We start from the raw sequence: 51,978 nt of genomic DNA, 5'->3' as shown, positions 1-51,978 counted from the left end.
CAAGGCACCCATCGAACGCTTACGCGTTCACAACCTGCCCACGAAGAACAATTAGCGCGCCGAAATCGCGAAGACCTAGACTCCGGACTCGTGAGTAAGAGCCCGCTGCGGCGGTTGAGCGAGCAGGTCGTGCTGGCGACCATGCGCCCACCGGTGGCGCCGCAGCTGGTCATGCTGCGGCCCGACCTCGCCGACGTCGACCTGAGCGGCAAACGCGTGCTGATCACCGGGGCGTCGTCGGGCATCGGCGAGGCCGCCGCCGAGAAGTTCGCGCGGCGCGGCGCCACCGTGGTGGTGGCCGCGCGTCGGCAGGTGCTGCTCGACGCGGTGGTGGCACGGATCACCAAGGCCGGCGGCGCGGCGACGGCACACGCGTGCGACCTGGCCGACCTGGACGCGGTCGACGCGCTGGTGGCCAAGGTCGAGCACGACCTCGGCGGGATCGACATCCTGGTCAACAACGCGGGCCGGTCCATCCGCCGGCCGCTGGCCGACTCCCTGGACCGCTGGCACGACGTCGAACGCACGATGACGCTCAACTACTACTCGCCGCTGCGGCTGATCCGCGGATTCGGCCCCGGAATGCGCGAGCGCGGCGACGGCCACATCATCAACGTGTCGACGTGGGGAGTGCTCAGCGAGGCCGCGCCGCTGTTCTCGGTGTACAACGCTTCCAAGGCCGCGCTGTCGACGGTGAGCCGGGTCATCGAGACCGAATGGTCCCGCCACGGCGTGCATTCCACGACGCTGTACTACCCGCTGGTCGCCACCCCGATGATCGAGCCGACCAAGGAGTACGACGGCGCCCCCGCGCTCACCGCAGCCGAGGCGGCCGACTGGATGATCCTCGCCGCGCGTAAGCGGCCGGTGCGGATCGCGCCGCGAATCGCGATGACGGCAAGGGCGTTGGACACCGTCGCCCCGAACTGGCTCAACGCGCTGATGAAGCGGCAGCGAGTCCAACCCTGACGTCGATGGCCTACCCCGAGATCACCACGATCGCCGACCTCGTGCGGGCCCACGGCGCCACGCGCCCGGACGCCGTCGCGCTGATCTGCGGTGAGCGCACCATCACCTTCGCCGAGCTCGACGCGCGTTCCAGCCAGGCCGCCCAGGCGTTCCGCGCGGCCGGTGTGGGCCCCGGTGACCGGGTGGCGTTCGTCGAGAAGAACGGCGCCGAGTTCTTCGAAGTCCTGTGCGGCTTGGCAAAACTCGGCGCGATCGCCGTGCCGGTGAACTGGCGGCTGGCCGCCCCGGAGATGGCACACATCATCGCCGACGCCGGCGTTGGAGTGGTCGTGGTCGGCGAGGAGTTCTTCGGTCACCTCGAAGCGATCGTCGACGAAACCGTGCACACCGTGGTGGCGATCGGCGAGCACGACCGGTGGCCGGCGTTCGACGACTGGCTGGGCCCGCACCCCACCGAAGACCCCGGCGCCACAACGGGTTCCGATGACCCCGCGGTGATGATGTACACCTCGGGGACGACGGGCGCACCCAAGGGCGTGGTGCTGAGCAACGCCAACTTCGTCGCCAAGACGGTCGGATGCGCCGAGACGTGGCAGTTCAGCGCCGACGCCGTCAGCCTGGCCGTGATGCCGCTGTTCCACATGGCCGGCACCGGCTGGGCGCTGGTCGGCCTGTACGTCGGTTGCCCGACGGTGGTGCTGCGCGACGTCGACCCGCACGCCATCCTGGCCGCGATCGCCGGTCACCGCGTCACCAACATGCTGCTGGTGCCCGCGGTGATCCAGCGGCTGCTGGCCACCCCCGGCGTCGAGTCGGCGGACCTGTCCAGCCTGCGCGTCATCGTCTACGGCGCGTCACCGGTCGCCGACGACGTGGTGGTGAAGGCCCTCGAACGGTTTCGCTGCGACCTCATCCAGGTCTACGGCATGACCGAGACGACCGGATCGATCACGCAGTTGAATCACCGTGCCGCCGAACCACTTCGGTCGTGCGGAAAGCCGTATCCGTGGGTGGAGCTTCGTGTCGTCGACCCCGACGGCCACGACCTGGCGCCCGGCGCGGTCGGCGAGGTGTGGACCCGCTCGGCGCAGAACATGCTCGGCTACTGGAACAACCCGGAGGCGACCGCCGCCACGCTCACCCCCGACGGATGGCTGAAGACCGGTGACGTCGGCTGCCTCGACGACGCCGGCTACCTGTACCTGTTCGACCGGATCAAGGACATGATCGTCTCCGGCGGCGAGAACGTGTATCCGGCCGAGGTGGAGAACGTGCTGATGGATCATCCGCAGGTGGCCGACGTCGCCGTCGTCGGCGTGCCCGACGACACCTGGGGCGAGGCGGTCAAGGCCATCGTCGTCCCCGCCTCCGAGGCCGCGCCGGACCCCGCCGAGCTGATCGGGTTCGCCCGGGCGCGGCTGGCCGGTTTCAAGCTGCCCAAATCGGTCGACTTCGCCGCCGAGCTGCCCCGCAATCCCAGCGGCAAGCTGCTCAAACGCCAGCTGCGCGAGCCCTACTGGTGTGACGTCGATCGGCGAGTTCAGTGACGCGCCGGGTGTCGCGATTGGATCACGGCACGGACGTGCTACACACGTCTGTATGGAGATCCTGGCCAGCCGGATGCTCATCCGACCGGCCGATTACCAACGCTCGCTGCGGTTCTATCGCGACGAGCTCGGCCTGGCTATCGCCAGGGACTACGGCGCAGGCACCGTCTTCTACGCGGGTCAGTCGCTCATCGAGCTGGCCGATCACGGCACCCCCGACGCCGGCGGCGCGATGTGGCTGCAGGTGCGCGACGTCTACGCCACCGAGAAGGAGCTGGCCGAACGCGGGGTGCCGATCGCGCGGGAATCCCGGCAGGAACCGTGGGGTTTACATGAGATGCATGTCCACGACCCAGACGGGGTTCTCCTCATCTTCGTGCAGGTTCCCGAAACCCATCCGCTACGGCGCGACACCAGAGGATAGCCAGATGCCACCCGGAGAATCCACGCTGTGAGCCTCGAGCTGTTCCTGCTGATCATCGTGGTGATCACGGCACTTGCATTCGACTTCACCAACGGCTTTCACGACACCGGCAACGCGATGGCGACCTCGATCGCCAGCGGGGCGCTCAAGCCGAAGGTCGCCGTGACGATGTCGGCGGTGCTCAACCTGATCGGCGCGTTCCTGTCGACCGCGGTGGCCGCGGCGATCGCCAAAGGACTCATCGATCCGGGCCTGGTCAGCCTCGAGCTGGTGTTCGCCGGGCTGGTCGGCGGCATCGTGTGGAACCTGCTGACGTGGCTGTTCGGCCTGCCGTCGAGCTCGTCGCACGCGCTGATCGGCGGCATGGTCGGGGCGATGCTGGCCGCGGTCGGCGGCCACGGCGTGATCTGGCACGGTGTGGTGTCCAAGGTGCTGGTGCCCGCGGTGCTCGTCCCGGTGATCGCGACCATCGTCGCCGGCGTCGGCACCTGGCTGGTGTACCGGATGGTGCGCGGTGTTCCGGAGAAGCGCACCGAGCGCGGGTTCCGCTACGGGCAGGTCGGCTCCGCGGCGCTGGTGTCGCTGGCACACGGAACCAACGACGCGCAGAAGACGATGGGCGTCATCTTCCTGGCGCTGATCGCCTACGGGTCGGTGAACGAATCCGCGCCGATGCCGCCGTTCTGGGTCATCCTGTCGTGTGCGGTGGCGATCGCGCTCGGCACCTATCTCGGCGGCTGGCGCATCATCCGCACGTTGGGCAAGGGCCTGGTCGAGATCAAGCCCCCGCAGGGCATGTCGGCCGAATCCTCATCGGCCGCAATCATTCTGCTGTCCAGCCACTTCGGTTATTCGCTGTCGACCACCCATGTGGCCACCGGGTCGATCCTCGGCAGCGGCGTGGGCCGGCGCGGCGCGGAGGTGCGCTGGGGGGTGGCGGGCCGGATGGCCTCGGCGTGGTTGATCACGGTGCCCGCCGCCGGGCTTGTCGGTGCCATCACGTACTGGCTCGTGAACGCCATCGGCGGATACACCGGCGCGGCAGTCGGATTCGGGCTGCTGGTGGTGGTGTCGCTGGCGATCTGGCGGCAGTCGCGCAAGGCGCCGATCGACCATGAGAACGTCAACAACGACTGGGAGGGCACGCTCACCGCGGGTACCGAGCGCCGGGCGCCGCTGGAGTCGTCCGCGTTGCCGACGGTTCCGCCCGCACCGGCCGTGCCATCCGTGCCGCCTACGCCGGCGCCGGTCAAGATGCCCGAGCCGGTATGACCGGAGAGCAACCGTGAGCGACTGGTTCAACTACATCGCAGCGCTGAAGATCCTGGCCGTCGGCCTGCTGATCGGGGCCGGGCTTCCCGCACTGTTCGCGATCGGGGTGCGGCTCAACGCCGAGGGCGCCGGTGCCACCGAGCACTCTGCGGCCCAACGTAATCCGATGGTCACGGCGCTGAGCTGGGTGATCTTCGCGCTGGTCGTCGTCGCCGCCGTGGTCGGCGTGCTGTTCATCGCGCGTGACTTCATCGGGCACCAGACCGGGCTGTACCTGCTCGGCGCGCAGCCCACGTGACATCGTGAGCGACTGTGACCAAGTTTCTGGCCAAGATCGTGGCATGGATCACCGACGGCTACCCCGAGGGTGTGCCCGGCCCTGACCGGGTTCCGTTGTTGGCGCTGCTCAAGCGGCGGTTGACCGACGACGAGGTCAAGGCCGTCGCGCGCGAGCTGATGAACCGCGGCGAGTTCGACAACGCCGACATCGGTGTGCTGATCACCCAGATCACCGACGACCTGCCGTCGGTCGACGATGTCGAGCGGGTTCGGAGCCGGTTGGCCGCCAAGGGCTGGCCGCTCGACGGCCCCCGCGACCCCGAGGAGAACGCATAGCCGTCCTGCGCCCCGTCGCCGTCGCATCCGATGCGTCGGCGCTGTCGATGCTGCCCGTCGTGGCGGATGCGCTCGACGGGAGGCTGTCCGTGCTGCCGGTTCCAGCAGACGACGCGCGCGAAACCTCGTTGCTGACAACGTCGTTGCGCGCCGGTGACGAGATCCACGACGACGTCGCCGTCGTGGTGTCCACGTCCGGCACCACGGGGGTTCCCAAGGGCGCCATGCTGACCGCCGCGGCGTTGACGGCCAGCGCCGACGCCACGCACGCCCGGTTGGGCGGTCCCGGCCGATGGCTGCTCGCGCTGCCCGCCCATCACGTCGCGGGGCTGCAGGTGCTGGTGCGCAGCGTCGTCGCGGGCACGACACCGGCGGCGATCACGCCGAGTTTCTCCGTGGCCGAGCTGGTTTCGGCCGTGTCGTCGTTGGGCCCGGGCCGCCGGTATGCCTCGCTGGTGGCGGTGCAACTGGCCAAGGCGTTGGGTGATGCGGCGGCGACGGCCGCGCTCGCGTCGCTGGACGCGGTGCTGATCGGTGGCGGCCCCCTGCCCGGTGAGTTGGGGCGCCGCGCCGCGGAGGCCGGTATCGCGGTGGTCCGCACCTACGGGATGAGCGAAACCGCCGGCGGCTGCGTGTACGACGGGGTGGCGCTGGACGGGGTGCGTGTGCGGATCCAGGCTGGAGCCGGGACATCAAACCAGGGCCGCGTGGTGCTGGGCGGCGCGACCATCGCCAAGGGCTACCGCAACCCGGTCGAGCCCGATCCGTTCGCCGAGTCCGGCTGGTTTCGCACCGACGACCTTGGTGCGCTCGATGACTCAGGACGGTTGACGGTGCTGGGCCGGGTCGACGAGGCGATCAGCACCGGCGGGTTGACCGTGCTGCCGCAGCTGGTGGAGGCGGCGTTGGCGACGCATCCGGCCGTGGCCGAGTGCGCGGTGTTCGGGGTGCCCGACGACCGGCTGGGCCAGCGGGTAGCGGCGGCCGTCGTCGTCGCGCCGGGGGCGGCCGCGCCCACGGTGGCGGCGTTGCGCGAGCACGTCGCGCAGACGCTGGACGTCACCGCGGCACCGCGGGAGATCCACGTCGTCGACAAGCTGCCACGCCGCGGGATCGGCAAGGTGGACCGCCGGGCGCTGGCGGCCCGGTTCACCGGCCACGGCATGATGTGACGATGCGTCGCGAAGTCGGGACCATCGAGGAACTGCGGGCGGTCGTCGGCGAGCCCGACGTCTACGTCGCCAACAAGGTGAAGGACCGGCTCTCGCCCGTGCAGCGCGACTGGCTGGCGCACTCCCCGCTGTGTTTTGTGGCGACGACCGACGCGCGCGGCCGCGTCGACGTGTCGCCGAAGGGCGATCCGCCCGGGTTCGTCCACGTCCTCGACGACACGACGATCGCGATCCCCGAGCGGCCCGGCAACAAGCGCGTCGACGGGTACCGCAACGTGCTGCAGAACCCCCATGTCGGCACGCTGTTTCTGATCCCCGGCCGCGGGGACACGCTGCGCATCAACGGCACGGCCCGAATCCTGTCCGACGCCGACTATTTCGATGCGCTCGCGATCAAGGGCCGTCGACCGCTGCTCGCCCTCGAGGTGTCGGTCGACGAGGTCTTCTTCCACTGCGCCAAGGCATTTCTGCGCTCGGACGCGTGGAACCCGTCGACGTGGAACCCCTCGGCGCTGCCCAGTGTCGCGCAGCTGCTCAAGGCTCTACGCAGCGACTGGAGCGACGCGGAGCTCGAGGACTACTACAGCGAGGCCAAGACCCGCGAACGCCTGTACTGATTTCGGTGCAGTTCGTCACGGTGAGCGTGACGAACTACACCGAGATCACCACTAAGGTGACCGCATGCGAACGAGTCGCAGGGAGGCGGTGGCGGTCGCCGTCGGGGTGCTGCTGGTCCTCGCGGCGTTCGTGGTCCCGCACCTGGACCTCGGCATCGTCACGCCGCTGATCAACGCGACACCCAGTCGCTTGCACGCCTTCGCCGACACCGCACCGATTTTCGGATGGTGGAACGCGCACGTCGGCTGGGGCACGGCGCCCGCGATCGTGCTCGGCGTGGCCGCGGTGCTGTGGGGCCCGGCACTCGCACAGCGGTTGCCGTGGCGCGCGCTGCCGTGGGTGACATGGGTGACCGCGTGCGCCTGGGCGTTCTCGCTGGCCATGATCGACGGCTGGCAGCGCGGTTTCGCCGGCCGGCTCACGGCCCGGCACGAGTACCTGCGTCAAGTGCCCACCGTCACCGACATCCCCGAGGCGGTGCGCACCTTCGCCGACAGAATTCTGGACTATCAACCGGATTCGTGGATCACGCACGTGTCGGGGCATCCGCCGGGCGCGCTGCTGACGTTCGTGTGGCTGGACCGCATCGGGTTGGGCGGCGGCGCGTGGGCGGCGCTGCTGTGCCTGCTCGTGGGATCCAGCGCCGCGGCGGCTGTCCTGGTCGCGGTGCGCGCGTTGGCCGGCGAGCAGACGGCGCGGCTGGCGGCGCCGTTCGTGGCGGTGGCGCCCACCGCGATCTGGATCGCGGTATCGGCCGACGGCTACTTCGCAGGCGTGGCGGCGTGGGGTATCGCGTTGTTGGCGTTGGCGGTTCGGGGGCGCGGGCCATGGCCTGGGCTGGCCGCCGTGGGTGCCGGATTGTTGTTGGTCTGGGGGACCTTTCTCAACTACGGCCTGGTGTTGATGGCGCTGCCCGCGCTGGTGGTGCTGGTGTGTGCACCGTCGTGGCGGTCGGCGTTGCGGGTGCTGGTCCCGGCGGTGGTGGCGGCCGTCGCGGTGGTCGTGGTGTTCGCCGCGGCCGGGTTCTGGTGGTTCGACGGCTATCTGCTTGTGCAGGAACGCTATTGGCAGGGCATCGCCAACGACCGGCCGTTCCAGTACTGGTCGTGGGCGAACTTGGCGTCGGTGGTGTGTGCGATCGGGCTGGGCAGTGTGGCCGGCATCGGGCGCGTCTTCGACATCGCGGCGATCAAACGGCGCAGCGGCCTGCACCTGGTGGTGATCGGCGTGCTGTTGGCGATCGCGTTCGCCGACCTGTCGATGCTGAGCAAGGCCGAGACAGAACGGATCTGGCTGCCGTTCACAGTGTGGTTGCCCGCCGCGGCGGCGCTACTGCCGCAGCGGTCGCATCGCTGGTGGTTGGCGCTCAACGTCGTCGGCGCGCTAGCCCTCAACCACCTGATCCTGACCAACTGGTGACGGGCCCGCAGCCGGCCAGCGCCCGCGCACACGGGTCGCCTCGACGAAGCGGCTGCCCGCGGGGCAGACCCGGCGCACGGCCTCGAGGTCCTCGACGGTGTCGAAGTCGGCGAGTTCGGCGACCAGCCGCACGTCGATTCCCCCGGCATACAACGCCGCGAGGGTCAGCGCACCGGTGTCCCAGCGCGACATCGGCACGCCGCGAAGGCATTCGGCCATCCCGGTGTCGGACACGCCGAGCACCCACCAGCCGCCGTCCTTCGCGAGCCCGAGAACGGCCTGCGCGCCAAGCAGTTCACGCGCGCATTCGTCGAGCATGTCGGCCGACACCTGCGGGGTGTCCATTCCGATCTGCAGCAGGGTGCGGTGGCCGGTCGCGTCCGCGGCGTCGTGGTGCGCGTTGGCGAGGCGTTCGGCGAAGTCCGCGCCTCGCTGCGGCACCACGGTGAATTCCGTGAGGCACTCGCGGATCTCGTCGGCGCGGCAGCCGGCGTCGATGTCACCGGCCAACGCGACCACCCGGTTGCGCAGCGGGGCGGCGATCATGGCGTCGAGGCTGTCCAGGAGTGAGGCGGCGGCGATGTCGGCGGCGGCCCGTGCGCCGATCGAGGCGGCCAGCCGCGTCTTGGCGAGCCCGGGCACCGGCGCCTTGGCGACGATCAGCCCGACCACAGGTAGCACCGTCACGAGATCACCCGCCAGAAGTCCAGGGCCGCCACCACACTGCCGCGCAGCGATCCGCTGACCTTCGACTTCCCGCCGGTCCGCGGCCCGTAGGCGACGTCGCGCTCCACCACATGCCAGCCCGCGGCGGCCGCCCGGACCAGCAGTTCCAGCGGGTACCCCGACCGGCGGTCCGCCACACCCAGGCTCAACAGGTCGTCGCGCCGCGCGACCCGCATCGGCGCGATGTCGTGCACCGGCAGACCGTGGCGTCGGCGCAGCCGCCAGCACACCGCCGCGGTGCCCAGCCGCGCGTGCCAGGGCCACCGCAGCCCCGGGGTCGGGCGTCGTCGGCCGATCGCCATGTCGGCTCGCTCGAGCTCCTCGACGAGTCGGGGCAGGTCACCAGGATCGAGGGAGCCGTCGCCGTCGAGCACGGCGACGATCGGCGTCGTCGCCGCCACCACCCCGGCGTGCACGGCCGCCCCGTATCCCGGCTGGGGTTCGACGACGACGTCGGCGCCGTGCCGCCGCGCCACCTGCGCGGTGTCGTCGGTGCTGTTGTTGTCGACGACCAGCGGCCGGTAGCCGGCGGGCATCGCGGCGAGCACGCCGGGCAGCGATGCGGCCTCGTTGAGACAGGGCAGCACCACAGTCACCGACACCTTTTGGAGGCTATCGGGAATCGGGCCCGCGGCCTCGCGGTTGTGGTTCAGAGATCACTCAACCCCTAGGAGGGCGCATGACAACCCGACCCGCGGACAAAGCGCTGCGCAAGTTCAAGTGGGAGCGGCAGCTCGGAAGGACGGTGATGAATCCGGCCGTCGCGCTACTGGACCGGCTCGGACTGCGAGCGCCGCTGATGGTCGAACTGGAGACCGTCGGGCGCAAGAGCGGTGAACCGCGACGGGTGCCGCTGGTCGGGCGCGCCGACGACGGGGGCGTGTGGGTGATCTCCCAGCACGGCCGCCGCGCCGGATGGGCGCACAACATCGCGGCCAACCCGAACGTGCGGGTGCGGGTCGGCGACGAATGGCGCAGCGGCATCGCGACTTTCGAGCCCGACGACGACGTGCGCGCCCGCGCCCGCAGCTTCGGCGGCCGCGGCCGGGTCGGCCAGGCGGCGACGGCAGCGACCATGCGCGCGATGGAGAGCGACCCGATCTCGGTGCGGATCACCTACACCGAAACCGCCGACTAATCCGGCAGGGAGTTGCTCAGCCGTTCGGTGGCGGCCAGGTAGTCCTCGATGAACTCGCGCACCACCTCGCGGGCGGGCTTGACCTTGTTCATCAGCCCGACGCCCTGGCCGACGAAGTAGGTCGCCAACGCCTGCGCGCCGGGATTGCCCTGCGCGGCGAGCACGTCGATGCGCCGCACCACAGGTTCGGCCAGCATCGACTGCAGCGGCAGCGGCAACGGCTGACGGCCGCCGTTGTTGGGCAGCCAGGCCTGCGTCCAGTCCGAAACCAGTTGGCGCGCCGGCTTTCCCGTCCGTCCCGCCGAGCGCACGGTGTCGCGCGATGACGCCGCGAGGAACTTCTGCACGGTGTACGGAGCGGTCTCGGCCTCCTCGGTGGTCAGCCACACCGAGCCCGTCCAGGCACCGTCGGCGCCCATCGCGACGCAGCCCGCCATCTGCCTGCCGGTGACGATGCCGCCAGCGGCCAGCACCGGCACCTTCGCGCCGGCGGCCTCAATTGCTTCGATCACCTCGGGCACCAGCACCAGCGTCGTCACCTCACCGCAGTGCCCGCCGGCCTCGGTGCCCTGCGCGACGATCAGGTCGACACCGGCCTGCACCTGCTTGACCGCGTGCTCCTTGGCGCCGACCAGCGCCGCGACCGGAATGCCGTTGCTCCTGCCCGCCTCGATCATGTAGTCCGGCGGCACGCCCAGCGCGTTGGCGATCAGCTTGATCGGATGGCTCATCGCCACCTGCAGCAGGTCCTCGCCGGTGTTGCCGGACAGCATCGGCGGGCCGGTGCGTGGCGACTCGTCGGGCTCGATGCCGTGCTCGGCGAGCAGCTCGTCGATGTAGCTGCGGTACTCCTCGGGGATGCGGCTGGCCAGCGCGCTGCTGGACAGCTTCTCGCCCTTGCCCTCGAACTTGGCGGGCACGATCAGGTCGAGGCCGTACGGCTTGCCGTTGACGTGCGCATCGATCCAGGACAGTTCCTGATCGAGCAGTTCGGGGGTGTACGCGGTCGCGCCGAGCACGCCGAAACCTCCGGCGTTGGTCACGGCGGCCACCACGTCGCGGCAGTGACTGAAGGCGAACAGCGGAAAGTCGATTCCGAACTGCTCGCAGATGGCGGGTTTCACACAGCCAGTATTGCTAAAGCACACCGGCCGATGACAGGAACCCACCGATCGCGTCGAGCATCCTGGTGCCGTCGAGCAGCGCCCGGTCGTTGTGCCCGGCGCCGGGCACCACCACGTAGCGTTTGGGCGCGTTGGCCGCCTCGTACAGCCGTCGGGACAGCTGCTCGGGAACGATGTCGTCGGAGTCGCCGGCGATCGCCAGCAGCGGCGCCCGCACCGACGCGATCCGGTCGATCGACGGATACCGGTCGAGCAGCACCCGCCGCATGGGCAGCCACGGGTAGTGCACCGCGGCCACGTCGGCCAGCGACGTGAACGGTGAGCGCAGGATCAGCGCGGCGGGCGGGCGCTGCACGGCGAGCCCGACGGCCACTGCGGCGCCGAGGGATTCGCCGAAGTACACGATCTGTTCGACGCCCGGCTGCGCGGCGAGCCATTCCTGCGCGGCGCGCGCGTCGGCGGCCAGCCCGTCCTCGGAGGGGCTGCCGAGATTGCCGCCGTAGCCGCGGTAGTCGAACAGCAACACCGAAAGACCCATCCGGTTCAGCGCCGCGGCCAGCGGCCAGCGCATCGACCGGTCACCGCCGTTGCCGTTGAACACCAACACCGCGGGCGCCTCCCCCGCAACCGGAAAATACCAAGCGCCCAACCGGATTCCGTCGTCGGTCTCGATGACGACGTCGCGTCCGTTGGACAGCACCGTCGCCGCCGACGGGACCGGACCCGGCGACGGGAAATAGATCAACCGCCGCTGCTGCGACCAGAGCAACCCGAACAGTCCCGATGTCACAAGCGTGACCATAACGACAACGACGACCGCGCGGCGCATCAGGACCGCAACGGCGCGAACGCGAACTCACGCAGTCCGTCGCGCGGGTCCACGACGGCCTGAAATCCCAGCACCTGCGCCGCCCGCGTCGGGTCGGCGACGATATGGCGGACGTCGCCGCTGCGGTACTGCCCGGTGACGACGGGCGGGGCGTCCCCGCGCACCTCACACAGCTCGGTCGCCACCTGCTTGATCGAGATCGGGTGCCCCGAACACACGTTGAACGCGGTGAACCCGTCGAGCCTGGCCGCCACCGCCGCCACGTTGGCCGCCGCGACGTCGTCGACGTGGACGAAGTCGCGCATCTGCGCACCGTCCTCGAAAACCCTTGGCACATCCCTGGATTCCAGCTGGGAACGAAAGATCGCGGCGACGCCCGAATACGGGGTGTCGCGCGGCATGTGCGGCCCGTACACGTTGTGATAGCGCAGCGCGGTCACCGCCCCGCCGGTGGCCTCGGCCCATGCCAGCGCGTAGTGCTCCTGAGCGGTCTTGCTGGCGGCGTACAGGCTGCGCGGCCGCAGCGGCGCGTCCTCGGTCACCAGTTGCCACTGCACCAGCGTCCCGCACATGGGGCAGCGGTGGTCGAACACTCCGGCGTCGAGGTCCTCGCGGGTCCGCGGGTGCGGGTCGACCGGGCCGTGCTCGGGACAGTCGTAGCGGCCCTGCCCGTACACCACCATCGACGACGCCAGCACCAGCCGCTCACATCCGGCCGCGAACATCTCGGCGAGCAGCACCGCGGTGCCGTAGTCGTTGTGGCTGCCGTAGGACGGCGCGTCGGCGGCGTTGACCCCGGCGCCGACGACTGCCGCCTGGTGACACACCGCATCCACCCCCTCGAGCAGCGGGGCCAGCGCCGACGCGTCGCGGATGTCGACCACCTGGCAGTCGGCCGGCGCCTGCGCCCCGGAGCCGTGCGCGGCGGGCAGCATGGCGTCGACGGCGACGACGTCGTGGCCGGCGTCGCGCAGCGCGGCGTCGATCCGGGCTCCGATGAAGCCCGCCGCGCCCGTCAGCAGAACTCTCACGGCAGCTCGAAGGGCAGCGAGACACCCTCGTGCGCAAGGCAGTGGGTGCAGGTGCGGTCGGAGGCGACGTTCTCGATCGCCTCGTGCACCAGCTTGCGGAACGGCACCATGTTGCGCTCGAACTCGGCGAACACGTCGACCGCGCGGACCGCGCTCGCGGCGTCGATGCCGGCGTCCACATCAGTCACCAAAGCGATTGCGGCATAACACATTTCGAGTTCACGGGCCAGCACCGCCTCGGGGTATCCGGTCATGTTGATCAGCGTGAAACCCTGGCTCGCGAACCATCGGCTCTCGGCCCTGGTGGAGAACCGCGGCCCCTGGATCACCACCATGGTGCCGCCGTCCACCACGCCGGGCAGCTCGGCGGCCGCGGCGCGCAGCGACGGGCAGTACGGGTCGGCGAAGCTGACGTGGATTCCGCCGGTGTCGAAGTAGGTGTCCTTGCGCTCGGCCGTGCGGTCGATGAGCTGATCGGGGACCACCGTGGCGCCCGGCCCCAGATCCGGGGTCAGGCTGCCGACCGCGCACGGCCCGAAGATCCGACGCACCCCCAGCGCGCGCAGCGCCCACATGTTGGCCCGGTAGGGCACGGTGTGCGGGGAGAACTCGTGGTTGACGCCGTGACGGGGCAGGAACGCGACCTCGTGCTCGCCGACGGTGCCGATGGTGATCGCCCCGCTCGGCGCGCCGTAGGGGGTGTCGAGGGTGACGCTGCGGGCGTCGGCGCCGAAGAACGAGTAGAAGCCGCTGCCTCCGATGACTCCGAGCATTGCCTCATTGTCCGTCATGGGACGATGGCCCTCGTGGCCAGTTTCGCGCAATGGGTCGAGGGTGCTCGCCCCCGGACGTTGCCCAACGCGATCGCCCCGGTGATCGCAGGCACCGGAGCCGCAGCTTGGCTGGGCGCGGCGAGCTGGTGGAAGGCCTTGCTGGCGTTGCTCGTTGCGGTGGCGATGATCATCGGGGTCAACTACGCCAACGACTACTCCGACGGGATCCGCGGCACCGACGACGTGCGGGCCGGGCCGCTGCGGCTGGTCGGCTCGCGGCTGGCCGCGCCACGAGCGGTGCTGGCCGCGGCGCTGGCGAGCCTGGCGGTGGCCGCGGTCGCCGGCGTGGTGCTGGCGTGGTTCAGCGCGCCGTGGCTGATCGCGGTCGGCGCGGTGTGCCTGGCCGGTGCGTGGCTGTACACCGGCGGATCGCGGCCCTACGGCTACTCCGGGCTGGGCGAACTCGCGGTGTTCGTGTTCTTCGGCCTGATCGCGGTGCTCGGCACGCAGTACACCCAGGCGCTGCGGGTGGACTGGGTCGGGGTGGCGTGCGCGGTCGCGATGGGCTGCCTGTCGTCGGCGGTGCTGGTGGCCAACAACCTGCGCGACATTCCGACCGACGCGGAAACGGGCAAGATCACGCTGGCGGTGCGGCTCGGTGACGGCCGCACCAGGGTGCTCTATCAGCTGCTGGTCGCGACGGCGTTCGCGCTGACGCTGGCGCTGATGCGCGCGACGCCGTGGGCCGCGGTCGGTTTCGTGGCGCTTCCGCTGGCGGTGCGCGCGGCACTTCCGGTGCGCAGGAACCTCGGCGGTAAGTCGTTGATCCCGGTGCTGCGCGACACCGGGCTGACGATGCTGGTGTGGGCCGTCGCGATCGCCCTTGCCCTGGCCCTGGCTAGGTGACGCTCGTGGGGGCGTCGGCGGCCTTGACCAGCTGCACCTGCGGACGGGCGGGCACCTCGTCGGCCAGGAACCAGCGAAACGCCAGGTTGCCGCGCGGATAGTCCACGGTGGTAATCGAATTCGGGTGTGCGGTCATACCGCGGGAGATCACCGCGGTGACGGTTCCGTCCGAGTTGGGCACCGCGCTGTAGCCGTTGATCGACGTTTTGGCGTCGGTGATGCCCGCCATGAACTGGTTCCACACCACCAGGTTCCAGAACCGGCACGCCGGCGGCCGATGCGTGATGACCAGCGCCTCGTCCTCCTCCAGCACGAAACTGCCGTAGGCGTAGCAGGCGTCGCGCGCCGACCAGCCGAAGTTGGCGTCGGGCACCTGGTACGGCTCGGCGAATTCGTTTGCCACCTGCGAGATCTCGTGGCCCAGCGTGTGGTGGTCGTCGACGCGAACCCCGACCGCCAGCGGCACGATCGCGAACATCGTGCGCAGCCACGCGGCGCCGGCCCGCAGCGCCGCCGCGGTCTCGGCGTCGCCGTGGCGGATGGGATCGGGTTCGTCGAGCGCCTCAATGCGCCACGACACCGGCCGGCCGGTGGCCGGGTCGGCCTGGTAGTCGCGGGTCACCAGCACCACGCCGCCGTCGGTCGGCCCGTACTCGAACGAGAAGTTGCCGTCGGCATCAATGTCGAGGTCGTCGTCGCGCACGATCGCCACGATCCGGTCCGACCACGCGCCCGGAGACGGTTCGTTGTAGGCGGTCACCGAAAAGTACACGCTGTCACCGCGATTGCCGCTGATCCGGTAGCGCCGCTTCGGGTCGACCGGGCACATGTAGTAGTAGGCGTCGGTGTTGTCGCCACCCCAGCGGCGGTCGCGGCGATGCGGCGTGTTGAGCTCGACCCACACCGGCCGGCTCGGTTCGGCGAACAGATAGGTGTCCATCGCGACGCCCAGGGTGGTGGCGAGCATGCGGTAGCCGTCGGCGATGTGGCGGTCGTCGGTGACGGCGCGGTCGCCCTCCAGAAATGCCTTGTCGAGTTCGCCGAGCGTGTCGAGGAGTTCGCGCCAAGCCTTAGATGATTCGCGGCTCGCCGCGGAAGTTGATTCGTGTTGCGTCATGCGCTGATCCCTTTCGTGATGAGTTCGGCGGTGCGGTCCACCCACGCGTCGTCGAGCGTGTCGGCGTGGGTGATCAGGGCCAGAAACGCGATGCCGGCGATCGCGTCGACGACGTCGGCCGCGGTCACCTCCGGCCGGACCTCGCCGCGCGCGACCGCGGCGTCGAGCCAGTCGGTCAGCCCGCGGCCCAGGATGTCGGCGAAGCGTTCGAGCAGCGCCGCGTGCAGCGTGGGATCGGCGGCCATCTCACCGACCAGCCAGGGCAGTGCCGCCCGGGCGGCCGGGGTGGTCAGCACGGCCACCGTCCGGCGCATGATCTCGCGGACGTCGGCGGCGACGGATCCGGTGTCCGGTAGGTCGGTGGCCTCACCGAGCGGAAACACCGCCTCGTGCACGAGGTGGGCCTTGCTCGGCCAGCGGCGGTAGATCGCGGGCTTGCTGGTGGCCGCCCGGCGGGCGATCGCGTCGACCGAAAGGCCTGCGTATCCGGTCTCGGCGAGCAGCTCGACCGTCGCCGCGAGGACCGCGCCGTCGATCCGCGGGTCGCGGGGCCGCCCAATCTCCACCGTCATTACGAAACTGACAGTAACATAACTCGGCGTGACCGATGCCACAGCCGATCCCGTGCAGTTGGATGACCTCGCCGACCCCCGATTTCCCGCGGAGATAGAACCGCTTCGGCAGATGATGGCGTCGATGGCGCCGGAGTGCCCGCTCGACGCCGACGTGCTGCACGCCAAGGCCGTCGCCGAGACAGGCCTCGACGATTTCGGCGCCGACGACTACCGCGAGCGCCTCGACGTGTTTCTCGCTGCGCTGCAAGAGATCCCGAATCTGCATGCGGCGGGCGTGGTGAACTTCCACGCGCAGCTGCTGCAGTGGTTGAAGAACCGGCTGCTGCTCACCGACCTGCTGCACCGCCATCCCGAGATCCACGACATCGAGCTGGTGGCGCCGATCGTCATCGCCGGTCTGCCCCGTACCGGCACCACCCACCTGCACAACCTGCTCGCGGCGGGGCCGACGTTCCGCACCATCCCCTACTGGGAGAGCAACGAGCCGTTTCCGCTGCCCTCGGAGATCGGGGTCGAGCCGGATCCGCGGCGCGTGCGGATGGACGCCGCCGTCGAGTTCATGAACGCGGTGATGCCGCATTTCGCGTTGATGCACGAGATGACGACCGACCACGTGCACGAGGAGATTCAGCTGCTGGCGAACGACTTCTCGTCGATGCTGTTCGAGACGCTCGCGCACGTGCCGCGCTGGCGCGACTACTACCTGACCCACGATCAGACTCCGCACTACGAGCACCTGAAGACGCAGCTGAAGGCGTTGCAGTTCCTGCGGGGCGGGCGACGCTGGCTGCTCAAGTCGCCGCAGCATCTCGAACAGCTGCCGGTGCTGAATCATGTGTTCCCGGACGTCGTGGTGATCGTCACCCACCGCGACCCGTTGCCGGTCGTGTTGTCGATGCTCGCGATGCTGGCCTATTCGGCGCGCATGCACTGTTCGCCGGTGCCGGTGGACGGCATCGCGGCGTCCTGGGTGGACCGGCTCGAGCGCATGCTCGGCGCGCTCATCCGCGACCGCGACGTGATACCGTCGCAGCGCTCGATCGACGTGCGCTTCGACGACTTCATGGCCGATGAAATGGGCACCGCCGCAACGATTTACGACCTCGCCGGGGAGAGTTTCGGCGGCGAGGCGCGCGCCGCGATGCTCGGCTATCTCGAGGGTCACCAGCGGGGTCGGCTCGGCCGGGTGGCCACCTCGGCGCAGATGTTCGGTCTCGACGAGCGCGAGTTGCAGGCCCGGTTCAGCCCGTACATCGAGCGCTTCCTGAGCTGACGTTTTCCCGGCGAGCAGACGCCAATACCCCCGAAAGTGGGCCATTTAGGGGGTGTTGGCGTCTGTTCGCCCGTCGCTACGCCGCCTGCTCGAGCAGCGCGGCGATGCCGGCACGCAACTGCGCGACACCCACGTGCTCGGTGATCAGATTGACGGTGAACTTGTCGCCGCCGCGCAGGATACCGAGCATCATGTGCTCGCATCCGATGCTTCTGCTCTTGTGCGCCAGAGCTTCTCGCAGCGAGAGTTCGAGCGCCTTCTTGGCCGGCTTGGTGAACGGAACATGGCCACGACGCCTGCGGCGACCGGACCGGCGAAACGCGCTGTCCCAGGCGCCCTTTCCGAACGCGCGGTTCACCCGGTCACGGACCGCATGCAAGTCGATCCCGATCGACCTCAATGCCTCGGCGTCCTCGTCGAACAGCGGATCACCCGACGGAGACCGTGCATCCAGCCGCGCACGTACCGCCTGGGCGGTCAACCCGTAGCCGCTGAGCAGACCGGCCAGCTCGCGCCCGGCGCTCTGCAGGACGCCGACCAACAGATGTTCAGCCCCGATCACTTCCGAGTCCAGCTCCCGCGCCTCCTCTTGGGCGAGCGTCACCGCGACGCGGGCGCTGCGGCTGAACCGCTCGAACATGTCATTTCCTCCTGTTGTGCTTCTGATGCACGGCTTGGCGGCTCACCCCGAGCGCACTGGCGATGGCCTGCCAGCTCCAGCCCTGTTCGCGGGCGTTCGCGACGTGGATCGCCTCCAGATGCTCTTGAAGTCGCTGCAGCGCGCGCACGGCCTTGAGCCCGACAGCCGGGTCGGTGCTGGTCAACGCGTCGATCTCGATCACGCTGTCAAGTTTAGTTGACGTCAATCGGACGGACAAGACGTGTGCGCCTACCCTCGCCGGGGTAACCAACGCTGTCCGCCGCCCGATAGGCATCCTGGAAGCATCCCCGAAAGGCCCTGAATGACCGCAGCACGCACTCAGCTCGACCGCCGCGACATCGCCGACGCGCACCGCATCGCCGCCGCGGTGTCGGACGCGTTCTCGGCCAAGGTCGTGGGCCAGGAGAACCTGCGTGAGTCACTGCTCATCGGGTTGCTCGCCGGCGGGCACGTCCTCATCGAAAGCGTGCCGGGCCTGGCCAAGACGACGGCCGCGCGCGTCATCGCCGAATCCATCCACGGCGGGTTCCAGCGCATCCAGTGCACCCCGGACCTGTTGCCCAGCGACATCATCGGCACCCAGGTGTATGAGTCCGCGACCAACTCGTTCGTCACCCAACTCGGCCCCGTGCACACCAACATCGTGTTGCTCGACGAGATCAACCGCTCCAGCGCCAAGACGCAGAGCGCGATGCTCGAAGCGATGGAGGAGCGCCAGACCACCGTCGCGGGCGCCGTCTACCCCATCCCGGAGCCGTTCCTGGTGATCGCCACCCAGAACCCGGTGGACCAGGAGGGCACCTATCCGCTCTCCGAGGCGCAGACCGACCGGTTCATGCTCAAGGAGATCCTCGGCTACCCCTCCGCCGAGCAGGAGGTGGAGGTCATGTTCCGGATGGACGCCGGGCTGTACGACAAGGACCACCGCACCCGGCCGGTCGTGACGCTCGACGATGTGCGACGCGCGCAGGAGGTCGTGCGCATGGTGCACATGGACCCGGCACTGATGCTCTACGCCGGCCGGCTCGTCGGCGCCACCCGCCATCCCGAGGAGTTCCTGCCCGCCCAGCTGGCCCGCCTCGTCGAGTACGGCGCCAGCCCCCGCGCCACCATCGCGCTCTGCCAAAGCGCGCGTGCCCTCGCGGTGTTGTCCGGTCGCGCCCACGTCGTCCCCGATGACATCGCCAAGCTGGCGCACCGGGTGTTGCGGCACCGGCTGATCCTCGGGTTCGAAGCGGCCAGCAAGGGCATCACCTCGGAGCGCATCATCGACGCCGTCCTGCAGGCGATCCGGGTGCCCTAACGGTGGGCCACCATCTCAACCGCGCGAAAGCGCACTTCGGCACCGACACCCGCGGGCTGCTCGAGGGCGGACGCTACGCGCTGCTGCACACCCGCAGCCTGGAGTTCGACGAGCTGCGGCCGTACGTGCCCGGCGACGACGTCCGCGACATCGACTGGAAAGCCTCCGCGCGCTCAGGGCACGTGCTGATCAAGCGGTTCGTCTCCGAGAGGCACCACAAGATCCTGTTGGTCGCCGACGCGGGTCGCAACATGTCGGCGCTGACCCCCAGCGGCGAGACGAAACGCGATGTGGCAGCGCATGTTCTCGGTGCCTTCGGGCTGGTCACACTCGGGCGCGCCGATCAGATCGGGATGGTGTACGGCGACGCCCGCGGCTGTGTCAACATCCGCCAGCGCCGCGGCGAGACCCACATCGAGAACATGCTGCACCGCTTCTACGCGCACACCCTGGCCGAGCCGGGCGTCAGCGACATCGCATGCCAATTGGACTACGTGGCAACCCATCACCGCCACTCGATGTTGATCGTCGTGGTCTCGGACGAACCCGAGATCGACGATCATCTCGACGAGGCGGTCACGCGCCTGCGGTCCCGCCACGACGTGCTGTGGGCGATGGTCTCCGACATGCCCGCGGTCGGCGACCACGACGGCTACGACGTCGGCTCGGGCCGCCTGGTGCTCGACAGTGCCGCGCTGGGCCCGCGCGTCGTGGCCGCCTACCGGCGCGCCGAGCAGGCACGCGCGCACCGGCTCGACGAGTACATGACCGCTCGCGCGATCCCCTACGCCACGATCGGCGCCAGCAACCAGATTCGGCCCCGACTCGTCGCGTTGACCGAGGTGTTCGCCCGTGCCGGATGACCTGCTGCGCTTCGTCATCGGCCCAAGCCCTTACTCGGGATGGTGGCTGTGGCTGGCCCTCCTGTTGATCCTGCTCGTGATCGGCTGGTACACCGTCGTTTTCGTATGGACGCTGCCCGCTGAGCGGCTGCGCAGGATGCCCGTCATCCGGTCCTGGCACGCCACGCTGTTGCGGCGCCGCTTCGCCCGCACCATCGACGACATCGCCGCACGGCATCGACGCGGAGACCTGCCCGCACCGCACGCCGCCGCGCAGATCAGCCGCACGCTGCGCAGCTTTCTGCATCAGGCGACCGGCAGCCCGGCGCAGTACATGCACGTCGAGGCCATATCCTCCGGTGAGCTCGCGCCGGCTGCGGCGGTGTTCGAGGCGCTCAACGACGCGCAGTTCAACGAATCCTCACCGGTGGATGTCGACCAGACCGGCTCGGCGGCTGGGGAATTGGTGCGCACATGGCCCTGAGTTGGTGGCCGGTGGCGGTGGTCGGCTTCATCTGTCTTGCCGCGGCCGTCGCGCTGGCGGTGCTGCCTGCGATGGACCGAGAGATCCGCGAGCTGCGTCCGCTCGCGAACACGTCACGGTTGACGCGGCTCCCCGAATACGCCCGCGTGGCACGGAGAAGGATGCTGTCGGTGGTCGCGACGGTCACGCTGCTGCTGATCCTGTTCACCGCGGCGACGCTGGCCAGCGCGCGGCCCAGCGGATGGTGGTCATCGTCGCGCACCGGTGAGGCGCCGCACGACGTCATGCTCTGCGTCGGCCAACCCATCACCGATTCGGCAACCGCCACATTCCTTTCGCACTTTGCCGCACAGGCCGGTACCTACGGCACCCAACGCATCGGGCTGACATCGCCGAACCGCCGCGTCATCCCGCTGACCCGCGACTACTCGTACGCCGCCGAAAAGCTCACCGACATCGCCGAAGTCGGGCGCGCGCCCGCGGACTCCGAGCTGTCCTCCGCCCAGCGCAATGCCGCCGCGTCGTTCTCACCCGCCGTGTCCTACCTCGACTACGCGCCCAGCGTCGCCGACCTGCTGGCGTTGTGCATCACCGGGTTTCCGTCGTTCGGCGCCCCGAGCCCCCACCGGCGCTCGTTGATCTACCTGGGTCCCGGCGAGCTTCGCGCGCCCGGCGAGACGCGGGCCGCGTTGTTCGACCACCAGCAGGTGACCGACATGGCTGCCGAGGCCGGCATCCAGGTCAACCTGCTCGCGACCTCACCGGGCGGCGGCCTGCGCGACATCGCTGAATCGACCGGCGGGCAGTATGTTTCGCTCGACACCGGCGACGCGGGCATGATCCGCGCGCTCGACGGAGTTCAAGCCAACCCGCCGGACCCGACGGCGCAGGCCGATACCGTCACCGCCTGGTACGGCGACTCGCCGAACGTCCCGCTGGCCGTGGCGGCGGTGGCCTCACTGCTGTTGGCGTTGGCGCTGGTGGTGTTGCGGCGATGACGTTCGCTCCCGTGGTTCCCGCGGCGTTCCTGATCGTGATCGCCGCGGCGGTCGTGCTCCTGCGGTTGATCACCATGCGGTCGCTGGCCACCGGGCCCGGGCACCGCTGGGCGACGGTCTGGCGGTGGTCCGGGCTGACGCTTGCGCTTCTGCTGTTGTTGATCGCCGCGGCGCGCCCCGGGTTCGGTCACGGTGGCCCGCAAAGCGTCACCACGGCGCAGTCGGGCGACAACACCAACGTCTTCTTTGTCGTCGACCGGTCCACCGAGAGCACCAACGCGATCAGCGAGGACATCCAGACCCTGATCGCCCACCATCCGCAGGCGCGGTTCGCGGTGATCAGCTTCGCGTCGCGACCCTCGCTGGACTGGCCGCTGTCGCAGGACGCGTGGAGCCTGCAACCCGAAATCGCCTCGCTCACATCGTATGACGAACCTGGCGACGTGGTGAACGCGGCAGCGGCCGCCAACGTGCTGCGCTACCAGCTGATCGCGGCCGGCCAGCAGTATCCCGGCTCGCAGAACCTGGTGTACTACTTCGGCGCCGGAGCCCCCGGATCGCAAGCGCCGCAAAGCGAGTTCGACCCCGTCGCCGGGTCGGTGGACGGCGGGGCGGTGTTCGGCCGGGGCGCGCCGCTGAACGAACCGGCGCTGCGCCGCATCGCCGACGAGCTCGGTGTGTCCTATCTCAACCCCGACGACGACGTCGCCGTCACGCAGGCCGCACCGGAAGACACCGTCGTGCAACAACCGACGGACGTCGGCCGGCGCACCGAGCTGTACTGGGTGTTCACCATCGTCGCGGCGGTGCTGCTGCTGTTCGAGAGCTACCTGAGCATGCGCGAGTTGCGCCGTGCCCGGATGTCGCGCCGGGAGGTGATGTCGTGACGCGCCACCTGCCTCGGCGGCTGCGGCTGCGGCGGCGACTGCTGGTGATCTCCGCGCCGCTGGTCGTTGTCGCGCTGCTTGCCGCGGTGAAGATGTTGTCGGTCGTGTTCGCGGGGCAGGCCGCCGAATCGCATTACGGCGAACGGGCTTTGGGGGCGCTACGCGGCGACGTGGCGACGTTGGGCGTGTTCAACGTGATCGAACCGGCGAAGGCGCCGTTCGCGGCGGGCACCCTCGCCGTGCTGGCGAACCGGCTCGACGACGCCGATGCCGCGTTCTCCGAGTCGTTGTCGCGTACCGACGCCACGCAGTCGTGCCCGGTGCGCGTCAACCTGGCACTGGTGCGCGAGCGGCAGGGCGACATCTCCGCGTGGGAGGGCCGGCCGGATGCGGCGCGGGACCGCTACCGCAGCGCGTCGGCGCTCGTCACGGACGCGCCGCAGGGCTGCTTCGAGGACAACACCGACCCCGATTCCGAGCGGCGCGCGGTGCGCGCCGACACCGCGGCCCGGCTGGCCGCCAAGATGGCCGGGCTGACGGCACCGCCGCCGCCCCCGCCGCCAACGGCGTCGCCGCCGCCTCCTCCGCCCGCGGCCATGCTCGCGCCCGGTGCGCCCGAACTCGACACCGAGCGGCCACCCCTGCTGCTGCACCCGCAGACCGGGGACCCGGTCGAGAAGCTGCGTCAACTGCTGCAGGACGCGGCCGGATAGTCAGGCGACCGACGTTCCGGTCCAGTATTCGGCGAACCGGCCGTCGGCGACGCGCAGGATGTCGTTGCCGGTGAATCGCTTGGGGCCCTCCTTGGCCGCGCCCGTGCCGATCCAGCGGGCTGCCAGCAGATCCCCCTCGACCAACGGCTCGATCTCGATGACGAACTTGAGGTCGGCGAGCATCCGGTGGGTCTCGTCGACCACGTCCTGCAGCGCCGCGGGCCCGCACACCACCCGGTCCGGCCAGTGCCCGACGAAATCCTCGGTCACCACCTCGGCCGCGACAGGTATCCCCGCCCAGACCTCATATATCCATCGTTTGTACAAATCCTTGGCAGAGTCCATGTCCGTCGACTACCCGCACTGAACTACGGATAATCGGCCGCGGTCAGGACGGCGGCGGGTCTTCGCCGCGCAGCCTGGCCTGCAGTTGCTCCCGGTCTTTGCGCCGCCGCTCGTCGAAGGCCGCGATGCTGGCGGTGGCGCGGCGCCGCAGCGGAGCGAAGATCCAGATGCCGAGCGGCAACGCGATCACGATGGCCAACAGCAGCGCGACCACGAGCGGAAACTCGTCGAGCCCGAGCAACCGTGCGGCACCGAAGATCGCCGCGGCCACCGCGGCGACCAGCAGCAGCCGGGCAGCCGCGTACGCCAGCACGTCGACGACCAGACGGGTTCCGGGGCGACCATCCGACACGGCCCGAGCCTACCGATGGCGCGTATCATCTCCGGCAAGGAGGTTATTTTCGCCGTGGCGTACTTGCTGTTGCTTTCCGTTTTGGCCGGGCTGACGTACGTGGGCTGGCGGCTGACGCGGGCGTCCGCGAGCCGCCCGCGAACGCGCGTGATCGGGCCCGACGACGATCCCGAGTTCCTGCGCCGTCTCGGCAGCGAGGACAACCCCAGGCCCTGAGCGCGGTTATCCGGCGGGGCGTTTCGCTTTCGCGCCGGGAAACCCGTCGGCGACCACGGCCGCGAGTTCGAGCAGCGCCTGGCGGGTCTCGGGCTTCAATCGCTCGAGGCTGATCTCGGCGCCCTCCTCCAGGTGCGGGTCGAAGGGGACCTCGAGCACCGCGCGGCAACGCCGGTTGAAGTGGTCGACGACCTTGCGCATGTCGACCTTGCCCGATCGCGGCCGCACCGCGTTGATGACGGCGATCGAGTTGCGCACCATGTCCTGATGGTCGTGCGCGTCCAGCCAGTCCAGCGTCGCCGATGCGCTGCGCGCACCGTCCACCGAACCCGAGCTGATCACCACCAGCGCGTCGGCCTTCGCCAGCACCGCGGCCATCGCCGAATGCATCAGCCCGGTGCCGCAGTCGGTGAGCACCAGGCTGTAGAACTTCTCGAGCACCTCCAGCGTGCGGGTGTAGTCGGCGGAGCTGAACGCCTCCGACACCGCCGGGTCGCTCTCGGAGGCCAGCACCTCCAGCCGGCTGGGGCCCTGTGAGGTGTAGGCGCGCACATCGCTGTAGGCGACGATGCCCTCGGCGTCGCGGAGCAGGTGCCGCACGGTGGCCGGGGTCTCCAGCGGCACCTTCTGGCTCAGCGTGCCGCGGTCGGGGTTGGCGTCGACGGCGATGACGCGGTCCCCGCGCAGGGAGGCCAGCGTCGCACCCAGCGTCGCGGTGATCGTCGTCTTGCCGACCCCGCCCTTCAGCGACAGCACCGCGATCCGGTAGCAGCTGCGCAGGGGGCGTTGCACCTGCGCGACGAGCATCTGCCTGCGCTGGGCCTTGGGGCCCTCGCCCAGGTTGATCAGCTTGAACGACGCCAGATACAGCCACTTGCGCCAGCCCTCAGAAGGGGCGCGTTTGGGCTGGCGCAGCAGCGCCACCGCCGACAGATCAAGGAACGGCGGCGGGTCCTCCTGCGGCTCGGTCGGCGCCGGCGCGGGTGGCGCCGACGCGGGTGGCGTCGGCGCGGGTGGCAGCGGCAGCCCTTTGGGCGGCGTCGGGGCTGTCCACTCCGGCGGCGGGTCGGCGGCCGGGTCGCGGAACCGGTCCTGTCCACGGAAACCCGTTGGCACGAAACCGCTTTCGGCCGGCTTCGGGGTGTCGGCGGCGCGGTGCGCGCGATGTTCGGGCACGCTACCCCACACCCGCGTACGAGTGCAGACCCACCGTCACGAGGTTGATGAAGAACAGGTTGAACACCATCGCGACGAAGCCTGCGACGTTGATCCAGGCGGCCTTCTTGTCGCGCCAGCCCGCCGTCGAGCGGGCGTGCAGGTAGGCCGCGTAGATGACCCACGCGATGAACGACACCGTCTCCTTGGGGTCCCAGCCCCAGTAGCGGCCCCACGCCTCCTCGGCCCAGATCGCCCCGAAGATGACGCCGAAGCCGAACACCGGGAACGCGAAGATCGTTGTGCGGTAGGCGATCCGGTCCAGGGTCTGCGCGTCGGGCAGCCGCGCGACGATGCGGGCCGCCAGGCCGTCCGCCCCGGGGGCACCCAGCCGCGACATCTTCACCAGGAACAGGATGCTGGCCACCCCGGCGACCAGGAACACGCCCGAGCCGAGGCTGACCACCGACACGTGGATCGGCAGCCAGTAAGACTGCAGCGCCGGCATGACCGGGGCGGCGTTGGTGTAGAGCCAGCGACCCGACACGGTCAGCAGGATCAGCACCGGGACGAGCACGAACACCCACAGCGTGCGGTACTGCGGGCGGCGCAGCACCACGGCCGCGGCGACCAGCCCGCAGAAGCAGGTGAGGTTGATGAACTCGTACATGTTGCCCCACGGCACCCGCGAGGTGGCCAGCCCGCGCAGCACGATGCAGAGCAGCAGCAAGCCGGTGCCGAGGTAGGCCAGGGCCAGCCCGGCGCCGCCGATGCGTTCGTCGGCGGGGCGCTTGGGCCGCTCGGCGACGACGCCGGGTGCGCTGTCGGCGGGCGCGACGGGAGGTGGCCCCGACGCCGTCACGAGCTCACGCCGCTCGACCTTGCGGCTGCGGCTGTAGGCCAGCTCGATGGCCAGCAACAGCAGCGCGCCCACCAGCACCAGCACCGACGAGGTGAACGCCCAGTCCGAGTAGCGGGCCAGTCCTATGTCGATGTCGGTGTTCATGTGACCTCTTCTCGTGACCGCTGGGCCGCGCCGTCAAACCCGTCGGGCACCAGCCGCTCGGTCAACCGTTCGAACTCGTCGCCCCACCCCGAGTTGTCCGTGCGGGCCAGCCCGCCCAGCTCGACGCTTACCGTACCCGGGTCGGCCGGGGTGATCCGCACCCAGATCCGTCGTCGCCGCACCAGCAGCGACACCAGCAGCCCGGCCATCATCGTCATCGCGAACACCAGCACCCAGACCTGGGCGGGGTCGTGAGACACCTGCACGTTGATGAACGGCACCGCGCCGTCGAACCGCACCACCGTGCCGTCGTCGAGCTGGGTCGACTCGCCGGCGCCGAGGTTGACGCGCGCCACCTTGGTCAGCCGGTCCTGTTCGATCAGCCGGGCGTCGAGGTTGAACAGCGACTGCGGGCGCCCGGAGTCCAGGCCGGTGTCGCCGCGGTAGACGTCGATGGCGACCGCGGGATCGTTGAGCGCCGGGAAGCTCGACGACAGCAGGGTGCCGTGCAGCTGTTCGGTGGGCGCGAACAGGCCCTGGATGGCGATCTGGTTCTTGCGGCGCTCGTCGGGGTCGGGGTAGGTGCCTGCCGGCGGGTCGAACCGCATCGCGCCCGAGGACAGCAGCGTCAGCGAGTCGTCGGGCCGGAACTGCAGCGTCTGGGTGCGGGTCTGCCCGTCGGGGAAGATGACGGTGAACGTGGGCGCGTAGCCGTGGCCCTGCAGGTAGACCCGGTCGCCGCCGACCCGCAGCGGCTCGTTGACCTTGAGCCGGTAGGGCTGCCAGGTGCCGGTGCTCAGGTCCTCGCCGGCTTGGTACTCGATGTCGGCGGCGAACGAGGTCGCCTGTCCGGTCGGCAGGTAGTCCGCCTCGAACGTGTTGACGCGTAGGCAGATCGGATGCAGCGAGGTGCCGTCGACGGTGTTGCCGGCCCGGAACGAGTCGAACGCGGCCGGTGAGGCCGAGCAGAAGCCGGGGCCGCCGTCGGCGATGACGATGACGTTGCCCTCGTAGCCGAACATCTTGCCCGCCGCCACCGCGACCAGCAGGCCGAGCAGCGAGAAGTGGAACACGATGTTGCCGAACTCGCGCAGATAGCCTTTCTCCGCGGAGATCTCAGTGGCGTCGTCGGTCACGCGCGTGGTTTTGCGCCAGCCCCGCAGCTTTTCGGTGATGGTCGCGGCCAGGGCTTGCGGGTCGGCGGCGACGGTGGCGGTGTGGTGTTTGGGCAGCCGGCCCAGGTTGCGGGGGGCGGGCACCGGGGTGGCGCGCATGCTGCGGATGTGTTCGATCGTGCGCGGGGTCAGACAGCCCACCAGCGAGACGAACAGCAGCACGTAGATGGCGGTGAACCAGAAGCTGGAGAACACGTCGAAGGCCTGCAGCCGGTCCAGCCACGGTCCGATCGTCGGGTGCTCGCCGATGTACTGCTGCACCTTCGCCTCGTTGAGGTTGCGTTGCGGCAGCAGCGCGCCGGGGATCGCGGCGAGCGCGAGCAGGAACAGCAGCACCAGCGCGGTGCCCATCGACGTCAGGGTGCGCCAGGTGTTGCGGACTTTTTCGGCGAGCAGACGTGAAAACCCCCTAGAACCGCTGCTTTCAGGGGTTTTCACGTCTGCTCGGCTGTCGATGGCACTCATATCGGCAAGGTGACGTCGGATACGAAGGCGTCGCGCACCCAGGACACGAAATCGTTCCACACCCCGGTCACCAACGCGATGCCGACCAGGATGAGCAGGATGCCGCCGACGATCTGGATGGTGCGGGTGTGCCGGCGCAGCCAGCTCAACCCCTGAACGGCGCCCGCGGAGCCGAAGGCCAGCAGCACGAACGGGATTCCGAGCCCGAAGCAGTACGCCAGCACCAGCGCGACGCCGCGGGCCACGTTGGCGCCGTCGGTCGCCGACGCCACGGTGATGACCCCGGTCAGGGTGGGGCCCAGGCACGGGGTCCAGCCCAGCGCGAAGACCGCGCCGAGCAGCGGTGCGCCGGCGACGGTCGACACTTGCCGCGGTGTGAAGCGCGCGTCCCGCTGCAGTGCGGGGATGAAGCCGACGAACACCAGCCCCATCACGATCGTGAGGACGCCGCCGATGCGTTGCAGCAGAAGCTGGCTGGTGATCAGCGTCGTCGTCATGCCCAGCACCGCCACGGTGCCGAGCACGAACACGACGGTGAACCCCGCGACGAACAGCGCGGCCGCGCCGGCGACCCGCATCCGCACGCCGCGAGCGACTCGGGGAGTCTCCGTGCTCGTCGAGACCGACGTTTTGGCGGATTCCTCCGGGACTTTCCGACCAAAGCGTCGGTTTCGGCGGGAGAGGTCGGGGGTGTCCTTAGGCGCGACCCCGACGACCGCGGCCAGATACGACAGGTAGCCGGGCACCAGCGGCACCACGCACGGCGAGGCGAACGACACCAGGCCGGCCAGCACACACACCGCCAGCGCCAGCAGCACCGGTCCGGCAGCAGCGATCTCGGCGAACCCGGTCACGTCTTCGGCTCCGACTCGGTGGCCAGCCGCTGCACCACCGGCTGCAGGTCTTCGGCGAGCAGTTCGCGCAGGAACACCGCCGCGACCCGATGCTGGCGGTCCAGCACCACGGTCGACGGGATGACCGTGGTCGGGTACTTGCCGCCGAAGGCGATCATCGTGCGCATCGCCGGGTCGTAGATGGACGGGAACGTGATGCCGCGGTCGATGATGAAATCGCGTGCGGCGTCGCGGTTGTGGTCGCGGACGTCAATGCCGAGGAACCGCACGCCGAGATCACGCGTCGCGTCGTGCACCTGCTGCAACTGGGTGATCTCGGTGCGGCACGGCGCGCACCACTGCCCCCACACGTTGATGACCACGACCTCGCCTTCGAAGTCGTCGAGCGAAATGGTCTTGGCCGGGTCCATCAGGTCGGGGCCGGTCAACGCCCCTGGGCGGCCGCGGCTTTCGGGTGGGTCGTAGAAGATGTCGGTCTGCCCGCCGGGTGCGACGAACTCGAAAGTGCCGCCCTGCGCGACGGCGTCGTCACCGGTGGCGCATCCGGTGAGCACGGCCACGACCGCGCCCACGAGGACCACCCATCGCTTCACTGCTGCGCCGGCTCGCGGTAGTACCAGTCGACGAGCGTGTCACCGTCGTAGACGAACGAGTTCAGCGACGCCAGGCCGCACTGGCGCTTGCGCGGATCGTGCGCGAACCGCTTCCCGGTCAGCGACCGGCGCAGGATCTCCACGGGCAGTTGATGGCTCACCACCACCGCTTCACGGCCGTGCGCACCCTCGCGGGCCCGCTCCACGGCGCGTCGCATCCGGGCGGCGATCTCGTGGTACGGCTCCCCCCAGGACGGCCGCAGCGGGTTCCACAGGTGCCGCCAGTTGCGGGGATCGCGCAGCGCCCCGTCACCGGGCGAGACCCGCTGGCCCTCAAAGATGTTCAGCGATTCGATGAGATCCTCGTCGGTTTCGATCGGCAGGTCCAGCCGCTTGGCGATCGGGGTGGCGGTCTCCTGTGCGCGCTGCAGCGGTGAGGCCACCACCAGCACGATGTCGCGGTCGGCCAGGTACTCGGCCACCTGCTGCGCCTGGGCGTGACCCCGCTCGGACAGGTGGTAACCGTCGAGGCGGCCGTACAGGATGCCGTCAGGGTTGTACACCTCGCCGTGCCGCATCACGTGCACGGTGGTCCTGCTGCTCATTCGGGCCGGCTCGCTTCCGCTGCGGCACGCGCGGCGCCGGGCAGGGCCGCGCCGATGCGCTCGAACGCCTCGTCGTCCAATACCGTTGAGACGAACCATGTCTCGAAGGCGCTGGGTGGCGGGTAGATGCCCGCGTCGAGCAGACCGTGGAAGAACGCCGGGAAGCGCCACGTCTCCGATGCCCGCGCCGACGCGAAATCGGTGACCGGCTGGTCGGTGAAGAACACCGACAGCATGTTCCCGGCGCGCTGAACCTGGTGCGCCACACCGGCTTCGGTCAACGCCTGGCCTAGCAGGCCGGCGAGCCGGTCGGCGTTGGCGTTCAGCGCGGCGTAGGCGGCGTCGTCGGCGGCGCGCAGCGTGGCGAGACCAGCGGCCATCGCCACCGGATTGCCCGATAGCGTTCCCGCCTGATACACCGGTCCGAGCGGGGCCAGCCGGTCCATCACCTCGGCGCGGCCGCCGAACGCCGCGGCCGGCAGCCCGCCGCTCATCACCTTGCCGAACGTGAACAGGTCGGCGTCGACGGGATCGACTCCGTACCAACCGGATCGGCTCACCCGGAACCCAGTCATCACCTCGTCGAGGATCAGCAGCGCGCCAGCGTCGGCGGTGACGCGGCGCAGCGCGGCGTTGTAGCCCGGCCGCGGCGACACGGTGCCCATGTTGCCGGGGCTGGCTTCGGTGATGACGCAGGCGATCTCGTCGCCGAACCGGCCGAACGCCTCTTCGACGGCGGAGACGTCGTTGTAGGGCAGCACGATCGTGTCGGCGGCCGCGGCGCCCGTCACACCCGGCGAGGACGGCAGCCCCAGCGTCGCCACCCCCGAGCCCGCGTCGGCCAGCAGCGCGTCGCTGTGCCCGTGGTAGCAGCCGGCGAACTTGATGATCTTGGGCCGGCCGGTGTAGCCGCGGGCCAGCCGGATCGCGCTCATGGTGGCCTCGGTGCCGGAGTTGACCAGCCGCACCCGCTCGACCGGGGCGACGCGGGCCACGATCTCGGCGGCCAGTTCGGTCTCCGACGGGGTCGGGGCGCCGAACGACAGGCCGTCGGCGGCCACACGCTGCACGGCGTTGACGACGGCCGGGTGGGCGTGGCCGAGGATCATGGGGCCCCAGGAGCAGACCAGGTCGACGTAGCGGTTGCCGTCGGCGTCGGTGAGCCAGTAGCCGCTGGCCGAGGTGATGAACCGGGGGGTGCCGCCGACCGAGGCGAAGGCCCGCACCGGCGAGTTCACCCCGCCGGGGATGACCCCACTGGCGTCGGCGAACAGCCGCGCCGATACCTCGGTGGAGATCTGGTCAGCACGCATGGCCACCAGTGTCCCAGCACCGTGCAAACCGTCAACTACAGGGTGTAGTTCATCTCAGCGTTTCGGGGTCACCACGAACACCGGATGGTCGGCCTCGTGGGGAAGCCGCTCGAAATAGCCCTCGACCACCCGGCCGGCCCTCTTGCGGTATGCGGCCAGGATCGGCGGGCGGTCCTGCTCGGGAATTTCACGCGCGACGTATTCGGTCGACCCGATCTTGACGTTGGGATCGGCCCGCACGTTCTTCACCCACTGCGTTTCGCCCCGGGTGGACACCAGGTACTTGGCGCCGTCGACGTCGACGGAGATGACCGGGATCCGCTGGGGCTTCTTGGTGTGGCGGGCGGTGACCGTCAGCGTCTCGCCCATCCCGGTGGCCTTCGCGATCGGGTTGAAGATCTTGGTCGTGAACCAACCGGGCTTGAGGTAGGCCATCTCTCCCAGTTTGATGGCTGCTATGCAACTCCCGCAATGGCTGGCGCGGTTCAACAGACACGTCACCAACCCGATCCAGCGGTTGTGGGCGGGCTGAGCGCCGACGTTCGGCATCCTCGAGCACGTCGGCCGCAAGTCCGGCAGACCGTATCGCACGCCGCTGACGGTGTTCTCCACCTCGGACGGAATCGCGATCCTGCTCACCTACGGGCCGAACCGCGACTGGTTGAAGAACATCACCGCCGCCGGCAACGCCCGGATAAGGCGGCACGGCCGCACGTTCACCGTGACCGATCCCCGTGTGGTGAGCAAAGCCGAGGCCGCCGAGCACGTCACCGGTGTGGCTCGGTTCCTCTTCGGGCGAATGCCGTTCGAGCAGGCGGTGCTGCTGCGCCGCGCAGCCTGATCTGCGGCTCACACGGTTGTTTGGTGCACGTGTGCCGGGTCGACGATGAGCACCGGCACGGAGGAGTGCTCGAGTAGATAGGACGAGACGCTGCCGAGCAGCAGGCGGCTCAGGCCACTGCCGCGCCGGCCGACGGCGATGACGTCGGCCTCCAGCTGTTCGGCTCGGCGGGCCAGCGCCTCTCCGGCGGCGCCGACGAGCACTTCGTGCCGGGGCGGGCTGGCAGCCGGCCCTATTTTGGCCGCGACCGCGTTCAACTCCGCGTCGGCCGAGGCCACCACCACTTGCTGGGGGTCCTCGGCGGCCTCGTAGGGCACCACTTCGGCCAAGACGAGTTCACCGGCGCCGAACAGTCGCTGCGCAGCGTCGAGCGCGGCCGCCGCTTGCGCCGATCCGTCCCAGCCCACCAGGACGCGCGGCCCAGCCGCCCCACTCGGTGATGCGTCGTCGTCGCCCTTCGACACCCGCCGCGACCCACCGCGATCCGCGCGTTCCAGCGCGATCGGGACGAAGACCGGGCCGAGCACCAACGCGATCGGGATCCAGCGGATGTCGTGGCCGCGCCGGGCCAGCCAAAGTCCCGTGATCGCCCCGGTGCCGAACCACACGACGAGGAACGCCACCCTGAAGCTGACAGTGTCCATACCCATTGCACCCCGCGGACCGAGATCGACGTCTTGTCGACTTTTACTCGCACTTTTCGTGCCAAATGTCCCTTTGGGCAACAAGTGGGCAACAACTGGGGTAGGGGTTTACCCCAGCGCTGCCCCGCCGGAGCGGTCAATGTTGGTTCATGTCGGCCGATCCGCGCCGCGCTGACCCGCTGGCACGACTGCCGTTGCCGTACGCGACCGCGCTGCGGTTGCGTGACGCCGGGGTCGACGACGAGGTGATCGCCGAGCGGGTGGGCGTGGAACTGGACGCGCTGCCGACGTTCATGCGGGTTGCGGAGGCCAAGCTCGCCACCGCATCGAAGCAGACACCGACGTGAACGCCCCGGTAGCGGCTAGAATTTTCCGGTGATCCAGGGCTGGCCGCTGGTGGGGCGATCAGAGGAACTGGCGGTCATCGCCGAGGCCACGCGGGCGGCGCATCGCGCCCGCGGGATCGTGCTATCCGGTTCGCCCGGCGTGGGCAAGACGCGGCTGGCGCGCGAAGCCGTCGCGCACTGCGGGCCGCGCGGAGCCCGCCGACACTGGATCGCCGGCACGGCATCGTCTCGCAGCGTCCCGCTGGGCGCCTTCATCGACATCGCCAGCGACTTCGGCCCGGACCCGTTGCGGCGGGTCCGTGAAGTCATCGACGGGCTGATCGGCGGTGCGCCACACGGTGAGGTCATCGTCGGCGTCGACGACGCTCACCTACTCGACGAGCTGTCGGCGTTCACCGTGAACCAGCTCGTCACACGACGACTGGCCACCGTCATCCTGACGATCCGCTCGGGTGAGTCGCCGCCGGATGCGATCACCGCGATCTGGAAAGACCAGCTTTTGGAACGCCTTGAACTGCAGCCGCTTTCGCTGCCGGAGATCGCCGACCTGGTGCAGCACGTGCTGGCCGGGCCGGTGGATTCGTTCAGCGCACAACGACTCTGGCAGTACACCCAGGGCAACGCCTTGTATCTGCGTCACCTGCTGGACAACGAGGTGAACGCCGGACGGATGTCGCGGTGCTCCGGTGTGTGGCTGTGGGACGGGCACCCGCAGCTGTCCCCGACGCTGGTCGAACTGATCGAGGCGCGGATGACGAAGGTTCCGGCCTCCGTTCACGCCGTGCTTGACGCGCTCGCGTTGGCCGAGCCGCTGGAGACCGACGTGCTGGAGGCCGTCACCGACGTCGACGCGGTGGCGGAGGCCGAATCGCTCGGCCTGATCAGCGTCGACACCAGCGTTCGGCCCGCGTCGGTGCGGCTGGCCCATCCGCTGCTCGGCGAGGTCCGCCACACCGGCACGCTGCGGCTGCGCCGGCTGAGCGGGCGGATCGCCGCTGAGCTGGCCCGACGGGGCTCGTCGGACCCCCGTGGCCTGATCCGCCGCGCGGTGCTCACCCTCGACTCCGACCTCGCCCCCGACCCCGAGCTGCTGCTGTCCGCTGCGGCGGCGGCCATGCAGTTGCTGGATCATCGGCTCGCGGAGACGCTCGCCGAGCGCGCGGTGGCCGTCGGCGGTGGACCCTGGGCCAAGATCGCGCACGCGATGGCGATCACCTGGCAGGAACGCGGCGTGCGAGCCGAGGAGGTCCTGGCCGAACACGCCGAACAGGCCTCCGGCCTGGAACGAACCCAGATCGCGATCCTTCGCGCCATGAACTTCACGCTGATCCTCGGTCAGGTGGACCGCGCCGAACGCGAACTCGACCTGCTGCCCGCAGACGACGGCGCCGCGCAGGCGGTCGCCACCGCGCTTCGGGCACTGATCCAGCTGGTGCGCGGGCACTCCAGGGCCGCGGTCGACATTGCGTTCGCCGCCGAGGCGGGCGGGCTGGACAACGACGTCGCGAAGATCTTTTTGGCCTGGGTGTTCGTCTCCGGGCTCGGCGACCTCGGGCGGATCGACGAGATCGAGACCGCGGCGAAGAACGGTTATGCGGTCGCCGACAAGTCGCCAGAGTCCGGGCACCTGCTGCGCCGGCTGGCGCTGCAGGAGACGCATGGCTACCGGCTCGGCGGCGTGCTGGACAAGTCGGACGCCGTCATCACCCGGATCAGACGCGACACTCTCGACGTGCCGTTCGAGGAATCGTGGCACCGCGTGATGGTCGGCCTGTCCGCGATGAGCCGGGGTGCTCTGCAGGATGCGCGGCGGTCGCTGCGAGACGCGCTGGCCTATCTCGGCACCGGCGACAGCGGACGCATGGTGAAGACCTTCGGCCGGATGTGGCTGACGACGGTGACCGCGGTGGCCGGGATGGCGACCGAGGCACGGCGCGAGCTCGACGCCATCGAGTGGTGGGCCCGCGATCCCGACGCCTGCATATTCGACCCGTACCTGTCTCTCGCACAGGCTTGGGTGTGTGCGGCGGAAGGCGCCGTGTCGCAGTCGATCTCGATCATGCGCGGCGCCGCGCAGCGAGAACTCGAGCTCGACCGCCCGGCCTGGGAAGTGGTCCTGCTGCAGACGGCGACACAGTTCGGCGACCACACCACCGCCGCCCGGCTGGCCGAGTTGGCGAGTCAGGTGCAGGGACCGCGCGCACCCGCCGCCGCGGCTCACGCCGCAGCGCTGGCCGCGGGCGACGGGGACGCTCTGCTCGACGCGTCACATCGTTACGAGGATTTCGGCGATCGGCTGGCCGCTGCTGATGCCGCCGCACACGCCGTCGTCGCATACCAGCACGCCGGGTTACGGGGGGCGGCCCTGACCGCGTCCGCCATCGCCCTTCGGCTGGCCGACGAGTGCCAAGGGGCCCAGACTCCCGCGTTACGCGCCGTGAGCACGCCGCAGCTTTTCACGGCCCGTCAGCGTGAGATCATTTCGCTTGCCGCACAAGGTTTGTCCAACAAGGAGATCGCCGAGCGGCTCACCATGTCGATCCGCTCCATCGAAGGGCATCTGTTCCGGGCCTCTCAGCGCGTCGGCGTCAACGGCCGCGATCAGCTCATCTCGCTGCTGCAGGGGTCGTGACGCCACCCGATTGACATCAGCCGGGGCTGCCGTCGCTTCCGTCGGCTCCGTCGCTGCCGCCGGCGCCGTCACCACCGTCGGCACCGTCCTGGCCCGAGCCCTGACCGCCGGTGCCTCCGGTGCCGCCCGGCCCACCGACACCGGGCGCACCCCCCGGGCCGCCCGCACCGCCAGATCCCGGCGCTCCACCGCTCCCGACGGTGACGTCGGTGTTCGGGTCGGCGGGGAACACCGCGCCGCCGCCGTGGCCGCCGTTGCCGCCGTTTCCGCCGTCGCCGCCGTCGCCGCCGTCACCACCCTGACCGCCGCTTCCACCGGCGCCACCGGTGCCGAAGATGCCGCCCTTGCCACCGTTTCCCCCGGCGCCGCCGTTCTGACCGGCGCCGCCGGGTGCGCCCGCACCGCCGTCGCCGCCGTCACCGCCGCTGCCGGAGACCAGGGTCACGCCGTTGCCCTGAGTGATCGCAAAACCGCCGTTCCCGCCGTTGCCGCCGTCGGCACCTGTTCCGCCGTCGCCGCCGTCACCACCGTTGCCGCCGGTCGCATCGCTGCCCAGGCTGAGCGCATCACCGCCGTCTCCGCCGTTGCCGCCCGGTGCGCCGGCGCCTCCTGCGCCACCGTCCCCGCCGTCGGGTGCTGTTGCGGGATCGGGAATCTCGATGTCGTCTCCGCCGTCGCCGCCGTCACCACCGGCCACACCGGGGCCTCCGGGGCTGCCCGGGCCTCCGGGTTGCGCCGTGCCGAACACGAAATCGTCCTCGCCGTCCGCGCCGTCGGGGGCGCGACTCACGCCGTCCCACACCAGATCGCCGTCGAGGCCCGCCAGACCGGCTCCGCCGTCGCCGCCCGCACCGCCGTTGCCGAACAGCAGCGCACCATCGCCGCCGTCACCGCCGTCGCCGCCCGGCCCGCCGTCGCCCCCGGCGCCGCCGTTGCCGAAGAGCAACCCGGCGCGGCCGCCCGCACCGCCCGCCTGGCCGACCAAGACGCCGTCGCCGCCGTCGCCGCCGTTACCCCACAACAGGCCGGCGTCGCCGCCCGGGCAGCCCGCGCAGGTGGCATCGAGGCCGTCGCCGATCAACAGGCCGCCCGGGCCGACCAGGCCCATAAACGCCCCGCCACCGAACGTCGTGGCGGACAGCGCCTGGCTGTTCGACGCCGGCAACGCCGAGAATCCGTTGTTGCCGCCTGAACTTCCCTGCGGTGTCGCGAACACCAGCGGCGCGAAGAAGGTGGGACCTGCCGGGCTCGCCGAGTGGGCACTGGCCGTGAATTGTTGGACAGCGGAGGTCAACACGGTGACGCCGTGCCCCGCATCCTCCGCCGCCTTGTGGTCGCCGACAACCGGTAGAAATCCGTTCGGCATCAACGGATTCCACGCTTGGTATGACGTCAACGCCATGGGCGGAGATGCCGTGGGCGGAGACGCCGTGGCCGGCGCCGTGTCCGTGGGAACAGCGGAGATCGACGACGGAAGTTCCTGAGCCGCAATGCTTACGCCGCCCACCACGAGCAGCCCTGCCGCCGCGGCGGCCGTGATCTTGGCGTTGTCGCCTGCTGTCGATGTCGAGTTGCGCCGTGCCATGTCGTCCTCCGTCCGCGCCGTTCTGCCTCGCGGTGCTACGGGCAGGTCACCGCGATCTCGAAGGGCTTGTTGACGGGCTGCATCGGATTGGCCATGTCGACGCCCGTGGCGGTGCCGGAGATCTTGTAGGTGTCGCCGTTCTTTTCGACCTTCGCCTCGCCCTGACCGGTGCCGCTCTGGAAGCCCAGCGTCACCCCGTTGACGTTGCCGAGGCCAACCGACTGCACGGTCGAGCCGTCTTCGCTCAGCACCGCGCCGATGCCGGTCATCGCGTCGCCGATGGCGATGTTCATGTTGCCGCCCATGGCGCTGCAGACCACGGTTCCCTCGACGTTCTGATCCTGCCCGTCGATCAGGACCGTCGTACCGCCGCCGCTCGATCCCGCCGGTGCGGCGCTGGCGGTGCCCGGGTCGGGAGCCTGGGCCTCGTCGTCCGACGAGCAGCCGGACAAACCAGCGATGACGACCGCTACCCCGCCTGCCGCGACCAATACCCGACGCTTCACCATCGTGCTCCTCCGTGTGGTGTGACTGTCAGGAGGCAACGTATTTCGCGCGTTAGTCAGCGGCTGGGGTAGTGAACTACCCCATTTCCGTCGGGATCGGCGCCGGGAAACGCTAGCTGCGCGGGCGCAACCGGGCCGGGATCGGGCCCTTGGCGATCGTGGTGAACGGCACCTCACAGCGGAATTCGTCGTCGACCGAACGGATTTCGAGGGCCCGCAGGATCGTGCCCAACGCCAGCGTGGTCTCCAACCGCGCGAAGTGTTCGCCGATGCACGGCCGGCCGCCGCCGAGGAACGGCAGGAACTGCCAGCGGTCGCGGGCCCTGACCTTCTCCGGGCTGAATCGGTCGGGGTCGAACACCATCGGGTCGGGCCACAGCTCCGGATCGTGGTGCAGCGCGTACAGACCCACCGCCAGCAGGCTGCCCTTCTCCACCCGGTAGCCGTCGACGGCGATCTCACGGGTCGCCAGGCGCGCGACACCCGCGGCGGGCGGACACAGCCGCAGCGACTCGTGCAGCACCTGCACGGTGTACTCCAGCCGGGGTACGTCCTGTGGCGTCAGCTCCCGATCGCCGATCGCGGCGGCCTCCTCGGCCACCCGCGCCTGCACGTCGGGATGGTGCCCCAGGATCCACAGCGTGTGCGTCAGCGCCGTGGCGGTGGTGTCGTGCCCGGCGAGCATGAAGATCAGCAGGTCGTTGGAGATGTCCTCGTCGGACAGCGGCTTGCCGGTCTCGGGGTCGGTGGCCGCGATCAACGCCTGCACCAGCGGTGCGTCCCGGTCCGGATCGGCCCGGCACGCATGCACCATCTCGTCGGTGATCTCGCGCATCGCCGCGACGGCGGCGCGGGCGCGTCGCCGCGCGGGCGTCGGCAGCCAGCGCGGTGCCCGCACCGGACGCAGCGCCCGGTCCGCGGTGTACGACGACGCCACGTGCATGCACCGCGCGATCGTCTCGGCGCGTTCGTTGAGGTCGATGCCGAGCACCGACCGGCCCAACGACTGCATGGCCACCTTGCGGCACTCCAGGTCCAGGTCGACCTCGCCGCCGTCGGGCCAGCGATCGACGAACTGCTGCGCCGCCGCCGACATGTGCCCGCCGAAATCGCGCACGCTCTGCTTGGTGAACACCGGTTGCAGCGCGCGTTTGCGCGGACGCCACTGTTCGTTGGGCAGCACGAACAGGCTGTCGCCGGCCATGTGCTGAACTTCCTCGTGGATGATGCACCGCTCCGAGGACGCGTCCTTGCGGCCCAGCACGTCGCGCATGGCGTTGGGCGACATCACCGCGACGATCGGCGGAAACAGCCACTTCGGTCCGAACTGGATGCGGGTGATGCGGCCGCCGGCGTCGCGGATCGCCTCCTGACCGGTGTCGAGCCTGCGGACCAGCTTCACCAGCTGCCAGAACGGTAGGGGATTCTTCGGCACCAACGGCAGGCTGCTGAGGTCCAGTGTCGTCGTCATGGCTTCGATCATGACCCAGCGGCGACGCGGCACGCGAGCGGGTCGGTGCTTTGCTCGGTCAGGCCGCCCACAGCAGCGGGGCGCCCTGGCCTTTCGTCATCACGGTGCCCGCCATCACGCGGATCCGGTACGGGCGCAGCCGCAGGACCGCGAACTGATCCGAAGTCGGCCCGTCGCGCCACATCTCGATGATGCGCGGGTCATAGCCGACGGGTTCGGGGCCGGTGGCGAACTTGTCCCAGACCGCGGCGCGGGTCTCGTCGTCGAGGTACCACTCGACGAGGCACTCGGCGCTGCAGGTGTCGTGGCTGGGGGCCCAGTAGCTCACCGACACCTCAGGGTGGGCGGCCAGATGCGCCTTCTTCACCGGGCTGGGCACCGTCGCGACCCAGCCGAACAGGTCGGTGCCGTCCCACTCCCAGATCGGGTGCAGGATCCGGGTGCGCGGACGGCAGTTGGCGTCGACGGTGGCCACCGAGGCCCAGACGATCGAGTGCGCCATCTCGACGAAGGCGGGCGCGATCTGCTGCAGGGAGGTCACGCCGGGCACTCTACGCGGGTTACTCGTCGCCCTTTTGGTCGCTGAACTTGGGGTTGCCCTCGTCGTCCACCCAGTCGTTGACAGCGGTGCCCGCGACCGCGCCGCCGGTTCCGGGCATCGTGATGGTCGGGCGGTCGTCGTCGTAATCCTTGGCCATCTCCTTGGCCTTCTGACGGTGTTCGTCCGTCACCTCCGGCTTCTCGGTGGGTGGCGGGTCTTCGGGTTTGTCGAGCACTTGATGATGCTCGTCGGTGCGGGGTTCGGCGCTTTGCCGTCTTTCGTCGTTCATGGCCTAATGTCTGCCCCCGCCGGGTGCATACAAAACCGGTCAGCGCCCTCCGACCCCCCCGCTTTCGGGCTAGGCGGACACCGTGCGCAGCGGGGCGGGCAGGCTGGGCAGGAAGTGGCGGGTGGCGAAGGCCCGGAGGTCCTCGGCGGTGTCCAGCGCGGTGCCGCTGGGCAGCAGCAACACCATCGCCGCGTAGCGCAGGATCGTGTCGGAGAGTTCGTTGACGGCGTCCTCGCCTATCCGGTCGGCGAAGCCGGGCGGGAAGATGATCCGCAGCGCGTCGGCCATCCGCTCGATCGCCGCGTCCCAATGCTGGTTGGCCAACTGCAGCACCAACGCCGGCTCGTCGGTGACCATCCGGTGCAACACCCGGTGACTGCGGAACTTCAGGATCGAATGGGTGAACGCCTCGACGTAGTAGTTGGATTGCGGCGCGGCCTGTTTCAGTTCGGTGGCGATGTCAGCGAACAACGTGACGTTTTCGTCTTCGATGACGGCGGCGATCAGCTCGTCCTTGTTGGCGAAGCGCCGGTAGATCGTGGTGCGGCTGACGCGGGCGCGGCGGGCGACGTCCTCGAGGGCCACGCGGCGGAACCCGTGCTGTTCGAACTCGACGACGGCGGCGTCGAGGATGGCCCGTGTGGTGGCGTCAGCCTCTGGCATAACCCTTGCACGCATAGCCGTTGTAGCGCAGGCGCATTGGCAGCCGGTCCCACAGCCAGTTCACCGGGCGGGACCGCCAGATCGCCGCGAAGCGCTGGTACCGACGCTCTTGGCGCTCGCTCCACGGCAGGCCGAGCAGATCCCTGGCCTGCGGCGGCAGGCCGCCGGTGGTCAGGAACGCCGCCAGCGGGTTGAACAGCGGCGCGATTAGCCGCCACGCCAGCGGGTGCACGCCCTTGGGGCACGGAAAGCCCTTGGTCACATAGCCGACGCCGTACTTGGCGGTGGGATGTGCGACGACGATCTCGTCGAGCATCCGCTCCCAGTACCGCTCGAACTCGGCGTAGGTGGCCGGCATCGGCCGGTCGCTGACGCCGTAGCGGCGGTACCACGTCTTCGACTCGAGGTAGATCTGCTCCTTCTCCTCGCGGCTGAGCCGCTTGACGAAGGTGTCGGCGAAGTAGAGCACCTGTTCGACGAAGGTGGCGTGCGCCCAGAAGTAGGTCTCGGGATCCAGCGCGTGGTAGCGCTGGCCTGCCCCGAACTCACTGGGCATCTCACCCTTGATCTCGGTGTGGAAGTCGCGAACCTGGGTGCCCGGGTTGTCGTCGTCGCTGCCGTAGACGGTGTTGAAGATCGGCGGCAGCGAACGTTTGACCCGCGCCGCGGTGTCGTCGAAGAACACCGAGTGGTCGAGCACGCCCTGGCCGAGCTCGGCGAGCATGTTCTGCAGCACCGCGGGGCGCGGGCCGATGAGGAACATCCGGTTGTCGCCGAAATAGCGCCAGACCAGCGACTGCGGACCCAGTGGCAGCGCGTCGTCGAGGTCCTCGGTCTTCTCCACCAGCTCGGTCATGTGCAACAGTGTTACAAATTCTGCACTTTGTACCAAGCGATTGTGAGGGGCCTCTCACCCGCGGGCGTTGCGCGCGTGTTCACGCCGAAAGGGACAAACGGGCGGAAAAGTGCGAGTGGTTTCCACCATTTCGTCGGTCTCGGCGCAAGGAGCCGGCGAGGGCTCAGCGGAGCCGGGCGACACCCAGCACGGCCAGCACGCCCGCCGCCGTCGCCAGCACCAGCGACAGGCCCAGCAGCGGCGCGTCGTAGACCACCGACGTCGTGCTGGGCTCGCCTTCCAGCACGGGAGCCACCACAACCGTCGAGCTCGCCGCCAGCCAGCTCAACACGCACCCGAAGGCCGCGGCCACGGCCAGCACCAGCAAGACCACGGCGCGAACCGATGCCCTCACGACGCGCGGTCCGGCGGTATGCGTTCCTCGACCAGCTGGGTCAGCGCCATGCGCAGCCGCTGGTGCTTACGCGCCCACGCCTGCGCCCCGCGGTCGTTGGTCAACTTCAGGCCGATCCCGGTCCGGCCGCGCGGCACGCCGGTCAGCTCGCCGAGCGCCCGGAACGACTGCCATTTCGGGGTCTCGGAGCCCGTCGCCTCCGGATACACGCGCACGATCTCGTCGATGCTGGTCAGCTCCGTGCCCTGCCGCAGGGTCTCCGGGGTCAGCTCGACCGAGGTGTGGATGCGCGCCGCCTTGACCTGGATCGCCAGAAAACCCGACACCAGCACCAGGAAGATGCCGGGCACCAGCCACTGGAAGCCGTATCCGGCCGACGCCTGGATCAGGCCCATGGCGACCGCGGCGGCGGGACCGGCCAGCACCCACCACCAGCTCGCGCCCGGTTCGTAGAACAACACCTGGGGCGGCGTTTCGCTCCGGTCGGTCATGTCGCTTCCTCCTGCACGGCCTCACCTCGCCGCGTGATCAAGACGGCACCGGCGATCAGCGGCACGATCGCCAACAGCGTGAGGAGGTGCACGACGCCGAGCGCCGCGGTCAACCCGACCCACGCCGCGGTCACCACCGCCAGCGCCACCGCGGCCCGGTGGAACCGGGTGTCGCCCGTGCGGCTTCGACCGGCGAGATACGCCAGCACGGCACCGGCCACCGCGGTGACGACGCCGGCCCCGCGGAACACCGCGGGCAGGCTCACCGAGGCCGTCAGCAACCCGCCCACCATGAGCATCACCGCGGCAGCGGCCCAGCACCAGAACGCGGCGGTGACAAGGCCGGGTCGCGGCTGTGGAGCGGTCATTTCGGGTCAGCCTAACGGGTGAAGAATGCCTGGGCGTCCTTGCGGTGCAACAGCACCGCTCCGCCGATGATCAACACCGATCCGACGATGGCGCACACGGCATATGTGAGGGCCGCGACGGCGTGGCGCTCGTCGGTGAACAGGCTGCTGGCCATGTACACCACCGAAGCCACGCCGCCGCCGGTCAGCAGCGTGCGGGCCCACCGGTAGCCGTGGCGCATGAGGATCTGAAACGTCAGCACCACCGCCGACAAGACCACGACGAACATCACCGAAATGACCGCGACCGGAAACGGCACGTCACGTTCGGCCGACCCGAATACGTCGACGAGATAGCCGGTGACCATCAGCGGAAGGGCGATCACCCACAGCCAGAACCCGGTGTCGACGTCGGGCGGCCTGCCCGCGGGCGACTGCGGCTCGGGCTGCGCTGCCTGCCCCTCGGGTTCCCAGGTCACGCCAGCCAGCCGGCGGCCTCGGCCGCCCAGTACGTCAGCACGATGTCGGCACCGGCGCGCCTGATGCCGGTCAGCGTTTCCAGCGCGACCGTCCGCAGGTCGATCCAGCCGTTGGCGGCGGCGGCGCTGATCATCGCGTACTCCCCGGAAACCTGGTAGGCCGCAACGGGAACGGGCGATATCTCGGCGGCGGCGGCGACGATGTCCAGGTAGCCCATCGCCGGTTTGATCATGACGATGTCGGCGCCCTCGTCGATGTCCAACTGCACCTCGTGGCTCGCCTCGCGGGCGTTGCCGGCCTGCTGCTGATAGGTGCGACGGTCGCCGCTCAGGCTGGAGGCCACGGCCTCGCGGAACGGCCCATAGAAGCCGGACGCGAACTTCGCGGCGTAGGCCAGGATCACGGTGTCGGTGTGCCCCGCGGAGTCCAGGCCGTCGCGGATCGCCGCGACCTGCCCGTCCATCATGCCGCTCGGCGCGACCACGTGCGCACCGGAGTCCGCTTGTGCCACAGCGAGTTCGACGTACTTGGTGTTGGTCGCGTCGTTGTCCACCCGGCCGGTCGCGTCCAGCACGCCGCAGTGGCCGTGGTCGGTGAACTCGTCGAGGCAGGTGTCGGCCATCAGCACCGTGTCGTCGCCCAGATCCTTGGCCAGATCCCGCAGCGCGGCGTTGAGGATTCCGTCGCGCGCCACCCCGATCGACCCGTCGGCGTCCTTGTCCTCCTCGCGCGGCACCCCGAACAGCATCAGGCCGCCCACGCCTGCGGCCACCGCGGAGGCGGCGGCACGGCGCAGCGAGTCCCGGGTGTGCTGAACGACACCCGGCATCGAGGCGATCGGCCGCGGCTCGTCGATGCCGTCGGCGACGAACATCGGCAGCACCAGATGCCTTGGCTCCAGCGATGTCTCAGCAACCAGTCGGCGCATCGCCGCGCTGGATCGCAGCCGGCGGGGGCGGTGACGCGGGAACACTGCGGCTCCTCCTGCGGCTACCGCCGACGGCTCTTCTTGCGCGGCGGCGGCAACGCGTCCTCGGCCCGCAGCCGTGCCGCGTGCTCGGCCAGCGCGTCGACCAGCGGGCCCACCGCGGCGACCTCCGGCTGCACGTCCACACGCAGACCGAATTCGGTTGCGGTCTCGGCCGTCTTGGGTCCGATGCACGCGACGATGGTGCGCGCATGCGGCTTACCCGCGATGCCGACCAGGTTGCGCACCGTCGAGCTCGAGGTGAAGCACACCGCGTCGAACCCACCGGTCTTGATCATCTCGCGGGTGTGCGCGGGCGGCGGTGCGGCACGCACCGTGCGGTATGCGGTGACGTCCTCGATCTCCCAACCGCGCTCCCGGAGCCCCTCGGCAAGCGTCTCGGTCGCGATGTCCGCGCGCGGCAACAGCACTCGGTTCACCGGGTCGAAAACGTCGTCGTAGGGCGGGAAGTCCTCGAGCAGGCCCAGCGAGGACTGCTCTCCCGACGGCACCAGCTCGGGCTCGATGCCGAAGGCGCGCACCCGGTCCGCGGTCGCTTGACCGACACAGGCGATCTTCACCCCGGAGAAGGCGCGGGCGTCCAGCCCGAACTCCTTGAACTTCTCCCACACCGCGCGCACCGCGTTGGTGGAGGTGAACACCACCCACTGGTACCGGCCGTCGACCAGTCCCTTGACGGCGCGCTCCATCTGCGCGGGGCTGCGGGGCGGCTCGACGGCGATCGTCGGCACCTCCATCGGTATCGCGCCGTGGCCGATGAGCTTTTCGCTCATCTCGCCGGCCTGGTCCTTGGTGCGCGGCACCAGCACCGTCCAGCCGTACAGGGCGCGGCTTTCCCACCAATTCAGCTTGGCGCGGTGGTTCACCGTCTTACCGATCGTCACGATCAGCGGACCGGCCAGCGGGCCAGCCGGTTCGATGCCCGCGGGCTTCTCCAGCACCGCCTTGTCGAGCAGGCCGGCCAACGTCGTCTCCACCGACCGCTGCTGGCACGTGGTGCCGTTGGCGGTCACCACCGCGGGCGTGGTGTCGGTCAGCCCGTACTCGATCAGCGTGCGCGCCGCGTCGGGCAGGTGCGTGGCGGTGGCCTTCAGGATCAGCGGTCCGGGCGCCGCGGCCAGGGCCCCCCAGTCCACGTCGCCGCGCACGTCGGCGACGGTGTGCGACGACCCCAGCGGCAGCCCGGCGTAGGTGGGCACCGCGGTGGTGTCGGGCAGGCCGGGCACGATCTCGAAATTCAAATGCGTTCTCGCCAACGCGGAAATCTCGGTGATCACCGCGTCGATCGACAATGGGTCACCTGCCACCAGCCGCACCACGTCGACACCCGTGCGGGCCTCGGTGGCCAGCGCCTTGGCGACCTCGGAGGGATCGCCGACGGCCGACCGGATGTCCGGGCCGCCGGGAATGGTCGACGTCTCGTCGTCGCCGGCTTCAGTGGCTTCAGTGTCCGTGGCGTCCTTGGGTTTTTCGGCGGGCTCTGGCCCCGCCGGGGGCGGCAACTCGGAACCCACCAGGGTCCGGACCGCCTCAGGCACGTCGGGATCGGTGAACACCAGGGCGGCGTTGCCCAACACCGCGCGGGCCCGCAACGTCAGCAGGCCGGGATCTCCCGGGCCTGAGCCGACGAACGTGATGTGGCCCGGCTTCGGCTTGCGACCTCGGCCGCTACTCTGGCCTGTCATCTCTCGTCACTCCGCTCTACAGCTCAGTGCGATCCGCCATGATTTCGCGCGCCCCCAGCTCGAACAGCTCCCTGGCCACCGAGAGTCCCAACTCTCGTGCCCGATCGGGAGTGCCGATCCCGGACGCGCGGATCACGTCGGATCCGTCCAGCGCCGCCACGCAGCCGCGTAGCGACAGCTCTTCGAAGACGTGGCCGTCCTCATCGATGGACTCGACCACCTCGGCGATCGCGCCCACCGGTGCGGAACAACCCGCCTCCAGTTCGGCGAGCAGGGCTCGTTCAGCGGTGATCGCTGCGCGGGTGTCGGCGTCGTTCAACTCCGCCAGCTGCGCGGCAAGCTCGGTGTCGTCTGCGCGGCACTCCACCGCGAGCGCACCTTGAGCCGGCGCTGGCAACATCTGCACCGGCTCGAGAGTCTCGGTGACATCGGCCAGCCGCCCGATGCGGGACAGTCCCGCACGTGCGACTACGATGCCGTCGAGATCACCGTTGCTAACCCTGTTCAACCTGGTATCTAGGTTGCCTCTTAGGGGGCGGATTTCCAAACCGAGACCCAATGCTCTAAGCTGTGCGATCCGCCGCGGGCTCGATGTGCCGATCGCGGACCCGGCCGGCAACTCTCCGAGCACCATCCCGTCGCGGGCCACCAGGGCGTCGCGAGGGTCCTCGCGCGGCGGCGTTGCGGCGATCATGAACCGCGGGTCGGCAGCGGTTGGCAAATCTTTACAGGAGTGCACGGCCATGTCGACGCGGCCGTCGTGGATGGCCTCGCGCAGCGCCGCGGTGAAGACCCCGACACCGATGTCGGCGATCGGGCCCAGGTTGCGATCGCCTTCGGTGGAGATGATGACCAGCTCGGCGTCGTACCCGCGGGCGGTCAGGGCGTCCAGGACAGTTCCCGCCTGGGTGGTAGCCAGCAGGCTGCCGCGGGTGCCGATCCGAAGTTTGGGGCGACGTGTTGTCAAGCGTTACTCGGGTTTGTCGATTTCGGTTGCCATCAAAGGCAATTCACCAGCGGCGACCGCGTCGACGGCCTGCTGGTCGAGTTCGAAGAGTTCGCGCAGGGCCTCGGCGTAGCTGTCGCCGCCCGGCGCGCTGGCCAGTTGCTTCACGCGCACGGTCGGGGCGTGCAGCAGCTTGTCGACGACCCGGCGCACGGTCTTGGCGACCTCGGCGCGGTGCGCGGCGTCAAGGCCCGGCAGCCGGTTGTCCAGCCGCAGCAACTCGGCCTCGACGACGTCGGCGGCACGTTGGCGCAGCGCGGTGACGGTCGGGGTGACCTCCGACATGCGCTGCCCCGCCAGGTAGTTGGCAACCTCGGCGGCCACGATCGCGCGGGCGGCCTCGGCGTCGGAGGCCGCGGCCCGCGCCGACGGTTCCCTCTGGATGCGCTCCATGTCGACGACGTACACCCCGGGCAGGCCGGCGATCGCCGGGTCGACGTCGCGGGGCATGCCGAGGTCACAGATCACCAGGTGTTCACGCTCGGAACGTCCGGCCAGGCCGCGGTGCGCGTCGGCCAGGGAGACCACCGGCCGCACCGCACCGGTGCACGAGATCACCACGTGCGCTTCACCGAGCACACCGGCCATGTGATCGAGCGGATAGGCCTGGGCCACCACACCCTGGGCGCGGACGTGCTGGGCCAGGCGCCGGGCCCTGGTCACCGACCGGTTCACCACGTGCACGCTCTCGATGCCGGCGCGGATGAGCTGTTTGGCCGACAGCGACCCCATCGAGCCGGCGCCGATCACCACCGCGGTGCGCCCGCCCAGCGAGCCCAGCTTGGTTTCGGCGATGCCCAGCGCCACCGACACCACCGACGTGCCCGCGGCGTCGATGCCCGTCTCCGAGTGCACCCGCTTGCCCACCGACAACGCGCGCTGGGACAGCTCGTGCAGGGTGCGGCCGACGGTCTGGTTGGCCTCGGCGGCGGCGTAGGCGCGGCGGACCTGGCCCAGCACCTGCTGTTCGCCGATCACCGCCGAATCCAGGCCGCTGGACACCGCGAACAGATGCTCGACGGCCGCCTCCGCGTAGCGCACGTAGGCGTACTTGGTCAGGTCGCTCAGCGACATGCCGGAATGCTCGGAGAGCACCTGCCCGATCACGGAAAGGCCGCCGTGGAACGCCTCCACGACGGCGTAGACCTCGACCCGGTTGCAGGTGGACAGCACCATGGCCTCGGTCACCAGCGGGGACTGCAGCACCTGGTCGACGATCTTTGCCTGTTCGGCCTCGTCGGTGCTCAGTTGCTCGAGGACCGACACCGGCGCGCTGCGGTGCGAAACACCGAATAGCAACACGCTCACGGCCGCATCACCATGTCATCCACGGTAGCCGCTGGACAGTTAGGTAACCAAATTTCGCCGATACCGCGTCGAAACTGCATTCTCGCAGGGTCGCTCTCGAACTTTTCCTGCTGAAACGCAGTTTCGGCGGCGTGCCGGCCCGGGCGTTCATGTCGCCAGGTCCGCCCGCAGTCGTGGCTCGTCGACCTCCCAGTAGCTGTGCTCACTGCCGTCGAGCAGCACCACCGGAAGCCGGTCACCGAACTCCGCGCGCAGCGCGGCGTTTCCGGCGGCCGCGGCGGCGTCGACGTCGGTGATCGTCAGCGCGAACCCCAGCTCGTCGGCCAGCCGCCTGAGCTGGGTGGCGGCGTCCGCGCAGATCGCGCAGCCGTCGCGTGTCAGCAACTCCACCCGCCGGTCCATGTCGCCAGTATCGCCGGTGCGTGACTTAGGGTTGAATTCGTGTCCGATTCCGGCCGCATCGAGACGGAGCAGCTGGCGGGGCCGACCACGCCCGAAGCCCAACAGGTCGCCGGTGAGGCCAGCGCCGAGGCGGCTGTCACGGAGTTGGCCACCGAGGAGGTCAGCGCTCCGCCGCCACCGCCACTCGACCTGACCGCCGCGGCGTTCTTCGACGTCGACAACACGTTGGTGCACGGGTCGTCGATGGTGCACTTCGCCCGCGGGCTGGCCGCGCGCGACTACTTCACCTACCGCGATATCGCCAAGTTCATCTACGCGCAGGCCAAGTTCCAGCTCATCGGCCGGGAGAACAGCGCCGACGTCGCCGAAGGCAAACGCAAGGCGCTGGCGTTCATCGAGGGCCGGTCGGTCGCCGAACTGGTGGCGCTCGGCGAGGAGATCTACGACGAGATCATCGCCGACAAGATCTGGCCGGGCACCCGCGCGCTGGCCCAGATGCATCTGGACGCGGGCCAGCAGGTCTGGCTGGTCACCGCGACCCCCTACGAACTGGCCGCCATCATCGCCAGGCGGCTGGGGCTGACCGGTGCGCTGGGCACCGTCGCCGAGTCGGTGGACGGGGTGTTCACCGGCAGGCTGGTCGGCGACATCCTGCACGGCACCGGCAAGGCGCACGCGGTGCGGTCGCTGGCCATCCGCGAGGGCCTCAACCTCAAGCGCTGCACCGCCTACTCGGACAGCTTCAACGACGTGCCGATGCTGTCGCTGGTCGGCACGGCCGTGGCCATCAACCCGGACGCCGACCTGCGCGAGCTCGCCCGTGAGCGCGGGTGGGAGATCCGTGATTTCCGCACCGCCCGCAAGGCCGCGCGGATCGGGGTGCCGTCGGCGCTGGCTCTCGGCGCGGTCGGCGGGGCGCTGGCGGCCATCGCGTCGCGCCGCCAGGAAGCCAAGTGAACGGCCCGGCGCGACGGCGCTGATAGGCTCGCGCCCGCTGACATCGAAAGAAGAGATCGCGTCATGGGCATTGCCGAAAAGATCATCGGAACCCACTACCGCTACCCGGACTACTTCGAGGTGGACCGGGAGAAGATCCGTGAGTTCGCCAAGGCGGTCAAAGACGAGCATCCGGCCCACTACTGGGAGGACGCCGCCAAGGAGTGCGGCCACGACTCGCTGATCGCCTCGCTGACGTTTCTGGCGGTCGCAGGCCGGCGCGTGCAGCTGGAGATCTTCAACCAGTTCGACGTGCCGATCAACATGGAACGGGTGCTACACCGCGACCAGAAGCTGACCTTCCACCGGCCCATCCTGGCCGGTGACCGGCTGTACTTCGATTCCTATCTGGATTCGGTGACCGAGTCGCACGGCGCGGTGGTCACCGAGATCCGCGGCGAGGTGACCGACGCCGATGGCAAGCCGGTGATCACCAGCGTCGTCACCGTGATGGGCGAGGCCGCCTCCGACACCGAGGCCGACGAGGTCACCGAGCAGATCGCGGCGGCCCGCGATGAGGCGCTCAAGAAGATGCTTGCCAAGCAAACCGCTAAGGGCAGTTGACGATTCGGCGCGCGCCGGGTTAGCCGAAGAACGTGTTGCGGCGATTGGCCAGCAGCTGATACAGGGTCTGCTGGATGGTCTCGCGCACGTGGTCGGTCAGCTCGAAGGTGACCATCGGGTCCTCGGCGGCCGACTCGTCGTAGCCGGCGGTCTCGATCGGCTCGCCGAACTGGATGTGCCACTTCGACGGCAACGGCACCATGCCCGCCGGCCCGGCCAGCGGAAAGAACGGCGTGATCGGGAAATACGGCAACCCGAGCAGGCGGGCCAGCAGCTTGACGTCGGCGATCATCGGATAGATCTCCTCGGAGCCGACGATCGAGCACGGCACGATGGGCGCCTTGGCGCGCAGTGCGGCCGACACGAACCCGCCCCGGCCGAACCGCTGCAGCTTGTAGCGGTCCTTGAAGTGCTTGCCCAGCCCCTTGTAGCCCTCCGGGAAGACGGCCGTGAGCTCACCGGCGGCCAGCAGGCGGTGCGCGTCGCCGGTGCAGGCCATGGTGTGCCCCGCCTTGCGCGCGGCGTGACCGAGCACGGGCAGATCGAAGACCAGGTCGGCGGCCAGCAGGCGCAGATCGCGGTGCGTCGGATGATGGTCGTGCACGGCCACCGACGCCATCAACCCGTCGAACGGCAGCACTCCCGCGTGGTTGGCGACCACGAGCGCCGCCCCGGAGATCGGTAGGTTTTCGATCCCGCTGACCTCAACCCGGAACCAGGACTTGAAGAACACCCGCAGCAAAGGCAGAAAGATTGCGTTGTTGAGGTGCGAGTCGAAGCCGAACTCGTCGACCGGATAGTCACCGGTCATCCGCTTGCGGATGAACTCGGCCACCGCCGCGATGTGTTTGGCGAGTTCGTTGGGCGTCTGCTCGCTGGTGGCCGCGGCACCCGCGACCACGCCGCGGTGCTCGTCGATCTCGTGGATGACGGCGGCGATCTGCTCGGATGACGCGCCGCCGGGCGGATCGGAGAGAACCGAAGGATGTCGGCGACGAGCACCCTCGGCACGCGCGGCGGACCGCCGCTGAGCCGCTGCACGACTTGAATTTTTATGCAGCGGAATGACTTTCGCCTTGGGCTCGCCCGCCACGTTCGTTACCTTCTCCCAGCTGTATGTAAAGTGCGCCTCTACCTTCCCCACCGTTGCGCCGCTGCCACGGCTCGACTCTCCATTGAGCGTACCCAGCCGGGGTCGATGATCGGAGTCAATCCGCGACCCCGGACGTAGTCGTCAAAGGCCTCCGCGGTTGTCCACTTCGGGTTGAAACCAAGGTCATTGTGCATTCGCGTGGTGTCCATGACCCTGCCGTAACTCAAATAGTCCAACTGCTCGCGATGAGCTGGGTGGCGGCGTCCGCGCAGATCGCGCAGCCGTCGCGTGTCAGCAACCCCCCCCGCCGGTCCATGTCGCCAGTATCGCCGGTGCGTGACTTAGGGTTGAATT

Annotated in this window: 61 protein-coding genes and 2 pseudogenes; 24 read left to right on the top strand and 39 right to left on the bottom strand. The window is 69.6% G+C overall.

Going from position 1 to position 51,978, the window contains the following annotated elements:
• Window positions 1-90 precede the first annotated feature (90 nt).
• From MELE44368_RS18705 to MELE44368_RS18665, 9 genes are all read left to right on the top strand, one after another.
• On the top strand, window positions 91-969 hold the full coding sequence (locus MELE44368_RS18705; RefSeq protein WP_128109869.1) for an SDR family oxidoreductase: 879 nt from the start codon (window positions 91-93) through the stop codon (window positions 967-969).
• A 5-nt stretch (window positions 970-974) separates the two neighbouring features.
• Window positions 975-2,516 (top strand): long-chain-fatty-acid--CoA ligase, encoded by a 1,542-nt coding sequence (locus MELE44368_RS18700; protein ID WP_128109868.1) that lies wholly within the window; start codon window positions 975-977, stop codon window positions 2,514-2,516.
• 52 nt (window positions 2,517-2,568) lie between these two features.
• Window positions 2,569-2,940, top strand: coding sequence for a VOC family protein (locus tag MELE44368_RS18695; protein WP_128109867.1), 372 nt, complete (start codon window positions 2,569-2,571; stop codon window positions 2,938-2,940).
• 27 nt (window positions 2,941-2,967) lie between these two features.
• Window positions 2,968-4,212 carry an inorganic phosphate transporter gene (locus tag MELE44368_RS18690; RefSeq protein ID WP_128109866.1) on the top strand — a complete coding sequence of 415 codons (1,245 nt, stop codon included), beginning with the start codon at window positions 2,968-2,970 and terminating at the stop codon, window positions 4,210-4,212.
• 13 nt (window positions 4,213-4,225) lie between these two features.
• Window positions 4,226-4,510, top strand: a complete 285-nt coding sequence (locus tag MELE44368_RS18685; protein ID WP_128109865.1) for a hypothetical protein — start codon at window positions 4,226-4,228, stop codon at window positions 4,508-4,510.
• 14 nt (window positions 4,511-4,524) lie between these two features.
• Window positions 4,525-4,827 (top strand): DUF3349 domain-containing protein, encoded by a 303-nt coding sequence (locus MELE44368_RS18680; RefSeq protein ID WP_128109864.1) that lies wholly within the window; start codon window positions 4,525-4,527, stop codon window positions 4,825-4,827.
• A gap of 47 nt (window positions 4,828-4,874) precedes the next feature.
• Window positions 4,875-5,999: an o-succinylbenzoate--CoA ligase gene (menE, locus tag MELE44368_RS18675; RefSeq protein WP_206613806.1), complete on the top strand. Its 1,125-nt coding sequence runs from the start codon at window positions 4,875-4,877 to the stop codon at window positions 5,997-5,999.
• A gap of 2 nt (window positions 6,000-6,001) precedes the next feature.
• Window positions 6,002-6,616 (top strand): pyridoxamine 5'-phosphate oxidase family protein, encoded by a 615-nt coding sequence (locus MELE44368_RS18670; RefSeq protein ID WP_128109862.1) that lies wholly within the window; start codon window positions 6,002-6,004, stop codon window positions 6,614-6,616.
• A gap of 64 nt (window positions 6,617-6,680) precedes the next feature.
• Entirely contained in the window at window positions 6,681-8,036 is a 1,356-nt protein-coding gene (locus tag MELE44368_RS18665; protein ID WP_128109861.1) for a hypothetical protein, read from the top strand.
• On the opposite strand, the gene MELE44368_RS18660 is transcribed toward MELE44368_RS18665, so the two are convergent.
• Together MELE44368_RS18660 and MELE44368_RS18655 are read right to left on the bottom strand one after the other, a co-directional pair.
• Entirely contained in the window at window positions 8,001-8,717 is a 717-nt protein-coding gene (locus tag MELE44368_RS18660) for a TIGR04282 family arsenosugar biosynthesis glycosyltransferase (RefSeq protein ID WP_128109874.1), read from the bottom strand. The genes MELE44368_RS18665 and MELE44368_RS18660 overlap by 36 nt on opposite strands.
• Window positions 8,718-8,719: 2 nt before the next feature.
• Complete coding sequence (locus MELE44368_RS18655; protein ID WP_409366137.1) at window positions 8,720-9,364, bottom strand: glycosyltransferase family 2 protein; 645 nt, start codon at window positions 9,362-9,364, stop codon at window positions 8,720-8,722.
• 77 nt (window positions 9,365-9,441) lie between these two features.
• On the opposite strand from MELE44368_RS18655, the gene MELE44368_RS18650 reads away from it, so the two are divergent.
• Window positions 9,442-9,900, top strand: a complete 459-nt coding sequence (locus tag MELE44368_RS18650) for a nitroreductase family deazaflavin-dependent oxidoreductase (protein ID WP_128109859.1) — start codon at window positions 9,442-9,444, stop codon at window positions 9,898-9,900.
• On the opposite strand, the gene MELE44368_RS18645 is transcribed toward MELE44368_RS18650, so the two are convergent.
• From MELE44368_RS18645 to MELE44368_RS18630, 4 genes are read right to left on the bottom strand one after another with little or no spacing between them, the layout of a single operon-like run.
• The gene (locus MELE44368_RS18645; protein WP_128109858.1) at window positions 9,897-11,024 is read right to left on the bottom strand and encodes an NAD(P)H-dependent flavin oxidoreductase; all 1,128 of its coding nucleotides are present in this window, start codon (window positions 11,022-11,024) and stop codon (window positions 9,897-9,899) included. The two genes, MELE44368_RS18650 and MELE44368_RS18645, sit on opposite strands and share 4 nt — an antisense overlap.
• 13 nt (window positions 11,025-11,037) lie before the next feature.
• A complete protein-coding gene (locus MELE44368_RS18640) occupies window positions 11,038-11,853 on the bottom strand; it encodes an alpha/beta hydrolase (RefSeq protein WP_128109857.1) in 816 nt (271 codons plus the stop codon).
• On the bottom strand, window positions 11,853-12,884 hold the full coding sequence (locus tag MELE44368_RS18635) for an NAD-dependent epimerase/dehydratase family protein (RefSeq protein ID WP_128109856.1): 1,032 nt from the start codon (window positions 12,882-12,884) through the stop codon (window positions 11,853-11,855). Before MELE44368_RS18635 ends, MELE44368_RS18640 begins: the two co-directional genes overlap by 1 nt.
• Complete coding sequence (locus MELE44368_RS18630) at window positions 12,881-13,657, bottom strand: S-methyl-5'-thioadenosine phosphorylase (RefSeq protein ID WP_128109855.1); 777 nt, start codon at window positions 13,655-13,657, stop codon at window positions 12,881-12,883. Before MELE44368_RS18630 ends, MELE44368_RS18635 begins: the two co-directional genes overlap by 4 nt.
• A 33-nt stretch (window positions 13,658-13,690) precedes the next feature.
• On the opposite strand from MELE44368_RS18630, the gene MELE44368_RS18625 reads away from it, so the two are divergent.
• Entirely contained in the window at window positions 13,691-14,563 is an 873-nt protein-coding gene (locus MELE44368_RS18625; RefSeq protein ID WP_128109854.1) for a 1,4-dihydroxy-2-naphthoate polyprenyltransferase, read from the top strand.
• Here MELE44368_RS18625 and MELE44368_RS18620 read toward each other — a convergent pair.
• Window positions 14,556-15,680, bottom strand: a complete 1,125-nt coding sequence (locus tag MELE44368_RS18620; RefSeq protein WP_128109853.1) for a DUF1214 domain-containing protein — start codon at window positions 15,678-15,680, stop codon at window positions 14,556-14,558. The genes MELE44368_RS18625 and MELE44368_RS18620 overlap by 8 nt on opposite strands.
• Window positions 15,677-16,252 (bottom strand): TetR/AcrR family transcriptional regulator, encoded by a 576-nt coding sequence (locus MELE44368_RS18615; protein WP_128109852.1) that lies wholly within the window; start codon window positions 16,250-16,252, stop codon window positions 15,677-15,679. The genes MELE44368_RS18620 and MELE44368_RS18615 overlap by 4 nt, the downstream gene beginning before the upstream one ends.
• A gap of 28 nt (window positions 16,253-16,280) precedes the next feature.
• Between MELE44368_RS18615 and MELE44368_RS18610 the strand changes: the two genes are divergently transcribed.
• On the top strand, window positions 16,281-17,528 hold the full coding sequence (locus tag MELE44368_RS18610; protein WP_128109851.1) for a sulfotransferase family protein: 1,248 nt from the start codon (window positions 16,281-16,283) through the stop codon (window positions 17,526-17,528).
• 76 nt (window positions 17,529-17,604) lie between these two features.
• Here the strand turns inward: MELE44368_RS18610 and MELE44368_RS18605 are convergent, their stop codons facing one another.
• Both MELE44368_RS18605 and MELE44368_RS18600 read right to left on the bottom strand, forming a co-directional pair.
• Window positions 17,605-18,168, bottom strand: a complete 564-nt coding sequence (locus tag MELE44368_RS18605; protein WP_128109850.1) for a Clp protease N-terminal domain-containing protein — start codon at window positions 18,166-18,168, stop codon at window positions 17,605-17,607.
• A gap of 1 nt (window position 18,169) precedes the next feature.
• Window positions 18,170-18,394 (bottom strand): helix-turn-helix domain-containing protein, encoded by a 225-nt coding sequence (locus MELE44368_RS18600; protein WP_276050495.1) that lies wholly within the window; start codon window positions 18,392-18,394, stop codon window positions 18,170-18,172.
• A 96-nt stretch (window positions 18,395-18,490) separates the two neighbouring features.
• On the opposite strand from MELE44368_RS18600, the gene MELE44368_RS18595 reads away from it, so the two are divergent.
• Genes MELE44368_RS18595 through MELE44368_RS18570 form a run of 6 tightly spaced genes read left to right on the top strand, consistent with a single transcriptional unit; the run spans window position 18,491 to window position 23,416 of the window.
• Window positions 18,491-19,492 carry an AAA family ATPase gene (locus MELE44368_RS18595; RefSeq protein WP_128109848.1) on the top strand — a complete coding sequence of 334 codons (1,002 nt, stop codon included), beginning with the start codon at window positions 18,491-18,493 and terminating at the stop codon, window positions 19,490-19,492.
• Window positions 19,493-19,494: 2 nt separating this feature from the next.
• A complete protein-coding gene (locus tag MELE44368_RS18590) occupies window positions 19,495-20,355 on the top strand; it encodes a DUF58 domain-containing protein (RefSeq protein ID WP_128109847.1) in 861 nt (286 codons plus the stop codon).
• Window positions 20,345-20,818, top strand: coding sequence for a hypothetical protein (locus tag MELE44368_RS18585; RefSeq protein WP_128109846.1), 474 nt, complete (start codon window positions 20,345-20,347; stop codon window positions 20,816-20,818). The genes MELE44368_RS18590 and MELE44368_RS18585 overlap by 11 nt, the downstream gene beginning before the upstream one ends.
• A complete protein-coding gene (locus tag MELE44368_RS18580) occupies window positions 20,809-21,816 on the top strand; it encodes a hypothetical protein (protein WP_128109845.1) in 1,008 nt (335 codons plus the stop codon). The genes MELE44368_RS18585 and MELE44368_RS18580 overlap by 10 nt, the downstream gene beginning before the upstream one ends.
• A complete protein-coding gene (locus MELE44368_RS18575; RefSeq protein WP_128109844.1) occupies window positions 21,813-22,703 on the top strand; it encodes a VWA domain-containing protein in 891 nt (296 codons plus the stop codon). The genes MELE44368_RS18580 and MELE44368_RS18575 overlap by 4 nt, the downstream gene beginning before the upstream one ends.
• On the top strand, window positions 22,700-23,416 hold the full coding sequence (locus tag MELE44368_RS18570) for a hypothetical protein (protein WP_128109843.1): 717 nt from the start codon (window positions 22,700-22,702) through the stop codon (window positions 23,414-23,416). Before MELE44368_RS18575 ends, MELE44368_RS18570 begins: the two co-directional genes overlap by 4 nt.
• Here the strand turns inward: MELE44368_RS18570 and MELE44368_RS18565 are convergent, their stop codons facing one another.
• Together MELE44368_RS18565 and MELE44368_RS18560 are read right to left on the bottom strand one after the other, a co-directional pair.
• Complete coding sequence (locus MELE44368_RS18565) at window positions 23,417-23,761, bottom strand: ester cyclase (RefSeq protein WP_128109842.1); 345 nt, start codon at window positions 23,759-23,761, stop codon at window positions 23,417-23,419.
• A 43-nt stretch (window positions 23,762-23,804) separates the two neighbouring features.
• The gene (locus MELE44368_RS18560; protein WP_128109841.1) at window positions 23,805-24,113 is read right to left on the bottom strand and encodes a DUF4229 domain-containing protein; all 309 of its coding nucleotides are present in this window, start codon (window positions 24,111-24,113) and stop codon (window positions 23,805-23,807) included.
• Between the two features lie 54 nt (window positions 24,114-24,167).
• On the opposite strand from MELE44368_RS18560, the gene MELE44368_RS18555 reads away from it, so the two are divergent.
• The gene (locus MELE44368_RS18555; protein ID WP_164890155.1) at window positions 24,168-24,329 is read left to right on the top strand and encodes a hypothetical protein; all 162 of its coding nucleotides are present in this window, start codon (window positions 24,168-24,170) and stop codon (window positions 24,327-24,329) included.
• Between the two features lie 6 nt (window positions 24,330-24,335).
• Here MELE44368_RS18555 and MELE44368_RS18550 read toward each other — a convergent pair whose 3' ends face one another.
• The 8 genes from MELE44368_RS18550 to MELE44368_RS18515 form a co-directional block, all read right to left on the bottom strand.
• Window positions 24,336-25,445: a MinD/ParA family ATP-binding protein gene (locus MELE44368_RS18550; RefSeq protein WP_241566681.1), complete on the bottom strand. Its 1,110-nt coding sequence runs from the start codon at window positions 25,443-25,445 to the stop codon at window positions 24,336-24,338.
• Window positions 25,446-25,506: 61 nt separating this feature from the next.
• Window positions 25,507-26,490, bottom strand: coding sequence for a c-type cytochrome biogenesis protein CcsB (ccsB, locus tag MELE44368_RS18545; protein ID WP_128109838.1), 984 nt, complete (start codon window positions 26,488-26,490; stop codon window positions 25,507-25,509).
• A complete protein-coding gene (gene resB / locus MELE44368_RS18540) occupies window positions 26,487-28,130 on the bottom strand; it encodes a cytochrome c biogenesis protein ResB (RefSeq protein WP_128109837.1) in 1,644 nt (547 codons plus the stop codon). The genes ccsB and resB overlap by 4 nt, the downstream gene beginning before the upstream one ends.
• A complete protein-coding gene (locus MELE44368_RS18535; RefSeq protein WP_128109836.1) occupies window positions 28,127-28,984 on the bottom strand; it encodes a cytochrome c biogenesis CcdA family protein in 858 nt (285 codons plus the stop codon). Before MELE44368_RS18535 ends, resB begins: the two co-directional genes overlap by 4 nt.
• Window positions 28,981-29,577, bottom strand: coding sequence for a TlpA disulfide reductase family protein (locus tag MELE44368_RS18530; protein WP_128109835.1), 597 nt, complete (start codon window positions 29,575-29,577; stop codon window positions 28,981-28,983). Before MELE44368_RS18530 ends, MELE44368_RS18535 begins: the two co-directional genes overlap by 4 nt.
• Window positions 29,574-30,182, bottom strand: a complete 609-nt coding sequence (locus MELE44368_RS18525) for a histidine phosphatase family protein (protein WP_128109834.1) — start codon at window positions 30,180-30,182, stop codon at window positions 29,574-29,576. The genes MELE44368_RS18530 and MELE44368_RS18525 overlap by 4 nt, the downstream gene beginning before the upstream one ends.
• Window positions 30,179-31,495, bottom strand: coding sequence for a glutamate-1-semialdehyde 2,1-aminomutase (gene hemL / locus MELE44368_RS18520; protein ID WP_128109833.1), 1,317 nt, complete (start codon window positions 31,493-31,495; stop codon window positions 30,179-30,181). Before hemL ends, MELE44368_RS18525 begins: the two co-directional genes overlap by 4 nt.
• Before the next feature lie 54 nt (window positions 31,496-31,549).
• The gene (locus tag MELE44368_RS18515; RefSeq protein WP_128109832.1) at window positions 31,550-31,930 is read right to left on the bottom strand and encodes a nitroreductase/quinone reductase family protein; all 381 of its coding nucleotides are present in this window, start codon (window positions 31,928-31,930) and stop codon (window positions 31,550-31,552) included.
• A gap of 22 nt (window positions 31,931-31,952) precedes the next feature.
• On the opposite strand from MELE44368_RS18515, the pseudogene MELE44368_RS18510 reads away from it, so the two are divergent.
• Window positions 31,953-32,336, top strand: a pseudogene (locus MELE44368_RS18510) (nitroreductase family deazaflavin-dependent oxidoreductase).
• An 8-nt stretch (window positions 32,337-32,344) separates the two neighbouring features.
• Here the strand turns inward: MELE44368_RS18510 and MELE44368_RS18505 are convergent.
• A complete protein-coding gene (locus tag MELE44368_RS18505; RefSeq protein WP_164890151.1) occupies window positions 32,345-32,980 on the bottom strand; it encodes a universal stress protein in 636 nt (211 codons plus the stop codon).
• A 149-nt stretch (window positions 32,981-33,129) separates the two neighbouring features.
• Here MELE44368_RS18505 and MELE44368_RS18500 point away from each other — a divergent pair, with 149 nt between their 5' ends.
• Complete coding sequence (locus MELE44368_RS18500) at window positions 33,130-33,327, top strand: hypothetical protein (protein WP_128109830.1); 198 nt, start codon at window positions 33,130-33,132, stop codon at window positions 33,325-33,327.
• 28 nt (window positions 33,328-33,355) lie between these two features.
• Window positions 33,356-35,959, top strand: coding sequence for a helix-turn-helix transcriptional regulator (locus MELE44368_RS18495; RefSeq protein WP_128109829.1), 2,604 nt, complete (start codon window positions 33,356-33,358; stop codon window positions 35,957-35,959).
• 16 nt (window positions 35,960-35,975) lie between these two features.
• Here the strand turns inward: MELE44368_RS18495 and MELE44368_RS27355 are convergent, their stop codons facing one another.
• The 16 genes from MELE44368_RS27355 to MELE44368_RS18415 all read right to left on the bottom strand — a co-directional run bounded on the left by MELE44368_RS27355 (window position 35,976) and on the right by MELE44368_RS18415 (window position 48,971).
• The gene (locus tag MELE44368_RS27355; RefSeq protein WP_206613805.1) at window positions 35,976-37,544 is read right to left on the bottom strand and encodes a PGRS repeat-containing protein; all 1,569 of its coding nucleotides are present in this window, start codon (window positions 37,542-37,544) and stop codon (window positions 35,976-35,978) included.
• A gap of 35 nt (window positions 37,545-37,579) precedes the next feature.
• Window positions 37,580-38,050, bottom strand: a complete 471-nt coding sequence (locus MELE44368_RS18485) for a lipoprotein LpqH (protein WP_128109873.1) — start codon at window positions 38,048-38,050, stop codon at window positions 37,580-37,582.
• A 112-nt stretch (window positions 38,051-38,162) separates the two neighbouring features.
• A complete protein-coding gene (locus tag MELE44368_RS18480; protein ID WP_128109828.1) occupies window positions 38,163-39,521 on the bottom strand; it encodes a cytochrome P450 in 1,359 nt (452 codons plus the stop codon).
• A 58-nt stretch (window positions 39,522-39,579) separates the two neighbouring features.
• Window positions 39,580-40,062, bottom strand: a complete 483-nt coding sequence (locus tag MELE44368_RS18475) for a pyridoxamine 5'-phosphate oxidase family protein (protein ID WP_082944467.1) — start codon at window positions 40,060-40,062, stop codon at window positions 39,580-39,582.
• Between the two features lie 19 nt (window positions 40,063-40,081).
• On the bottom strand, window positions 40,082-40,351 hold the full coding sequence (locus MELE44368_RS18470; protein ID WP_128109827.1) for a hypothetical protein: 270 nt from the start codon (window positions 40,349-40,351) through the stop codon (window positions 40,082-40,084).
• Window positions 40,352-40,420: 69 nt separating this feature from the next.
• Window positions 40,421-41,014 carry a TetR/AcrR family transcriptional regulator gene (locus MELE44368_RS18465; protein WP_128109826.1) on the bottom strand — a complete coding sequence of 198 codons (594 nt, stop codon included), beginning with the start codon at window positions 41,012-41,014 and terminating at the stop codon, window positions 40,421-40,423.
• On the bottom strand, window positions 41,001-41,870 hold the full coding sequence (locus MELE44368_RS18460) for an oxygenase MpaB family protein (protein ID WP_128109825.1): 870 nt from the start codon (window positions 41,868-41,870) through the stop codon (window positions 41,001-41,003). The genes MELE44368_RS18465 and MELE44368_RS18460 overlap by 14 nt, the downstream gene beginning before the upstream one ends.
• A gap of 163 nt (window positions 41,871-42,033) precedes the next feature.
• The gene (locus tag MELE44368_RS18455; RefSeq protein WP_164890150.1) at window positions 42,034-42,264 is read right to left on the bottom strand and encodes a hypothetical protein; all 231 of its coding nucleotides are present in this window, start codon (window positions 42,262-42,264) and stop codon (window positions 42,034-42,036) included.
• Window positions 42,261-42,755, bottom strand: coding sequence for a transport-regulating membrane protein Mce1N (locus tag MELE44368_RS18450; RefSeq protein ID WP_128109824.1), 495 nt, complete (start codon window positions 42,753-42,755; stop codon window positions 42,261-42,263). Before MELE44368_RS18450 ends, MELE44368_RS18455 begins: the two co-directional genes overlap by 4 nt.
• Window positions 42,752-43,123, bottom strand: coding sequence for a hypothetical protein (locus MELE44368_RS18445; protein ID WP_128109823.1), 372 nt, complete (start codon window positions 43,121-43,123; stop codon window positions 42,752-42,754). The genes MELE44368_RS18450 and MELE44368_RS18445 overlap by 4 nt, the downstream gene beginning before the upstream one ends.
• An 11-nt stretch (window positions 43,124-43,134) precedes the next feature.
• The gene (locus tag MELE44368_RS18440; protein ID WP_128109822.1) at window positions 43,135-43,581 is read right to left on the bottom strand and encodes a hypothetical protein; all 447 of its coding nucleotides are present in this window, start codon (window positions 43,579-43,581) and stop codon (window positions 43,135-43,137) included.
• A complete protein-coding gene (gene hemB, locus MELE44368_RS18435) occupies window positions 43,578-44,510 on the bottom strand; it encodes a porphobilinogen synthase (RefSeq protein ID WP_128109871.1) in 933 nt (310 codons plus the stop codon). Before hemB ends, MELE44368_RS18440 begins: the two co-directional genes overlap by 4 nt.
• A 62-nt stretch (window positions 44,511-44,572) precedes the next feature.
• The gene (locus MELE44368_RS18430; RefSeq protein ID WP_128109821.1) at window positions 44,573-46,255 is read right to left on the bottom strand and encodes a bifunctional uroporphyrinogen-III C-methyltransferase/uroporphyrinogen-III synthase; all 1,683 of its coding nucleotides are present in this window, start codon (window positions 46,253-46,255) and stop codon (window positions 44,573-44,575) included.
• 16 nt (window positions 46,256-46,271) lie between these two features.
• Window positions 46,272-47,222, bottom strand: a complete 951-nt coding sequence (gene hemC / locus MELE44368_RS18425) for a hydroxymethylbilane synthase (RefSeq protein ID WP_128109820.1) — start codon at window positions 47,220-47,222, stop codon at window positions 46,272-46,274.
• A 3-nt stretch (window positions 47,223-47,225) separates the two neighbouring features.
• Window positions 47,226-48,569, bottom strand: coding sequence for a glutamyl-tRNA reductase (locus MELE44368_RS18420; protein WP_128109819.1), 1,344 nt, complete (start codon window positions 48,567-48,569; stop codon window positions 47,226-47,228).
• A gap of 147 nt (window positions 48,570-48,716) precedes the next feature.
• On the bottom strand, window positions 48,717-48,971 hold the full coding sequence (locus tag MELE44368_RS18415) for a glutaredoxin family protein (RefSeq protein WP_128109818.1): 255 nt from the start codon (window positions 48,969-48,971) through the stop codon (window positions 48,717-48,719).
• A gap of 39 nt (window positions 48,972-49,010) precedes the next feature.
• Between MELE44368_RS18415 and MELE44368_RS18410 the strand changes: the two genes are divergently transcribed.
• On the top strand, window positions 49,011-49,928 hold the full coding sequence (locus tag MELE44368_RS18410) for an HAD family hydrolase (protein WP_241566680.1): 918 nt from the start codon (window positions 49,011-49,013) through the stop codon (window positions 49,926-49,928).
• A gap of 63 nt (window positions 49,929-49,991) precedes the next feature.
• A complete protein-coding gene (locus MELE44368_RS18405) occupies window positions 49,992-50,531 on the top strand; it encodes an FAS1-like dehydratase domain-containing protein (protein ID WP_128109817.1) in 540 nt (179 codons plus the stop codon).
• 19 nt (window positions 50,532-50,550) lie between these two features.
• On the opposite strand, the gene MELE44368_RS18400 is transcribed toward MELE44368_RS18405, so the two are convergent.
• Both MELE44368_RS18400 and MELE44368_RS27180 read right to left on the bottom strand, forming a co-directional pair.
• Window positions 50,551-51,624 carry a lysophospholipid acyltransferase family protein gene (locus tag MELE44368_RS18400; RefSeq protein WP_128109816.1) on the bottom strand — a complete coding sequence of 358 codons (1,074 nt, stop codon included), beginning with the start codon at window positions 51,622-51,624 and terminating at the stop codon, window positions 50,551-50,553.
• Window positions 51,625-51,662: 38 nt separating this feature from the next.
• Window positions 51,663-51,869 (bottom strand): annotated as a pseudogene (locus MELE44368_RS27180) (hypothetical protein); the annotation flags it as partial.
• Window positions 51,870-51,978: the final 109 nt, after the last annotated feature.

This window comes from Mycolicibacterium elephantis DSM 44368, from assembly GCF_004014805.1.
Classification (GTDB): domain Bacteria; phylum Actinomycetota; class Actinomycetes; order Mycobacteriales; family Mycobacteriaceae; genus Mycobacterium; species Mycobacterium elephantis.
Note: the sequence above shows the minus strand (reverse complement) of the source record. Positions and strands in the feature narration are given on the sequence as shown.

Excerpts from the sequence above, each read along its gene's own strand:
- MELE44368_RS18700 (WP_128109868.1), top strand. The coding sequence starts at position 975 with ATGGCCTACCCCGAGATCACCACGATCGCCGACCTCGTGCGGGCCCAC.
- MELE44368_RS18695 (WP_128109867.1), top strand. The coding sequence starts at position 2,569 with ATGGAGATCCTGGCCAGCCGGATGCTCATCCGACCGGCCGATTACCAA.
- menE (WP_206613806.1), top strand. The coding sequence starts at position 4,875 with ATGCTGCCCGTCGTGGCGGATGCGCTCGACGGGAGGCTGTCCGTGCTG.
- MELE44368_RS18670 (WP_128109862.1), top strand. The coding sequence starts at position 6,002 with ATGCGTCGCGAAGTCGGGACCATCGAGGAACTGCGGGCGGTCGTCGGC.
- MELE44368_RS18665 (WP_128109861.1), top strand. The coding sequence starts at position 6,681 with ATGCGAACGAGTCGCAGGGAGGCGGTGGCGGTCGCCGTCGGGGTGCTG.
- MELE44368_RS18650 (WP_128109859.1), top strand. The coding sequence starts at position 9,442 with ATGACAACCCGACCCGCGGACAAAGCGCTGCGCAAGTTCAAGTGGGAG.
- MELE44368_RS18640 (WP_128109857.1), bottom strand. The coding sequence starts at position 11,853 with ATGCGCCGCGCGGTCGTCGTTGTCGTTATGGTCACGCTTGTGACATCG.
- MELE44368_RS18630 (WP_128109855.1), bottom strand. The coding sequence starts at position 13,657 with ATGCTCGGAGTCATCGGAGGCAGCGGCTTCTACTCGTTCTTCGGCGCC.
- MELE44368_RS18620 (WP_128109853.1), bottom strand. The coding sequence starts at position 15,680 with ATGACGCAACACGAATCAACTTCCGCGGCGAGCCGCGAATCATCTAAG.
- MELE44368_RS18615 (WP_128109852.1), bottom strand. The coding sequence starts at position 16,252 with ATGACGGTGGAGATTGGGCGGCCCCGCGACCCGCGGATCGACGGCGCG.
- MELE44368_RS18605 (WP_128109850.1), bottom strand. The coding sequence starts at position 18,168 with ATGTTCGAGCGGTTCAGCCGCAGCGCCCGCGTCGCGGTGACGCTCGCC.
- MELE44368_RS18595 (WP_128109848.1), top strand. The coding sequence starts at position 18,491 with ATGACCGCAGCACGCACTCAGCTCGACCGCCGCGACATCGCCGACGCG.
- MELE44368_RS18580 (WP_128109845.1), top strand. The coding sequence starts at position 20,809 with ATGGCCCTGAGTTGGTGGCCGGTGGCGGTGGTCGGCTTCATCTGTCTT.
- MELE44368_RS18575 (WP_128109844.1), top strand. The coding sequence starts at position 21,813 with ATGACGTTCGCTCCCGTGGTTCCCGCGGCGTTCCTGATCGTGATCGCC.
- MELE44368_RS18565 (WP_128109842.1), bottom strand. The coding sequence starts at position 23,761 with ATGGACTCTGCCAAGGATTTGTACAAACGATGGATATATGAGGTCTGG.
- ccsB (WP_128109838.1), bottom strand. The coding sequence starts at position 26,490 with ATGAACACCGACATCGACATAGGACTGGCCCGCTACTCGGACTGGGCG.
- resB (WP_128109837.1), bottom strand. The coding sequence starts at position 28,130 with ATGAGTGCCATCGACAGCCGAGCAGACGTGAAAACCCCTGAAAGCAGC.
- MELE44368_RS18525 (WP_128109834.1), bottom strand. The coding sequence starts at position 30,182 with ATGAGCAGCAGGACCACCGTGCACGTGATGCGGCACGGCGAGGTGTAC.
- hemL (WP_128109833.1), bottom strand. The coding sequence starts at position 31,495 with ATGCGTGCTGACCAGATCTCCACCGAGGTATCGGCGCGGCTGTTCGCC.
- MELE44368_RS18515 (WP_128109832.1), bottom strand. The coding sequence starts at position 31,930 with ATGGCCTACCTCAAGCCCGGTTGGTTCACGACCAAGATCTTCAACCCG.
- MELE44368_RS18505 (WP_164890151.1), bottom strand. The coding sequence starts at position 32,980 with ATGGACACTGTCAGCTTCAGGGTGGCGTTCCTCGTCGTGTGGTTCGGC.
- MELE44368_RS18500 (WP_128109830.1), top strand. The coding sequence starts at position 33,130 with ATGTCGGCCGATCCGCGCCGCGCTGACCCGCTGGCACGACTGCCGTTG.
- MELE44368_RS27355 (WP_206613805.1), bottom strand. The coding sequence starts at position 37,544 with ATGGCACGGCGCAACTCGACATCGACAGCAGGCGACAACGCCAAGATC.
- MELE44368_RS18480 (WP_128109828.1), bottom strand. The coding sequence starts at position 39,521 with ATGACGACGACACTGGACCTCAGCAGCCTGCCGTTGGTGCCGAAGAAT.
- MELE44368_RS18470 (WP_128109827.1), bottom strand. The coding sequence starts at position 40,351 with ATGAACGACGAAAGACGGCAAAGCGCCGAACCCCGCACCGACGAGCAT.
- MELE44368_RS18465 (WP_128109826.1), bottom strand. The coding sequence starts at position 41,014 with ATGCCAGAGGCTGACGCCACCACACGGGCCATCCTCGACGCCGCCGTC.
- MELE44368_RS18460 (WP_128109825.1), bottom strand. The coding sequence starts at position 41,870 with ATGACCGAGCTGGTGGAGAAGACCGAGGACCTCGACGACGCGCTGCCA.
- MELE44368_RS18450 (WP_128109824.1), bottom strand. The coding sequence starts at position 42,755 with ATGACCGACCGGAGCGAAACGCCGCCCCAGGTGTTGTTCTACGAACCG.
- MELE44368_RS18445 (WP_128109823.1), bottom strand. The coding sequence starts at position 43,123 with ATGACCGCTCCACAGCCGCGACCCGGCCTTGTCACCGCCGCGTTCTGG.
- hemB (WP_128109871.1), bottom strand. The coding sequence starts at position 44,510 with ATGCGCCGACTGGTTGCTGAGACATCGCTGGAGCCAAGGCATCTGGTG.
- MELE44368_RS18430 (WP_128109821.1), bottom strand. The coding sequence starts at position 46,255 with ATGACAGGCCAGAGTAGCGGCCGAGGTCGCAAGCCGAAGCCGGGCCAC.
- MELE44368_RS18415 (WP_128109818.1), bottom strand. The coding sequence starts at position 48,971 with ATGGACCGGCGGGTGGAGTTGCTGACACGCGACGGCTGCGCGATCTGC.
- MELE44368_RS18405 (WP_128109817.1), top strand. The coding sequence starts at position 49,992 with ATGGGCATTGCCGAAAAGATCATCGGAACCCACTACCGCTACCCGGAC.